The following is a 57,671-nucleotide window of genomic DNA, read 5'->3' as shown; positions in this document are numbered from 1 at the left end:
CTTCAAGAGTTTCTTGTTCGCCTGATTTTAATTGCGCTGCAACTAATTCATCTAATAAAAAAGTGTTGTATTCCTGCTCTTTTTTAGATTCACTTTGTCTTTTCAACAGAGCATTTAATTTAGATTTATCCGATTTAAAGCTTTTTAAAATCGATTGATATTCCAAAATTGTTTCTTTATTATTGGCAATTGCATCAATAATATTGAACTGCACATTTTCATCTGAAAGTTCTTGTGTTTGCTGTTGCGAATGAATATCAATCAGGAACAAGCTCAGTTCTTGTAATTCCTGAAGGTTTACGGGACTGTCATTAATAAAAGCTCTTGATTTTCCCGAAGGAAGGATTTCACGTCTGATTATGGTATCATTCTCGTAATCTAAATCATTTGCCTCAAAAAAAGGAAGTAAATTGTACTTAGAAATTTCAAAATGAGCTTCAATAATACACTTATCTTCTTTGTTTTTTAAGGAAGTCAAGTCGGCTCTTTTTCCTAAAACCAGGCCTAATGCTCCTAAAATTATTGATTTACCCGCACCGGTTTCTCCAGTAATTGTTGAAAAACCTTTTGAAAAATCGATAGTCAATTTTTCTATTAAAGCATAGTTTTTTATCGAAAGTGACGTTATCATTTAATATGTTTATTTTTTTGGAAAAGTAAAATTAAGCAAAAATTGAAAGCCAATTAATATTTAATTGCTACCCATTTGCTAGAGTTCAAGGGAGAAATTTTATTCAGATTATCAACTAAATCTGAAATTATAATACTGGGACCACCCGAAAATATAGAAACTATTTCATCCGATTTAGCATCAAAAAAAACACGTGTTAAAAATGCGTTTGGTCTAGATGCGTTTAATTTAGCCAAATCAATTAATGATTCTTTTACTTTTTCTTTAGAGCCTTTTAAATCTTTATTCATCAGATCCAAACCTATATGGTAATCAAGCATAGTTTGTCGTACTTGTTTGAAAGCTGGAGATAAAATATCGTTTATCAAAAAGTAGCGATTTTGGTTTCCATCAGCTTGACTCCATCCTTTAAAACCACCTTGTTGAGCGACATTAGAAATGTTTTGAGCTATATCAAAATAAGAATTTCCAGACTCAGCAACAAAAGTATCTGCATCCATCCCTAAAATCATATAACTGTAAAAAGCCAATACAGAAACTAAATTAGAATCGAAAGTAGTGGGACTAAAAATCAAATTTTCAAACTCTGTATATCTAAAACTAAAGTCTTTATCATTATAATTTAGTATTGGAGAAGAATAAGAAGAATTAAATATAGGCCTAGAAGATTGAACTTGAATGGTTGCTGTAAATTGATCTGAGTTGTTCGAGGAAACAGTAATATACATCGAGCAATTAATTTTCTCATTTTGTTTAAGCGTTTGTCCAGTCCAATCTGTTTTATTTACAAACTCACTAATAGAAGTTTGTAATGATTTGAAAACTTGCTGATTTGTAACACTCAATTTTTGTGAATCAACAGTAACCGTACAGTTTAATTGTTGTGCTTGCGTAAGCCCAAAAGAAAAAAGCAGAAAAAAAACAACTATTTTATTCATCTGAAGATTTTTATTATTTCTTAACGGTTAATTACAGTTCAAACACCACTATTACTGAGTATTAATCTGCAACCCTATTTCATAAAATGTACTTTTACCTTTTCTAGAATATCATCAGCAACCGCTTCCTTTGATTTTAATTCCATTGGCTCAATATTAAGGTATTTATCGATAAAAGTTACCTTATTAGTAGCTGTACCAAAACCAGCACCCGTATCTTGAAGCGAATTTAAAACAATCAAATCTAAGTTTTTTTTCTGAATTTTCAAGGTCGCATTTTCAATTTCATTTTCTGTTTCTAAAGCAAAACCTATCAAAAACTGATTATTTTTTTTATCACCCAAAGAAGCCAAAATATCCTTCGTTTTTTCGAGCTCAATTGTAAAATGATCCGCAGCTTTTTTTATTTTTTGATTTGCAAAATTTTTAGGTTTATAATCTGCAACAGCAGCTGCTGCAATAGCAACATCTACATCTGGATAAAACTGATGACAAGCCATGTACATTTCTTCTGCAGATACAACAGGAATCACTTTAATTAATGGATTAGAAACTTTACAATTTGTAGGTCCCGATACCAAAATCACCGAAGCTCCCATTTTTGCGGCACTAATCGCGATATCAAAACCCATTTTTCCCGAAGAATGATTTCCTATAAAACGCACAGGATCTATAGCTTCGTATGTAGGACCGGCAGTAATTAATATTTTTTTTCCTTTAAGCGGCAATTTACTATTTAAATCAGCTTCAATAAAAGCAATAATATTTTCAGGTTCAGCCATTCTTCCTTCACCAGATAATCCGCTTGCTAATTCACCTCTTTCCGCAGGAATTTTGACATTGCCAAATTTAGACAAAGAGGAGAAATTAGCAATAGAAGAAGAATGTTTGTACATATCTAAATCCATTGCAGGAGCAAAATACACCGGACATTTAGCTGATAAATAGGCTGCAATCAAAAGGTTATCACAAGTTCCGTTTGCCATTTTAGACAAAGTATTTGCAGTAGCTGGAGCAATAACCATCAAATCAGCCCAAAGAGCTAACTCAACGTGATTATTCCATTTTTCATTTTCATCGTCTTGATTATAAAAACTGGAATGAACAGGATTTTTAGATAAAGTAGATAACGTAAGAGGAGTTACAAAATCCTTAGAAGCAGGTGTCATTATCACTTGGACATGTGCACCTGCTTTTATGAAAAGTCGAACTAATGTTGCTGTTTTATAGGCTGCAATTCCACCAGAAACTCCAAGTAGAATTTTCTTACCGCTTAAAACTGACATAGTAAACGATTATTTATTTGAATCTCTGTGGTAAATTTTACCATCTAACCATTCTTGAACTGCTAAAGCATGTGGCTTAGGTAGTTTTTCGTAAAATTTTGAAACCTCTATTTGTTCTTTGTTTTCAAAAACTTCTTCAAGACTGTCATTATAAGTAGCAAATTCTTCCAATTTCTCTGTCAATTCTTTTTTAATTTCAGAATTGATTTGGTTTGCTCTTTTAGCCATAATGGTTATCGCTTCATACACATTACCAGTAGGTTCTTCAATAACAGTTTTGTTGTATGTTATTGTATTTACTGGAGCATTCGTCTTTTTTAAATCCATGACTTTATTTATTTAGTAAATTTTTGTAAATCTTTATCTATTCGTGCTAACATTTCGTCTGCAACTTGTTTGTATTTAGTATCTGCTTTAAACTTAATTAAATTCATTTGTGCTGCTTTAGCAACATTTAATCGTTCTTCCATTTTTGCTGGAATACTATTAATTGCTAATTGATAGGCTGAATCTAACTTGTAAAATAAAGCGTCTTCTTTCAATGGAGTTCCTGGATAATCTGCTACAAAATTATCTAATGCAACAATCGCTGATTTGAAATCAGAAATAGTATTGTATCCTTTAGCATTTTCATAAACCTTTTGTTCTATTTTCTCGCTAAGCAGTTTCACAGTAGCATTAGCCTCTGACAAAAATTCTGAATTAGGATAATTATCAATAAATGTTTGTAATTTATCTAAAGCTTTATTAGTGTCTGTTTGATCTAAACTATAAACTGGTGACAACATAGAATAGCTTTTTGCTCCTAAATATGCTGCTTCTTCTAGTTTATCACTTTTTGGATAACCAGAAACAAAACTTTCAAATTGATACCCTGCTAGGTAATATTGCTTTGTTTTATAATAGGATTGAGAAAACATATAAAATAATTTCTCTGCTTGAGGTTTCCCTCTATACGCCGGAGCAATTTGTTCAAAAATACGAATCGCTTTGGAGTATTTTCCTTCATCGTATAATTTAGTCGCCATTTCAAATTTAACAGCGACATCTTCGGTTTTTAATGCTTTTTGATATTCGCTACAAGAACTGATTAGAGCGACTAGAAGCAATAGAGATATTATTTTTTTCATTTTTTTACTTTTTTTATGATTTTTTGGCAGAAACTACCCATAAAATCATACCGAAGTTTCGGTGGCAAATTTAGTTATTAATTTAGCGACTTCAAAATATATTTTTTGATTAAAAAAAGACACTTATTTTAACCTTGTTTATTCACTTTTTTGACAAATTGATCAATTCTTTCTGCTAACGAATTATCTACATTTACTAATGGCAAACGTACGGTGTTTTCTGAAATTCCCAGTGATAGAAACACTTGTTTGATTCCTGCTGGATTTCCCTGCTCAAAAATCATGTCAATACAGTCTGCTAAAAAATAATGAGATTTAAATGCCTCATCCACTTTACGATTCAATCCTAATCGAATCATTTCTGAAAATTCTTTGGGAAAACCTTGCCCAATAACAGATATCACACCTGATCCACCTGCCAAAACCATTGGCAAAGCAATCATATCATCACCTGAAATTACCAAAAAGTCCTTCGGCTTATTTTTTAGCAATTGCATTGCTTGAACTAGATCTCCTGCAGCTTCTTTGATAGCCACTACATTTTCAAAATCATTAGCCAAACGCAAAACAGTTGAAGGCAACATATTACTTGCCGTTCTTCCGGGAACGTTGTATAAAATTACTGGAATTGGCGAAGCTTCAGCAACAGCCTTAAAGTGTTGATAAATTCCTTCCTGAGTTGGTTTGTTGTAATAAGGAGACACCGAAAGTATAGCAGCAAAAGCTGACAAATCTCTTGTTTTTAACTCATCAACAACTTTTGCGGTATTATTACCACCTACCCCTAACACTAATGGCAAAGCACCATTATTAGCTTCAATTACGGTGCGAATAACTAATTCTTTTTCTTCTGGAGACAATGTTGCATTTTCTGCAGTTGTCCCTAAAACTACAAGATATTCAATTCCTCCATCGATTGAAAAATTTACAATTCTTGTTAATGCTTCGGTGTCAATTGAAAAATCTTCTTTAAACGGGGTTACAAGAGCAACACCAGTACCTATTAATGATTGCATATTAGATTTATATTTTGTTTAATATTTTTAAATATTTAAATAACTCACTTACAAAAAGTGTATAATTATCGACATCTGTTTTAATCATAAGATGATTTAATCTTTTGTCAATTGATGAAAAACCAACTTTGAATTGCGCTTTTGAATCATAAGTGATTTTTAACAAAACTGCTTTTTCTATGTCGTAATAACTGATTAACAAATCAAATTTTTCATTGATAAAATGAATCAAATCAGGAGAAGAAACTTCACCATTCCATTTTAAAACTCCAAAATTAAATACAGAATACTCTCTCTCTAAAGTTTTCTTAAATTTATCACCATAAACAATTACCGTAATGTTTTCTGGTAAAATTCCATTTGCTTTTAACAGCTCAACCAATAATTCCGTATCGGCAAAACGACTGCTATCAACCAGTAAACCAATAGTTTTTACAACATTAACTGACTCAATGATTTTTAAATTTTGAAAGCTTTTTTTTAATGTTTTTTTTACAAAAAAATCCTTTATATGATTTAAAAACATATTACTTTTACTTGATTACAAAATTAATTAATAAAGTCGCATTTAAAATGGTAAATCTAAAAAAGTATAACGATGTTTCTAAACTTTTTGTTATATTCTTAACATTTTTTTTTATTGCATCCTGTAGCAAACAAAATTATTACATCACTAAGATAGAAGGCAAGCGAATTCCTGTTACCGAAAAGCAAATTCAAGTCCCTCAAATTGAAAATTTTATTAAACCGTACAGAGAACACATTAATAAAGATTTAGACAGTGTATTAGCTTATTGCCCGGAAACATTAGATAAAAGCTCTGGTAAATGGCAAACTACAATTGGTAATTTAATGGCAGATGTTACATTAAGTAGAGGAAACATAGTGTTTCAAGCCAGAGAAAAAAAGAATATTGATATTTGTTTGCTCAATAGCGGAGGGATTCGTTCCATACTTCCAAAAGGAAATATTACTGCCCGAACAGCTTTTGAAATTATGCCTTTTGAAAATAGTTTAGTTGTCATAGCGTTAAGAGGTGAACAAATTCTTGAAATGGTCGACTTTTTTATTGCTGAAAAAAAACCGCATCCATTAGCCGGAGTAACCTTTACAATTGATAAAAATAATGTTGCTAAAAACATATTAGTTCAAGGAAAACTTGTTCAAAAAGAGGCAATTTACTACGTAGGGACCAATGATTATTTATCAAACGGTGGAGATAATATGATTTTCTTTAAAAAAGGTGTTCAGAAATTTGATTTAGAGTATAAGTTACGAAATATTCTTATTGATTATTTTAAAGAAGTGGATACCATTCCTGTCATAAAAGACGTAAGAATTACTGTGGAATAAAAATGAGTATACAGAATTCAGTGTCAGTATTTATTTTTAAATAAACAAAAAGTAATTTTGATAATATAAAGCCCTAGCCCCAATTACTTCACCTAACTTTTATTCTCATAGGAGTTCAGTGAATTACATTTGAAGTTAAATTTCTTTTTTATCGTTTTTTAACGATTAAAAAAAATGTAGCTAAAAGCGGGAAGTAGCCCCAAAAAAATATAAAATGAAAAGAAGAGAATTTATAGAAAAAACAGCTGCTGGTTCAGCTTTATTGAGTTTAGGTGTGTCATTGAGTAGTTTTGAGACCTCTAAAACTAACCATTTAACGGTTTTACACACGAATGATGTTCACAGTTACATAGACCCTTTTCCTGCAGATCATCCAAGAAATGCAAATATGGGTGGCGTGGCACGAAGAGCAGCATTGATTGAAACAATCAGAAAGGAAAATCCAAATGTTTTGTTGCTCGATGCAGGTGATATTTTTCAAGGAACACCCTATTTTAATTATTATGGAGGCGAATTAGAGTTCAAATTGATGAGTATGATGCAATATGATGCGTCTACAATAGGAAACCATGATTTTGATAACGGTGTTGAAGGTTTACATGTTCAGATGCCACATGCAAAGTTTGAGTTCTTATCAGCCAATTATGATTTTAAAAATACTGTGATGGATGGTTTTGTGAAGCCGTATAAAATTTTCAACAAAAATGGTATTAAAGTAGGTGTATTTGGGATTGGAATAGAGCTTGCAGGTCTGGTTGATAAGGGTATGTATAAAGAAACAGTTTATAATGACCCGCTAGAAACAACTCAAGATATGGTCCGTATTTTAAAGAAAGAGAAACAATGTGATATCGTAATTTGTTTGTCGCATTTAGGATACAAATATAGAGACGAGCCTAATAAGATTTGTGATTTAAAATTAGCTGAACAGACTCAAGACATTGACTTGATCATTGGTGGTCATACCCATACTTTTCTGGACAAACCTACAATTGTGAAGAATCTTTTGGGAAAAGAAGTTTTAGTAAATCAAGTAGGTTGCTATGGGATTAACTTAGGAAGAATTGACTTTTATGTAGACAATAATAAGGCAAAAGATTATGAAGGAAAATCGATTATAGTGTAGCTATAATCGATTTTTTTTATTTAAAACATACCTCAATAATTATTTATTCTATATCTTCTTTTGTTGCAGCATTTATCCTTTCTGTGTCAATCACAAATTTAAAAAAAGCAAAATAACTCGTTACATATAAAATCATTCCCAATGGTCTAAAGAATGTTTGTGGCAAATTATTTAAAAAAAGTTTCTCGATAAAAACGGTAAAATATAATGCTACAGATAGTACTCCAAATATGGATAGCCAAGGAGTGTTAGTATCTTCATTCATAAAATAATTAGACAAAATAACTCCCCCAAGAATGGATACTAATATATTTTGGACTAACAAAGCGTAATAACTCCCTTCTGGAATCCCATCCGTAATAGACAAGAAATATGAAAATACAAACAAAAAAGGAATTATAGCTATTATTACCGGTTTAAAATCTTTAACCTTATTTAGCTTTATAATATAAACAATAAGGGATATTCTGTGTAATATAATCCCCGCCATTCCCATTATTAAAAAAAATTGAGACTCCGATATAATAAATATACTTGTTAGCAACAAAAAAAAAGTAGTTATAAAAAAAAGAATATTTCTTTCCTTAGAAGTTATCCAATAAAGACATAAAATTAAGAACGCAATCAAAGGTCGATATGCTAACAAAATTATTTTATAGGAAAATAATTCTGCCAGAACTCCAATAATTGAAATTGAAAAAATCAACCCTATGAGTGTCTTTTCAGTCAAAAAATTATATTTCTTACTCTGTAACTGCATTAGTTTTAGTAATTAAATTGATAAAATCATCTTCGGAAATTATCGAAATATTAAGCTTATTGGCTTTATCAAGTTTGGCAGGACCCATATTATCACCAGCAATGACATAATCAGTCTTTGCCGAAATAGAACTACCCACTTTTCCTCCATTATCTTCGATCGCTTTTTTCAAATCGTCTCTAGAAAATTTCTCAAACACTCCTGAAACTACAAATGTTTTGCCCAAAAGTTTATCTGTAGCATTCCAAACATATGATTTTTTTATAATCTTACTATTATCGTTTATTTGCAAATATTGTTTATAGTTACGAACTTCACTTCTTAATGATTTTATGGAGTTTAGAGGTCTACTTACTTTATTATTGAAATCATCAAACATTTCAATAAAAATTTTCCCACAAACGAAAGCATCTTCTAAAGCATTATGATAATCTTCTTGCTTGATATTAAAATATTTAGCTAATGTAGATAATTTATAATTTTCAATATCCAAAACACTTTTTGCTATATTTAAAGTGCAATAAGAATCAAAATTAGGCTTGTGAATTCTATAATGATTTAAGGTTTTTTCTAAAACTGTAATATCTGTTGAAGAATTATGTGCAATTATTACTCGATCAACAAAAAAATGTTCAATTTCGTCCCATATTTGATCAAATTCTCTTTCATTAAAAACATCTTCAAGATGAATACCATTTATTCTTGAATTAATTGGATTAAATTTTAAATCGATTGGTTTAATTAATGAGTAAAATTCATTTACTACTTTTCCATCAATAAATTCAACAATACCTATTGAACACGGAATGTGCCCATACGATGTTTCGAAATCAATTGCTACAAAATTATTTTTCATTTTATCAAATCATAAAATTCATATTCTGAAATCATCTTAACATTGTCCTTTGTAGCTTTTTCTTTCTTCGCAGGTCCCATATTTTCACCAACAATTAAATATGAAGTACTTTTTGAGAGTGAACCAACATTCTTACCGCCATTATCTTCTATAATTTTCTTAAGTTCATCTCTTTCAACATCAAAGGTTCCTGAAATAACAAATGTCAAACCTTCCAATTTATTAGATGATAATTCTTTCTCTTCAACATGAAAAGTCAATCCGCAACTTTTTAATCTATTAATTATTTCTAGATTATGATTATTTGCAAAGAAACCAATAATATTTTTTGCTGTACTAACACCCACATCTCTAATTGCGGTTAATTCTTCAAAAGAAGCTGCAATTAAATTATCAATGTTTTTAAAATGTGAAGCTAAATTTTTTGCTCCCACTTCCCCAACATCATTAATACCAATTGCAAAAAGAACTTTTTCAAAAGGTATTTTTTTAGAGTTTTCAATTGACTCAATAATAATCTTAGCCGATTGTTCTTTTATGCCAACCCTATTTCTATCAGCAATACTGGCAACAAAAGCTTCAAATTTCTTATCCTTTTTTAAGTTTTCATTACTTAACAAATTATCAATATAATTCAAATCATTTAATGATGATTGCATAAAAATATCTTTTAAGAAATAATCCTTGAATTTTAAATCCAATAAATAATTTAAGGATATGTAATGATCAAAAGAATAATAAATACTTTCATTAATGAAGATAATTGATGCTGAAAATTTTTCACAGAAAATTTTAAACTTCTTCAAATCTATTCCTAACTCCAAAACATTTAAATTAAAAACATCAGTTATTTTTATAATTTCTTTTGCAATTTTTTCACATTCAACTAAAGTTAAATTACCCCAATTTTTTGATAGTCCAAAAATTGCTTTGTCTAATTTAACTTGAAGCTGATTATGATTTTTTAATCCTGATTCATCGTTGTCCAACCATTTCTCTAAGCCAAAAATATGCTCAAATCTCAAAAAATATAAGTCCGAATAATCAATGATTTTTTTATTGAAATATAACAAATCTATTGTACCCCCGCCCAAACTATCTATGTTCATAGCTTTTTTACTGACGAAATGTTTTATCCTTCCTATTATCTGCGGCGGACAACCATAAAAATTTGGACAATAATGATTCGCTTCACCCTCAGATCTGACTAATTCTGTATTGCATTCCGGACAATGTGAAATATATTTTGTTGGTTCTGAATGTTCGGGACGCATACTGAAATCCACAGCAATAATCTTAGGAATTATCTCTCCTCCTTTTTCTACAAATACAGTATCTCCTACACGGATATCTAATTTATCTATTTGATCAGAGTTATGTAAGGAAGCCCGTTTTACAATGGTTCCTGCCAGTTGCACTGGTTCTAAATTAGCAACAGGCGTTATAGAACCTGTTCGTCCTACTTGGTATGAAATAGAATTTAATTTTGTTGAAACTTGTTCTGATTTGAATTTATATGCAATTGCCCAGCGAGGTGATTTAGCAGTAAATCCCAACTCTTCTTGTTGGTGAAATGAATTTACTTTAACCACGACACCATCCGTTTCGTAAGGAAGATCATGCCTATGAATATCCCAATAATCTATAAACTCAAAAACTTCGTTTAAACTGCTAGCTAAAGTTGTTTCTTTTGGAGCTTTAAATCCCCATTTTCTTGCAGTTTCTAAACCTTCAAATTGTGTTTTGAAAGGAAGATTATTTCCAATTAAAAAATACAACAAACAATCTAAAGGTCGTTTTGCTACTTCTGCGCTATCCTGTAGCTTTAAACTACCTGAAGCTGTATTTCTAGGATTTGAATACGGTGTTTCACCAATTTCAATTAATTCTTGGTTCATTTTTTCGAAACCAATAAAAGGTAAAATGATTTCACCACGGATATCAAATTTAGGCGGAAAATTACCTTTTAATTTTAATGGAATTGATTTTATGGTTTTAATATTATTAGTCACATCATCCCCTTGAAAACCATCACCACGAGTTACAGCACGTTTTAGAATTCCATTTTCATACGTAATGCTGATAGAAGCACCATCATATTTTAGTTCGCAAGTATACTCTAAGGGAACATTACCTAGAACTTTCTGAATGCGCTTCTCCCAATCAATTAATTCTTCCTTGGAATAGGAGTTATCTAGGGAATACATTCGGTGTTCGTGAGTAACCGTTTGAAAATTTTTGGTTATCGTTCCACCTACACGTTGGGTTGGAGAACTTTCGTCAAAGTATTCCGGATTTTGAATTTCAAGCTCTTGAAGTTGCTTTAATTTCACATCAAATTCATAATCAGAAATTATTGGTTTATCTAACACATAGTAATTATAATTGTGTTGATTTAATTCTTCCCTTAATTTTTGAATCGTATTTTGAATATCCATAGAAAATAAAAATTGGCTATTTTAGTTTTGAAAAAGTTTACTAAAATAACCAATTTAAAAGAAATAGCAATATAATTATGACGCTATAATTGTATTTATTTGCTGGTATAAAAGTCCATCACTTAAAAAAGAACCTTGTTGAATCAATTCAAAAATAGAAGTATTACGGTCTTCTGTAAACTCTTTTTTTCCAACTTTCATTTCAATGGTATCTGTAAACATATTATCGCTAAGCCATTGCAATCCATCTTTAGTCAAAAAATCAACTTCAGGAACTAAGGATTTCAAAACTATTGATTGAACATAAGTATCAAAACAATGAAAAAGGAATATATGATTTTTAGAAAAATGTTCTAAATACGTTGCTTTAGACAGAACACCTTCCCAAATTAAATCAGAAAAAACATCTAGTTCTTGTTCAGCAACCTCTGGTTTTTCAGCTTTTATTTTATCCCACTCCGCTCTATCAATTGCCTGAGTTGCTAAAAAAGTACTGAATTCCTGATTTAATTCTTCAAATTGCTCTTTTGTTAATCTTGAGTATTTCATTATTGTATTTTAATGTTTAACTATTGTTTTAACTTTCTTTTTTTAAATTTAAATGTAAAAAAATGCCCTCTCAAATGAGAGGGCAAATTTAATGTATTTTTATCTTTTTTTAGAAAATATATCTAACTCCAAACTGTGCTTGCCATCTTGACAATAAACTTGCATCATAATTGAAGGTTTTAGTTTGAGTTCCATTAAAAGTGTATGTTGGTATTTTAGTAGTTTGATTTACTGAAACCCCAATTGGCTGAACGCTTGTTGGTACTTGCACTAATCCCCAATCAGAATTAATCAAATTTCCAAAATTCAATACATCAATACTAAATTGAATTGTATTTATTTTAGTAGAAGCAGAAGAAACTTTAAAGTTATAATCTTGCATTACTTTAAGATCCCATTTTCCTCTCCATGGAGATAAAGCACCGTAACGTTCTGCATACTGACCTCTTCTTTCATTTAAATAATCATCTTGACTGATAAATGCATCAAAAGCAGCTCCTTGTCCAACTCCAGAAAAAGCCATAGAACTAATCTCTGCAGTAGTTGGGATGTAAATCAAATCATTTGCCCCAGATCCGTCATTATTGATGTCTCCACCATAAATATAGTTAAAACGTCCTCCTTGAGCATATTCAAAGAAAGTAGATATTGTAGTCGCCCATTTGTCATTACCATATTTCCATTTTTTTGAACCTACACCAATAAAACGGTGTGTATCTCCATATTTTGAATTGGATAAAACAGCATTATTTACATTTCCTAAAGCTGGATTAAATGCAAAAGCATCACCTGTAATTTCAGCTTCAATTGAATTCACATCTTGAGATTTCAAATAGTTATAGGCTACACTAGCGAACAATCCATTATCAAAAGTCTTTTGTACTTTCACAGAAGAGTTAAATGCACTTCCTTTGTCAGAATTAGTCATTACATACGCATTGTTACTTTGCTTATCTGTAGCATTCTCATAAACCAACCTGTTATCTACACCCGCAAGAGTTCCTGAAGGAGTTCTTATACCCCAGTTTTGTACATGAACGCCATTGATGTCTTTGTTGTAAGACATATCAACAGTAACAATATAGTTGTTTTCAAACTTGTGATCTAATCCTAAACTTGTTCTCCATACTTGTGGCCATTTATAATCAGGATCCATAATTTGAAAAAAGCCATCATCAGCTCCACTCACTTGATTTCCTAACCAAACAAAAGGGATTCTTCCAGTAAAAATACCAGTACCTCCGCGTAATTGCGTTGTTTTGTTTCCATTAACATCCCAGTTAAACCCAAGTCTTGGAGACCAAAGCAATTTATCACTAGGTAATTTAGTTGATATCAAAGGAACTTGGTTACCAGTTTCCGGATCAAAATACTGCGTAGCATTATTCCTAGTAGAACCATTTTCAGTATCGATATACTTCTGAATCAAATCAGCTGTATTAAAATACAAAGGTTTATCAGCTCTTAAACCAAATGAAAATTTAAAATTATCATTTACACTCCAGTCATCCTGCATGTAAAATGCAAGTTGACCTACATTAAGTTCTGATAATTTCCATCCATTATCTTCCCCTACTGTGAAAGTATTCTTAGTAGCAAATTGATTTTGAGCAAAAGCTAAATTTTGTGCAATTATACTTGTTGCAAAAGGTCTAGCAGCATCAGCCAAAAATGCCGATACATTTGAATATGGTGTATAAAAAGTTCCAGCATAACCATTAGGATTTCCAAAATTGTCATATCCAGCTAGGTTAAATGAATTTTGAAATTGAAATTTTTCAAATGAACCACCAAAAGTAAAAGAGTGATTCCCTACTGTATAATTTAAGTTATCTGTAATTTGAAAAACTTTTTGATCTAATGTATTATTAATAGAAAATGGCTCGTGACCTGCGATGATATAATTTGAACCTGCTCCGTCTTGAATGTTGATTACGGGTGCTGGTGAAGAAAAAGGATTTCTAAAATCATCAAAATGTGTATAACCAGCCTGAAGTTTATTAGATACTTTTTCATTAATCTTAGAGTTTAACTCTAATAAGAATGAACTCAATTTATTATTGATTTGATATCCAGAATTTTGAAATTGTAAAATTGAAGCATTTGGACCTCTAAATCCTAATGCTGATGGGTGAGCTGGCTTATCTTTGGAAGCATCCAAAAAGTTATAAATAACAGCTAATTTATTATTATCATCGATATTCCAATCTAATTTTACAATCCCCTTTCTTGAGTTTGAATTATGTGTAAAACCTTGATAAGCACCTGTGTTATATCCTAAAGAAGACAACGCATTTGAAACATTAATCAAATCTGTCTCTAATACTCTAGATTCATTAACACCTGTTACAGCATCTCCGTTGTTAGCAATAAAATTTGACCCTAAATCGCTTCTTTCGTCAATCTCAAAATTGGTAAAAAAGAATAATTTATTTTTAATAATTGGTCCACCTATACTAAAACCAGCTTGAGTTTGCTCTAATGAAGGAACAAAAATCTTTTCACCTTTAATTTTACTTCCGGTCATATCTTGGTTTCTAAAGAAGCCATAAGCAGTACCATGAAATTCATTTGTTCCTGACTTTGTAACTGCATTCACTGATGCTCCTGTAAAACCTGATAAAGTAACATCATAAGGAGCGGTAGCCACTTGGATTTGCTCAATCGCATCTAATGAAATTGGCTGAGCTCCAGTTTGTCCACCCGGAGTTGCAGCATCTAAACCAAAAGGATTATTAAACACAGCTCCATTCAAAGAGAAATTATTAAACTTCTCATTTCTACCACCAAAAGAACCACCACTTGCAGTAGGCTCTAGTCTGGTGAAATCTGAAGCTGATCTTGATATTGACGGTAATGAAGTCAATTCTCTACGACCAATAGTTGTTTCAGCACCAGTTCTTCCGCTAGAAAAAACTTTATTCTTTGCACCAGTAACTTTAACTTCATCTAATTTCTGGCTTTCATCTTTTAAAAGAACATCAAGACTGAAAACTTTCCCTAAATCAAGATAAACATCATTGAATTCTTCACTTTGATAACCAACGAAGGTTACCACAATTTTGTAAGGTCCACCAATTCTCATATTCAAGATATTAAATCTTCCATCTTCATTCGATAAAGATGAATACTTAGATCCTGTTGGAGTATGAATTGCTAAAACTGTAGCTCCAGGAAGTGTTTCATTGTTTGAACTTTTAACAATTCCTTTAATACTAGACGTAGTCGTTTGCCCAATGACTGAGTAAAAACTACCTAAGATTAGTAATAATGTAAAAAATTTTTTCATTTGTTTGAATATGTGTTATTTGTGGCGCGAAATTAAACAAAAAAAATCACTCCGAAGAGTGATTTTTTATATTTTATTAACAAAAAGTTAACTGAATATTATTTTTCAGCAACGATTTCGTAATCTAATTCTACGATAACATCTCTGTGTAAACGAACACTAGCAGTATACTTACCAGTACGTTTAACAATTCCGCTTGTGATGAATTTTCTTTCGATTTGTTGTCCACCTTTAGCTAAAGATTCTGCGATATCAATATTCGTGATTGAACCGAATAATTTTTCACCACCTGCTTTTGCAAAGATTTTAATTTCGATAGCTTTTAAAGCTTCTGCCAATGCTTTTGCATCTGCTACAACTTTAGCTTCTTTATGCGCTCTTTGCTTAAGGTTTTCAGCTAATACTTTCTTAGCAGAAGATGTAGCTAAATGAGCATGACCTTGTGGTATCAAAAAGTTACGACCGTAACCGTTTTTTACATTTACAATATCATCTTTAAATCCTAAGTTTTGAACGTCTTGTCTTAATATAAGTTCCATGTTGTTGTCCTTTGTTATAGAAGTTAGGTTTCATATTTCAGAAAACCAACAACTGAGTTGAATTATTATTTTAGTAAATCAGCCACATATGGCATTAAAGCTAAGTGACGAGCTCTTTTTACAGCAACTGAAACTTTTCTTTGGTATTTTAATGAAGTACCTGTTAAACGACGAGGAAGAATTTTTCCTTGCTCATTTACGAATTTCAATAAGAAATCAGCATCTTTATAATCAATATATTTGATACCTGATTTTTTGAAACGACAATACTTTTTAGTTTTGTTAGTCTCTATGTTTAAAGGAGTAAGATATCTGATATCTCCGTCTTTTTTTCCTGAAGCCGATTGTTGTAATGTTGCCATGATAATTAAGCTTTTGTAGATTTTAATTTAGTTCTTCTTCTTTCAGCCCAAGAAATAGCATGTTTGTCAAGACTTACAGTCAAGAAACGCATAACTCTTTCGTCACGTCTAAATTCAGTTTCAAAAGCAATAAGGATTTCTCCAGATACTTTAAATTCGAAAAGGTGGTAAAAACCACTTTTTTTGTTTTGAATTTCGTAAGCCATCTTTTTTAGGCCCCAGTCTTCCTTCGACACCATTTCTGCTCCTCTACTAGTAAGAAAATCTTCAAATTTGCTTACTGTTTCCTTTACCTGAACTTCAGATAAAACGGGATTTAAAATGAAAACAGTTTCATAATGATTCATAAATATATATTTATTTGTTATTTTGGGTGCAAAAGTAATCAATTAATTTGATTACACAAGTCTAATTCTGTTTTATTCGACGTACAGCAAAAAAATCCGCTCAATATGTTTTTTTTAAAAAAAAAAGTAGTATGTTTACTTTGCAAAATCTAAAACATCAAAATTATGAAACTAAACTGTGTAGTAGTCGATGATAGTTCTATTCAAAGAATGATTATCGCTAAGTTAGTTAATAATCATCAAAATTTACATTTAATCGGTGATTTTTCTAATGCAATCGAAGCTAGAAGTTGTATGTCTATACACAACGTAGACCTTATATTTTTGGATATCGAAATGCCCGTAATTAGCGGCTTTGATTTTTTGGATGGATTAAAAGTAAAACCTCAAATTATTTTCATTACCTCAAAAGCTGAGTATGCTATGAAAGCATTCGATTACGATGCTACAGACTACCTTCAAAAACCAATAGCAATTGACCGATTTAATGCATCTGTCAAAAGAGCCATTGATTTACATCTTCTTAAAAAAGAAAACAAAGAAGAAGAAGGGGAACATATTTTTATTAAAAGTAATTTGAAAAAATTAAAAATTTTCACTTCTAAAATAAAATGGATTGAAGCTTTTGGCGATTATGTAAGGGTCGTTACAGAGGAGGACAGCAACCTTGTACTTTCTACAATGAAATCTTTTGAAAATGATTTATCAAAAGAAAAATTTGTAAGAGTACACAAATCCTATATTATCAATATCGATAAGGTAGAGCGTTTCAATAGTAGATTTGCCGAAATTGGAATGACAAAAATTCCATTAAGTCGTCACAAAAAAGAAGATTTAGTAAAAGCACTTGCCTTTTCATAATCAACTGATTTTTTAATAAAAATCAACATTAGACGTAACTTTTATAGCTCTGTATTGAGCTACTGCTTCAAAACTATTCAACATTTTCTGGATAGTTTTTTTTGTGTTTACAATTGATGTATTCTGAGGGATTTTAATTATTATCGTACGAATATATTCATTCCTAATACGACTTATCGCAGGTTCTTCTGGTCCTAATACCGGCATATTCAGGTTCTGACTTATCACTTGATACAACCACATCGAACCTTCTTTTAATTTATTAAAATCACGTTGTTTCATAGTGAGTTTTATAATCCTGAAATACGGCGGGTATTTGTATATCTGACGGTCGTATAATTGTTCTTTATACATACCCAAATAATCATTATTAGTAACTTGCTGTATTGTATTATGATTAGGATTATACGTCTGGATAACTACTTTTCCTTGTTTCTCTGAACGCCCAGCCCTTCCTGAAACTTGAGTCAACATTTGAAAACTTCTTTCAAAAGCTCTAAAATCAGGGTGATACAACATGTTGTCAGCATTCATAATTCCCACCAAACTCACATTATCAAAATCTAAACCTTTGGCCAGCATTTGGGTTCCTACTAAAATATCCATTTCTCTATTCTTGAAACTATCAATAATTTTTTCGAATCCAAATTTTCCTCTTGTAGTGTCCTGATCCATTCTTCCAATTTTAGAATTTGGAAAAATGGATACTAATTCTTGTTCTATTTGCTCCGTTCCAAACCCTTTTGTAGTCAAATCAACACTCGAACAAGAATGACAATGTGAAGGTTTTGCCATTGTAAATCCACAATAATGACAACGCAACTGATTTTTATGCTTGTGATAGGTTAAGCTTACATCACACTGCTGACATTGTGGAACGTGACCACAAGTCAAACATTCTATAACTGGAGAATATCCGCGTCTGTTTTGAAATAAAATAACCTGCTCACCTAAAGACAATGCGAGATTGATTTCCTCGATCAAAACATCACTAAAATGTCCTGTCATTTTTTTACGAAAGTATTTATCTTTCAAATCCACCAATTCAATTTTTGGCATCTGAACGTTTCCATATCGTTCCGAAATCTCTACTAAACCAAATTTATCCGATTGAGCATTGAAATACGTTTCAATACTTGGCGTAGCCGAACCTAATAGAACTTTTGCTTTATGGGAATGAGCCAAAACTATAGCTGCATCACGAGCATGATATCGTGGCGCAGGATCTACTTGCTTAAAAGTTTGTTCGTGTTCTTCATCGACAATTATAAATCCCAAGTTATAGAATGGCAAAAACAAGGATGACCTCGCTCCTATCACTACTTGTGATTTATCAGAATTTATAAGTACTTGATTCCAAACCTCAATGCGTTCATTATTATTATATTTAGAATGAAAAACTGCTACTTTATTACCAAAATAAGTTCGCAATCTGCCTACTAATTGAGTTGTTAATGCGATTTCCGGTAATAAATACAGAATTTGTTTTCCAGTTTTTAAATACTCTTCGATGAGCTTGATATAGATTTCTGTTTTCCCACTCGAAGTGACACCATGCAACAAACAAACTTCTTTTTGATTGAAACTCTCTTTGATTTCATCAAAAGCTTTTTGCTGAGCTGAACTCAACTGCAATTGATCCTCGCGCATTTTCCCCGTGAAGTTTACACGGTCTTCCTGAAGCAAATAATCTTCGAATATTTCTTTTTCAATCAATGCCTTAACAATTGCCGAAGATGAATTAGCAGCTTCTACCAGTTTTTTTACGGTAATTGGCTTCTTCTCCACAGCACTCAATTGAAAATAATTTAATACAATTTCTTTCTGTTTATTGGCACTTTTGAGTGTTTCTAATAATTCGCTTAACCCTTCGTTTGATTCATATTTAGGATGCAAACGAACATAACGTACTAACTTTGGCTTGTATGTTTCTTGTATTTCTTCCTGAAGTACTAATATGTTTTTATCTATCAATTTTTGAATAACAGGAAAAATATTTTTCTTATTTAAAATTGACATTATATCCTGAACTTTCAAGGAACTTTGTTGTTGCAAAGCTTCATAAACCAAGAATTCATCATCCGAGAGCTGGCTTGTATCAACAATCAAATCTGTTTTTTGAGAAATTACGGTTTCGCTCTCCAGCAAAAGTGCACTTGGTATGGCACAACGATACACATCTCCAATGGCACACATATAATAGGAAGCAATCCATTGCCAGTGTGCGATTTGGATTTCAGTAACTATTGGTCTTTCATCTAGAATTTGTTCAATTTCTTTGGCTTCGTATAAAGCAGGTTTGTTTTGATGAATTTCTATAACTAATGCCGTATAAATTTTACTTTTACCAAAAGGAACTGCCAATCGCATCCCGATTTTTATATAATGGTACTCCGCTTCAGAGATTCTATAGGTAAATGTTTTGGCTAGAGAAAGTGGTAAAATTACTTCGACGAAATGCATTTCTATTTTATTATGAGTTTTGAGTTATGCTAATTCTTTTTTGAACTCATAACTCACAATTTAAATTATTTTACTCTATTCCAGGTCTGTGTTCTCCCAAATAATGCTACGCCAATGTATCCACGCACTTTTAATTTGTCATTTCCTTCAAGAGCCAAAAAGCATTTGTATAATTTTCCAGATGTTGGATCAAGAATTTTTCCTGAGTTATATTCCTTGCCATCTTTTGTTAGTCCTTTAATTATAACAAGTCCTAAAACTGGTTTGTTTTTTTCCTCGCCGGTACATGCTGTACACAAGCTTTTTTTCTTTTCAGCGTCTAATATGTCAATAATTTTTCCATACACTTTTCCCGAACGCTCATAGATTTCTACGATTGATTTAGCTTTTCCAGTTTCGTCGTCGATAGTTTTCCATTTCCCAATAACGCTATTGGATTGTGCATAAAAAGTCATTGAAACTAATAATGCCAAACTTGTAATTGTATTTCTCATTTTTTTATTTTTTAGCCCTGATAGAAGTGAAAATCCTTTTCTTTTTTTCTTTAAAAAAGAAAAGATTGTAACGAATAGCAGGAAATAGCTCCTAATTTTGAAACTATTTAGATTTAATAATTTACTCTTTTTTAGCTTTTAATTTATTTACTGTTGCATTTAATTCGAATCCTAAAAGCAAAATCATACAGTTAATCCAAATGTAAAACATCAAAATTAATAATGTACCTATAGAACCATATAATTCATTGTATTGTGAAAATTTTGTGACCCAGATTCCAAAAAAATATGAATCTAAAATGATTAAAACAGTAGTAAACACTGATCCTATCGAAATAAATGCGCGGTTTTTGTCGTGTTTTGTACCAAATTTAAAAAGTATCGAAGTGGTCATCAAAATCATCAAAATTACAAAAGCATAACGGCCAATTACGATTAATTGAATTTGATCACTAAAAACTGTTTTCTGAATCAAAACTTCAAAAACTACAATTATTGCAACTGTCACTAATAACAACAACGACAATAATAATGACATGCCCAATGCGACTACATATTGACGGATAAATCCTCTTTTAATAAGTACGTGACGCGAGGTTTCAAAGCCTCCCAAAATACCATTTAATCCATTTGCCATAAGAAAAATAGACAATATAAAACCAGAGGACAACAGTCCCGAATCACTGTTATTTAAAATATCACTGATGATTTTGTAAATTGCATCATACGTATTAGGCGGCACTCCGTCCTTGACAAACATCAAAAAATCTTCTTGAAAGCCTTCAATAGGAATGAATGGAATTAGATTTAAAATAAATAGGGCAAAAGGAAACAATGCCATAAAAAAACTGAAAGCAATAGCACTGGCGTGATATGTCAAAGCACTTTCGACAATTCCAAGTCCATATATTTCCATTAAATCATATAAGGATAAACCCTCCAACCAAGGGAGTTTTATCTTTTTTAGCAGATTGACCAAATTCCGCACTATTGGAATTCTCTGTAACTTAACTTCTATTTCTTTACTCATATAGCTTTTAAGCTCAAATCCATGTTATAAACAGAATGTGTCAATGCTCCAGATGAAATATAATCTACGCCACATTCTGCATAATTGCGGATAGTGTTTTCATTAATATTTCCTGATGATTCTGTTTGGCATTTATTACCAATCAAAGCTACTGCTTTTTTAGTATCGTCATAATTAAAATTGTCTATTAAAATTCTAAAAACTCCTTCACTTTTAAGTATTTCTTTAATTTCATCTAAATTTCTAGCCTCAACAATAATTTTTAAATCTAGATTATTTTCTTTTAAATATGTCTTTGTTTTAGCTATTGCCAAAGTGATTCCACCTGCAAAATCATTGTGGTTATCCTTGAGCATAATCATATCATACAAAGCAAAACGATGGTTTTCTCCTCCACCAATTTTTACTGCCCATTTCTCACAAGCCCTGAATCCCGGCGTAGTTTTACGTGTATCAAGAATTTTAGTATTAGTTCCCTGTAACAAGCGAACATATTCTTTGGTTTTAGTAGCGATGGCTGACATTCTTTGCATTGAATTCAAAACTACACGTTCTGATTTTAAAATGGATTGTGAACTTCCCGAAACATGAAAAACAACATCCCCTTTTTTAACTAGAGCTCCATCCTCGATAAAAGTTTCTATTTGTAAATTGGGGTCTACATATTCAAAAATCATTTTAGCTAAAGCGACTCCTGCAATAATTCCGTCTTCTTTTACAAGCAATTTAGCTTTTCCAGTAGCAGTAGCCGGAATACATGCCAAAGAGCTAAAGTCTCCAGGACCTACATCTTCCCGAATGGCATTTTCTATCAGTATATTTAACTCGTTTTTAAACTGTATATCGCTAATCATTTTATAATAAATTTATGGAATGCTAAAGTAAGATTTATTTTGTGGATTTGAAAATATGTACACTCCGTTCTTTCAAAAAAAGAGATAAATCAATGAGCTTAAACAAAGTATTAAATTTTGATTAAGATCAAAATATTAGAATTGATAATTTATCGCTTAATCAGATATTTTTATCTAACAAAATCAATTCTTTTATACTGTGATGTATAATTTAAAATCTTATATTTGAAGTAGTAACTAATAAACTGAATATGAAATCTTTTTTAAGCCTTCTATTTGTATCATCGATACTATTGACTTCTTGTAAAAAAGAAGCTGAAACACAAGACAATACAACTCCAACAAATTTAGTACCATTTACTGAAGTTGGTAAACAAATGAATGCTGAAGGCGCTTCAGCAACTCAGGTTCAACAAACTCCCAGCACGGTAAATACAAATAATGCTGCAGCAACTTCTGGTCCAATAGCTGCTGGAATGAATCCTGCCCACGGTCAGCCAAATCATCGTTGTGATATTCCAGTTGGAGCTCCTTTAAATTCTCCCGCAACTACAGCTGCAAGCAAACCTGTAGTTCAGCAACAAAGTCAAACAGTTCCTACTCCTGCTGTTACTACAACGCCAACACCAGCTCCTACAACACCAACTCCTGAAGGAATGAACCCACCTCATGGTCAAACTAACCATCGTTGCGATATTGCTGTAGGTGCAGCATTGCCTAAATCATAATTAATGTAAATATGAAAAATAAAACTGGCGTAAACTCTCTAGAATTTACGCCAGTTTTATTTTGATAATAACACCCATTGAAAAATAAGATTAAAAAAATTACAAACCCAACATCAATGAATGCTATAAAAATTTTTGATTTTAATTTAAAAAGTGACTTCAGTAATTGGAAAATTGTAAATGACGTAGTAATGGGTGGAAAATCCGAAAGCAAATTCTATCAAAATATAAATGGAGAGGGAACTTTTGAAGGCACAGTATCTTTAGAAAATAATGGCGGATTTTGTGCTGTAAAATATACTTTTGAGCCATTAATTTTAAAAAACGCTACACATTTTTGCATTCGGATTAAAGGGGACGGTATACAATACCAATTTAGGGTCAAGACTCATCAAACTGATTCCCATTCGTATGTATTTCCTTTTCAAACTAATACAGATTGGCAAACGATTGAAATTCCAATCTCGGAATTGTATCCCGCTTTTCGCGGACAAAAATTAAACCTACCTAATTATGATGGTTCTAATTTAGAAGAAATTACATTTTTGATAGGCAATAAAAAAAAGGAAACATTTCAATTGCTAATTGATAGAATTGAGGCAAAATAAATATTATTCAAACTTTTTTTTGTACAAACTTAAAGTCAGATTATTAATTTCTACCAAAGAAAAAGACAAATTGAAACTGTTAATTTCTCTATCTTTGCGCCTCTGAAATCCATCAAAAATGAACATCAAATTGATTGCTATCGGCAAAACTGATAACAAAGCCTTACAATCTTTAATAGACGATTATACCAAACGTTTGTCTTTTTATATCAAGTTTGATTTAGATATCATCCCTGATATTAAAAACGTAAAAAACTTGTCTGAAAGCCAACAGAAAGAAAAAGAAGGCGAATTGATTTTGGCAAAAATTACACCTACGGACCAACTTATATTATTGGACGAAAACGGAAAAAACTTTTCCAGTGTTGGATTTTCAGAAGAATTACAAAAGAAAATGAACTCTGGAGTAAAGACTTTAGTTTTTGTAATTGGCGGTCCTTATGGTTTTTCGGATACCGTTTATGCTAAAGCACAAGGGAAAATATCGCTTTCTTTAATGACTTTTTCGCATCAAATGGTGCGGTTATTCTTTATCGAACAATTATATCGTGGCTTCACAATTTTACGAAACGAACCCTATCATCATCAGTAATAAATTTGTTTAAAGTTTTCTTTGTTTGAAGTTTAGTAAATAAATTCCTGATTACTTTTCATTTCGACTTTTAAACTTTCAATAAAAATTTTATTTTGTATATAACTTTCAAAGCTTAAATCTTTATCAAACCTAAATAAAAAAGTAGTTGCAACATCTTTGGGTAAAACATTATTAATTAAGTCTTTAAGCTTTTCTTTTTTAAAAACTTGGTTCTCAATTAAAATCTCATTATTCTTATTGAAAAATATGATGGTTCCAATTGGTTTTTCCAGTTTGTAATACACATTTGTAAAAGGAATAAAAGCTAGATTTTTTCCAATTGTATCTGCGTACGAATAATAATTTTCGGCCTTTTCATTCTTGTGAGCTTTATCTTCGCGCTTTTTTTGCTGTAATTTCATGATTTCCGGAATAGCAAGTCGTAATGGCAAACGTTTGTCTACATTTAGAATCCAATTGGTCGAAATAATACTGTTCTTCCGGTTTACTTCTGCCAACGTATCTTTGCCTTTTGTTCTAAAAAAAATATAGATTGGCGAAAGATCAGCAACATTTTTGACAATTGTTGTACTTGCTTTTGGCAACAAAATATCTTCTTTGTTTCCACAAGAAAAAAGAGATAAAAGAACAATCAGCGTAAAATATTTCATGTTTATAAATTGATTTTATTGAATAAGTTAACGCATTCCATGGCTTCTTTCACATCATGAACACGAAGAATTTTAGCTCCTTTGGTCAATGCCAAAGTATTCAAAACCGTAGTTCCGTTTAATGCATTATCGATTGTAGTTTCGAGCGTTTTGTAAATCATGGATTTTCTGGAAACCCCAACAAGAAGTGGCAGCTCCAGCATGTTAAACAATTCCATTTTTTGAAAAACTTCGTAATTTTGAGCTATTGTTTTGGCAAAGCCAAAGCCCGGATCGATAATCAAATCATTGATTCCAAAACTTCTGGCAACAGCTACTTTCTCCGAAAAATAGAATAACATTTCTTTTACAATGTCATCATACTCCGTAAGCGTTTGCATCGTTTGCGGATTGCCACGCATGTGCATCATAATATAAGGAACATTGTATTTTGCAATTATCTCAAACATTTTCTCATCCAGATTTCCAGCAGCAATATCATTAATAATGGCCGCACCGCTTTCAATTGAAGCTTTGGCTACCTCACTTCTAAAAGTATCAATCGAAATTATTGTCTCTGGAAAATGTTTTAAAACCAAATCTACAACAGGAACAATTCTCGAAATTTCTTCTTGTTCCGAGACAAATTCTGCATTTGGCTTACTGGAATAAGCGCCAATATCTATACAAATTGCGCCATCAAGGAGCATTTTTTCAACTTGAGAAAGTATTTCTATTTCATTTTTATACTTTCCACCATCAAAAAAAGAGTTGGGTGTCACATTCAAAATCCCCATAACTTTGGGAGTTGATAAGTCAACAAGTAATCCTTTGCAGTTAATAGTCATTTTTTTCAGTATTCAGTGTTTAGTCGCAGCCAACAGTTATCAAAACTACTGCATTAACATTAAAGCATTATGTTACGTTCGTGGTTAAGAATCTTTGTACTTTGTACTTCAATCTTAATTCTTTACTTTTGAAAAAATTTCAAGACAAATATACACCAATAATGAAGAATACTTCAAAGGAATATGATACTGTGATTGCGACTTGTCGTGCGCTGTATATCAACAAAATGAAAGATTACGGATGTGCTTGGCGCATATTAAGATTGCCTTCATTGACGGATCAAATCTACATTAAGGCCCAAAGAATAAGAAGTTTACAAGAAAACGAAGTTCGCAAAATTGATGAAGATGAAACTGGCGAATTCATCGGGATTATCAATTATTCGATTATGGCTTTGATTCAATTGGAATTAGGCGTAGTAGACCAACCCGATTTAGACGTTGCAAAAGCCACTGAATTATATGATGCTAAAATTAAATTGACCAAAGATTTAATGGAAGACAAAAATCATGATTATGGCGAAGCTTGGCGCGAAATGCGTGTAAGTTCACTGACTGATTTAATTTTACAAAAATTACTTCGTGTCAAACAAATTGAAGACAATAAAGGAAAAACATTAGTTTCTGAAGGGATTGATGCTAACTATCAGGATATGATAAATTATTCAGTTTTTGCATTAATTTTGATGGGTTTTGGAAATAAATAAGAACTACTAAGTACTCAATATGAAAAATATAATAACTCAATTTTCTAGAATTTTCGTTGGAATCCTGTTCATTATTTCTGGTTTGATAAAACTCAACGATCCGATAGGGTTCTCCTATAAATTAGCGGAATATTTTAGTGAACCCGTTTTTAACATGCCTATTTTTATACCGCTTTCATTATCACTTGCTTTATTTCTTGTGATTCTAGAGGTTGTTTTAGGAATTATGTTGCTTATTGGTTACAAAACCAAATTCACTGTTTGGAGTTTACTAATTCTGATTGTATTATTTACTTTCCTCACTTTTTATTCGGCTTACTATAATGTAGTAAAAGATTGTGGTTGTTTTGGAGACGCTTTAAAACTAACTCCTTGGCAATCATTTACTAAGGATATTGTTTTACTTTTCTTAATTTTGATATTATTTTTCAATCAAAAATTAGTGAAACCGTTGTTCAGAAATAATATACAAAACATAGTTATTTTTGCCAGTATCTTTTTATCATCACTTATGGGATATTGGGTTTTAAACCATTTGCCTATAATCGATTTCAGACCTTATAAAGTAGGTAACAATATTCAAAAAGGAATGCGAATTCCTGACGGAGCTGAAAAATCAGTGGTAGAAATGGTTTTCATTTACAAAGTAGGTGGCGTCGATAAAGAATTTACTGAAAAAGACTTGATGGCAATCCCGGAAGGTGCTGTATTTGTAGACCGAAAAGACAAAGTTATTTCAGAAGGTTACGTTCCTCCTATTCATGATTTTACAATGGAAAAAGACGGTTCTGATTACAAAGATGAATTTTTAGAATCACCAAAATTGATGTTGATTACCGCTTATGATTTAGTCAATGCAGATCACAGTGGAATGGAAAAAATGGAAAAACTGAATCAAGAAGCTAAAGCAAAAGGATATCAGGTAATCGCAATGACAGCCTCTTCACCAGAAGAAATAGCAGCTTCAAAAAAACAATTCGGATTGACATTTGACTTTTATTTTTGTGATGCCATCACGGTAAAAACGATTGAAAGAGCCAATCCAAGTATCGTTCTCATTGAAAAAGGAACAATAAAACAAAAAGTTCATCACAATGATATTGCAGATTTAAAATTCTAAATTATCCATAAATACTATAAAGTCGTAAAGTCCAAAACAGGAAACTTTACGACTTTTTTGTATAAAAAATAATGGCAATTGCTATTCTGAGAAATCATGACGTTAATATCATTCAATTATTTTTAAACTATAACGTTATTGTTTTATCAATTTCGGATAATGTTTTCAAAATTTCTTATTCTTTATACCGCATTCAAATTGTTTGTTTAACTTTGTTAAAAACAATACTAAAATGATAAAATTAATAGCATTATTAATTGCATTTGCCACATTTTCTTGCACATCAAATGCACAAAAAACTGATTTCTCCGCTACAGCATTATCAGAAACACTTTTAGCCACGGATGGAAGTCAAGTTGCTTTTAAGGATATTTTAAAAAAATATAAAGGAAAGACATTAGTAATAGAAGTTTGGGCTTCATGGTGCGGCGATTGTGTAAAAGCAATGCCTAAACTAAAAGAATTACAAGCTAACAATCCTGATGTTGCTTACTTGTTTATTTCAATGGATAAAACTGCTGATAAATGGAAAGCTGGAATTGAAAAACATGAGTTAAAAGGTGGACATTTCATGGCAAATGACCAAATGAAAGGTGTATTTGCAAAAGCAGTTGACGTAGATTGGATTCCAAGATACATCATTGTAGACAAAAAAGGAAAAATTGTTTTATACCGTGCCATAGAAACAGATTTTGAAAAAATCAATGAAACCTTAAAAAGTTTGAAATAATCATTCGCAATATTATTTGCAAATGTTTCAGAAAAAATTAAAACCAAAAACTAAATATAATACGACTAAAATGAGAAAGAAAATTGTTGCCGGTAACTGGAAAATGCATAAAAATGCAGAACAAACTGAAGATTTATTGAATGAATTAATAGCTAAAATACCAACTGACACAACAGCACAAGTTATTGTAGCTCCAACATTTGTTAACTTAGCTTCCGCTGTAGATCATTTAGAGTTTACTAATATTGATGTTGCTGCACAAAACGTACATCAAGCTGAAGGTGGTGCTTTTACAGGCGAAATTTCAGCAGATATGTTAAAAAGTGTTGGTGTTGATATCGTAATTTTAGGACACTCAGAGCGTAGAGCGATATTTAATGAAACAGATGCTTTGATTGCAAGCAAGGTAAATACTGCATTAGAGCATGATATGAAAGTAATCTTTTGTTTTGGAGAAGAATTAAAAGACCGTCAATCAAAAAATCATTTTAATATTGTAGAAAACCAATTACGTGATGGATTATTTCATATTGAATCAAAAGATTGGGAAAGTATAATCTTAGCTTATGAGCCAGTTTGGGCTATAGGAACTGGAGAAACAGCTTCTCCTGAACAAGCACAAGAAATGCATGAGTTTATCCGTGAAACAGTTCGTAAAGCTTTTGGAAGTGATATTGCTGAAAACGTATCTATCCTTTATGGCGGAAGTGTAAAACCTGAAAATGCAAAAGAAATATTCTCAAAACCTGATGTAGACGGAGGTCTTATTGGTGGAGCTGCGCTAAAAGCAGATGATTTTGTTGCAATTGTAAATGCAATTTAAGTTTCCTAATAAAAAGTCATAAAAGAAAGCGGTGATTCATGTCACCGCTTTTTTTAAATTCCTATTTCTACCTGAAAACGCAAATACCAATTATTGTTAATTCTTCCGTCAAAATAATTTAAAGTATCAAAAGTTAATTCAGTTTGTAACTTAAAAGTGTGCTCCCAAACATATTTAGTCAAACCGATAGTGTATTGTTTAGAATTTGGAGCCAAAGACCTAATGTCATCTCCTACTTTTTGAGTGGAATACCGACCAATAATTTCGTAATTGGAAGGGAAATTATAACTCAAATGATGATCAAATCCATTACCCACATATACATAATTAGATTGCGTAGTGTCATCCGGGTTAAAAGTAACAGCATTATCGGAAGTAGTTCTAGACATATAACTAGACATGGCAGACCAACCGTTGTATTTCAGCATAGCATCTAACATAATTGATTTCATGGTGCGAGATTCAAACAAATCATTCCCTAATTGTCCTTGTGTTCTTTTAGCATGATTATTTTGCTGAAAAGCTCCTGAAAGCATCAGTTTTGGCTTTTTTTCTCGTACAATATCCCCTTCAAAATAGGTTCCATCCCTAGAAAAAGCTCCAAAAGGCAACAACTCTACTTTTCCGGTTACAGCAACTCCTGCATCTGCATTTCCTGTTATATTACGTCCTTCACCTGTTGAAACAGCAGTCTTGAAATTATAGGAAAATTTATCTTGAAATTCATTCATATTATGAACTTGAAAGCCAAAATCCCTATCAATTGTAAATCTGGCGTTATTAATGGAACGATCCGTTAATTGAAGACCTCCCGAAGAATTTACACGCTGACGATTACCAGGTAATTTTGTTTGCCCAAAACTGATATTCCAGTGATTATTAGGTCTGTAAAAAACAACAGCATCTCGAATAATATTAATATTCTCTCCTTCTTGAATTTCACCTACATCGCCAGGAGCAAACGATAATTGTACTGCATATAAAAATTTTGGTGAACCTACATATCCGTCTAATCGCAAACGCAAACGTCTAATTTGCCCATCATAAACGCCATCTTCACCTTCATTTTCAGTATATGTAACTCTGTTTTGCATTCGAAAACGAATATTCAATTGGTATAAACTGTCTGGAGAAGTCATTCCTATTCCTTTACCAAAACTATAATATGGAAGGGCCGATAATTTTAGATCATTATCCTGTTTATTTTGTTTTATGGTAACTTGAGCATTGCAAACAATGCTAAAAATAAAAACAAAAAATAAGAAAATCTCTTTCATTGTGTAGTTGTAACTTAAGATAACAAATGTAAAATAAAATTTGATTTACAAATGTGGTTTAAATAGCGATTGCTACCTTTGCAAAAAAAATAAACATGTCAAACATATATATTGGATACCATTTTACTATTGAGCCTAAAGAACTAGGTTCTGAAATATTAATCGCAGAACTGGGAGAAAAAGCATTTGAGAGTTTTACAGAAACTGAAACTGGAATTTCAGCTTTTGTACAAAAAGATTTATGGGATGAAATGATTCTGGATGACATTCATATTTTACAATCTGAAGAATTTACGATTGATTATACATTCGAAGAAATCGAACAAGTCAACTGGAATGAAGAATGGGAAAAGAATTTTGAAGCGATAGATGTTGATGGGAATTGTCATGTACGAGCTCCTTTTCACCCAAAAACAGATGCCGAATTCGATATTGTTATTGAACCAAAAATGAGTTTTGGTACAGGTCATCATGAAACCACTCACATGATGATTCAGCATTTATTAGAAATAGATGTTAAGGGTATGAAAACACTGGACATGGGATGTGGAACTGCCATTTTAGCAATACTTGCCGAGATGAAAGGAGCTCAACCTATTGACGCCATTGATATTGATAATTGGTGTTATTTGAATTCAATTGAAAATGCACAACGCAATAATTGTAAACACATCACAGTTTATGAAGGTGAAGCAGCATTGTTAGAAGGCAAAAAATACGATTTAATTATTGCTAATATCAACAGAAACATCTTGTTGAACGATATGCAAAGTTATGTTGACAGTTTAAATCCTAATGGAACATTACTTTTAAGTGGTTTCTATCAAGAGGACATTCCCTTTATAGATGCTTCTTGTACTGAAAAAGGATTAACTTATGTTAAAAAATTTGAAAGAAACAATTGGGTGTCTTTAAAATATGTAAATTAGTGCTACTAATTTTTTATTAATTACGAAAGTACAAAAACCTACAAAATGAGTACTAAAGAAAAAGTAAGAGAAAGTGTAAGTGTAAAAGAAACAGTTAGTTTAGATAATGAAATCGTAGTTTACAATGATGATGTAAATACGTTTGACCATGTTATTGAAACTTTGATTCGCGTTTGTAATCACACTCCAGAACAAGCAGAGCAATGTTCATTAATTGTGCATTACAACGGAAAGTGTACCGTAAAAACGGGTCCTTACGATAAATTAAAACCACAATGCACTCAATTATTAGAAGCAGGAATAAATGCAGAGATAATTTAAAAACAATAAGTGCTTCCCTTTAAAAAATAAATTACTGTGAATAATTCAAAAAACATTCGCTTTTATTCTATATTTGAATAAAAAAAAGTGTTTTTATGGAAGAATACGGTAAAATTTTAGTGTTTGTAATGCCCATTTTTTTGATATTAATTATTTTCGAAAAAATATACGGGCATTACAAAGGCGAAGATACTGCTCCTAACATGGATTCTGTTTCTAGCGTAAGCTCTGGAATGATTAACTCCTTAAAAGATGTTTTAGGACTTAGTATAACGCTAGTTTCTTATGATTGGATAGTCTCTAAAATAGCTATTATTGATCTACAAGCAACCTTTTTAACCTATTTTATTGGATTTATTGCAATCGACTTTTATGGATATTGGAGTCATCGTTTGTCGCATCAAATTAATTTTTTATGGAACAAACATGCCATTCATCACAGTAGTGAGGAATTCAATTTAGCCTGTGCCCTACGCCAACCTGTTTCCAGTTTTGTAAATCTATTTACATTTTTATTAATTCCGGCTGCTCTTTTAGGAGTTCCCTCTAAAGTGATTGCTATAACACTTCCTATTCATTTATTTCTTCAATTCTGGTATCATACCAAGCACATAAAAAAAATTGGTTTTCTGGAAAACATACTTGTTTCTCCATCGCATCACAGGGTTCATCATGCTATAAATCCTGAATACATGGATAAGAATCATTCACAAATATTCATTATTTGGGATAAATTATTTGGTACTTTTCAAGCAGAATTAGAAACTGTTCCACCTGTTTTTGGAATTACAAGACCAGCTAGAACTTGGAATCCAATTCGGATTAATTTTCAGCATTTATCATTACTGATTACAGATGCTTGGCGTGCCGAAAACTGGAAAGACAAGTTTACTATTTGGTTTAAACCAACAGGCTGGCGTCCCGAAAACTTTGAAGAAAAATATCCCGTAACTAAAATCACTAATGTCTATGATTTTGAAAAATACGGTGTACAACATTCTAAAAAACTGATGTACTGGTCCTTATTTCAAGCTATTATTACTTTATTACTAATTAGTTATCTTTACAATTCGATTGCCATAATAGGATTACCAAATGTTTTTATTTACGGAGCATTCATTTTCCTTACCGTCTACAGTTACACAGAACTTATGGACACTCGAAAAATATCTTTATTTTGGGAAAGTATCCGGTTTGTATTTGGAATTGGAGTGATTTTCTATTTTGGAGATTGGTTTGGCATGGACCAACTCTTTCCTTTTGCTAGCTATAGTATTGGCGGTTACCTACTTTTATCCTTGGCAGTAACAATATATTTTGTCAATAGTAATTTTGAAAAAGAAACAATGATTGTAGCTCAATCTTAAAAATAAAAAATGAAAAGCAACCATATATTAAACAGTTTTCTGGGATTTAGTATTATTTATCTTTTAATCATTTTTATTGGTCGTGAAGATGCAGCTTGGTATTTGAAACCATTTTTATTACCGTTTCTAATTCTGGCTGTTTATGTACACGAAAAATTCAACACGCAAAGAATTCTTTTAACAGCTTTGATTTTGTCGTGGATTGGTGACATTATTTTGATGTTTGCTGACAATGAAGAATTATATTTTATAGCTGGATTGATTGCTTTTTTACTTTCACACATTTCTTATATTATACTGTTCAGCAAACAATTAAAGATTTATTTAAAGAAAAGTAAAATCATTTTCTGGATAGGAGTTACAGCAATTGCCTTCTATTTAATTGTAATGATGCTGATTTTATTACCAAGTTTGGGAGACTTGAAAATTCCTGTGTTCCTATATGCACTCACAATTTCAATTATGTTATTATTTGCACTCAAAGGCTTTTTAAACTGGCAAAAACCTGCCAGTATATATATTTTAATTGGTGCTATCGTTTTTGTAGCTTCAGATAGTCTTTTAGCTTTTGATAAATTTTATGCACCATTACAATACAGTTCCATACTTATTATGGCAACTTACTTAATTGCACAATATTTGATTGTTGATGGCATTTTGAAACTAAACACAAAAAAATAGCATTTTCATAAGAGAATGCTACTTTGACATCAATATTTTTTTTTTAATGAGGTAATTTATTTTTCAATAATCCGTATAAATAAGTTCCCAAAAGCGCACCGAAAAGCACTATCAGAACAGTCCAAAAACCTGCACCAAGCAAGATAAATATTGGACCGGGGCAAGAACCTACTAAAGCCCAACCCAAACCAAAAAACAATCCGCCAATCCAGTATCGAGCAGATCCTTTTTCTTTATCTGGAATTTCTATAGATTCTCCTTTTATATCTTTGATATTATTTCGTTTAATAATTTGAATCCCAATAATTCCTGTCAAGATAGCAACAGAAATAATTCCGAACATGTGGAACGACTGAAATTGAAACATCTCGTAAATGCGATACCAAGAAACAGCTTCAGATTTAGTCAGGACAATTCCGAAAACAAATCCAACTAATAAATATTTTAGTATATTTTTCATGCTTTTAATTTTAAATTTTAAATGATGATTGCTTGCCTAATTTACAATTAATGGCAATAAAAAATGCGCCATTATCAATCCACCGATGAAGAAACCAATTACCGCTTTCAAAGAGGGAATTTGCAAATTACTCAAGCCTGAAATTGCATGTCCTGATGTACAACCACCAGCATAGCGAGAGCCAAAACCAATCAAAACCCCACCAATAAGCAGTATAAAAATACTTTTTGGAGATTCTAAAATGGCTATTCCAAAAAGTGCATCTGGCATTAATTTTCCGTTTGGCGCATCAATACCTAATATTGCTAACTGTTCAATAGTTTTAGGGTTAATGTCTACATTTGAAGCATCACTCATAAAATTAACGGCAACAAAACCGCCTAACATAGCGCCAAGAACGACTACTAAATTCCAGCGTTGTTCTCTCCAGTCAAAATCAAAAAAAGCTACTCGTTTGCCCAAGCCCGCCATAGAACAAAGCGAACGTAAATTAGAAGACATTCCAAAAGATTTTCCGAAATAAATAAGCGCTAACATAATCAAGCCTATCAAAAAACCGGAAACGTACCAGGACCATGTTTGAAAAATAATATCCATATTGTTTTTTTGTGCAAAGATAAGAAGCATTTTATGAGATAGTAAGAGAATTTATAAAATCAATTAAAAACGGCTCCAAATTACTGCTGAAACTCGCATTAGGTCTAAACTTCTGTATATATTTGTAGTGTTTAATTACTTGGTATTTTAATTGCAATATTAATTTTATCACTATATTCTAAAATAAAAAGTATTTAATTTTAAACACATAAGTCATTTAAGCTATAAAGTTTGTTATTGAAATTAGACTTAAAAGTAAATATAAGTTAAAAATATTCTTTTTCAGGTAAAGAGACTTTGCTAAAATGAACCACTAACTTGACTCAATTTTATGCAAATTAAAAAACTTATTTATCTTAAATGTTTAAAAATATGTACTAAACACAATGCTATTATTTCAAGACTTAAGCGAATTTACACCATAAATTTATTTTAAACATGAACAAATCAATCCTTCTTATTGCGTTACTTATGAGTATCGCTTCTTGCTCTACTACACAATCTACTTTGAAAAACACCGATGACAATGCGCCAAGCCTTACACTTTCTAAAAACAATACTTTTATAATTACGGAATTCAGTAAAGACAAAAAATATGGTTATGATAAAGATTATCCTATCAATATTTTCTATAATAACACCAAAAACGAAACTATAAATCAAGATCGGTTTTTAAATGCTTTGGCTGGACCAAAAGGTGAAAAAATAACGTTTACTAAACTAGAAAGCTGCTGTCCTTTTCCAACAAAAAGAAGTGAAATGGGTGCCGGATTTCTAGATGTTTATGAATTAAAATGGGAAGGTCAGAAAAAGCCAATTCTTCTTTATTTAAACATCTATGAAAAAGGAATCTTAATGGTACCAACGGGGCTTTCTTTGAGAAAATAATAGACTTAAAAATCTCTAAATATTCTTGTAAATCATATCTATAGTACTGATGTTCCAGATGCCTATGGAGAAATCCCCCCGTTTTCAGGCAGATTGCAATCTTATCCTAATGACGAGACAGAAAAAAGCTCCTAAAAAAAGTTAATCCAAGAAATTATTTGCAAATCATAAATCGTAAATCGTAAATCATAACTACCTTTGCATCTTTAAAATAATTCATATTATGAACCTACAACATATTCCACAAATTAAATATACTGACAGTGGTAATTTCTTTTTGCTTGCTGGTCCTTGCGCCATTGAAGGGGAAGAAATGGCTATGAGAATTGCCGAAAAACTAGTTGGTATTACTCATAATTTACAAATTCCTTTCGTTTTTAAGGGGTCTTTTAAGAAAGCAAACCGTTCTAGAATTGATAGTTTTTCAGGAATTGGTGATGAAAAAGCATTGAAAATCCTTAGAAAAGTTTCGGAAACATTCAATGTACCTACGGTGACAGATATTCATACGAATGAAGATGCTAATATGGCTGCACAATATGTTGATGTGTTGCAAATTCCCGCTTTTTTAGTTCGCCAAACTGATTTAGTCGTGGCTGCTGCCAATACTGGAAAAGTGGTCAACTTGAAAAAAGGACAATTTATGAGTCCGGAAAGCATGAAACATGCTGTTCAAAAAGTATTGGATTGTCACAATGAAAACGTGATGGTTACGGATAGAGGAACCATGTTTGGCTACCAAGACATGATTGTTGATTTCAGAGGAATTCCTACTATGCAACAATACGCAACAACTGTTCTTGATGTTACGCACTCACTGCAACAACCTAACCAAACAGCTGGAGTAACTGGAGGAAGACCAGACATGATTGAAACCATTGCCAAAGCTGGTATTGCTGTAGGCGTGGATGGAATTTTTATTGAAACTCATTTTGATCCTGCTAATGCAAAAAGCGATGGTGCAAATATGTTGCATTTAGATTATTTCGAATCTTTAATGACTAAGTTAGTCGCTATCAGAAAAACAATTAATACATTTTAAATTTTAGCCCAAAAATCATTGAAATATTTTTTATTATACACAACATTACTTGTCATTTTATTTTCGAATAGTACAATTGCACAGGAAACTACAGAAATTCAAAGTAAATATACAGCTCAAAATAAAGGAAAATTTTTTATTTCATGGGGAGGAAACAGAGACAGTTACTCCAAATCAGACATCACTTTTCAAGGTAAAGATTACGATTTTACCTTAGAGAATGTTCAAGCTCACGACAAACCAAAGGGCTGGCATATTGATTATATCAATCCAGTACGAATGACAATACCACAGACTAACTTAAGAATGGGGTATTTTATAAGCAACCATTATAGTGTAGCGATTGGCGTAGACCATATGAAATATGTGATGGCGCAAAATAAAACTGTCGACATCAATGGATATTATCCTAACCCAGGATCATATAATGAGTTACTAGCGAATAATCAAGTACTACTGACAGAAGAATTTCTGCAATATGAGCATACCGATGGATTGAATTATGTAAACACGGAGTTTTCAAGACATGATGATATTTCATCAATTTTCAATATCAGAAATACCGATAAAATTCAAGTTAACTTAACCGAAGGAGTTGGTTTTGGATTATTGTATCCAAAAACAAACACAACATTATTAGGAAAAGAACGTCACGACGATTTTCATGTTTCAGGTTATGGAACTTCATTGAAAGCAGGTTTGAATGTTACTTTTTTCAAACACTTTTATATTCAAGGAGAATTAAAAGGAGGTTACATCAATATGCAGGATATTAGAACAACGCAAAGTTCTGAGGATAGTGCTTCACAAGATTTTTTCTTTTTTCAGAAAATCATTGCTTTGGGAGGAATTTTTAGAATTTAATTCATTCTCTATCAAAAATTAAATAAGCTATCATTAATGATGGCTTTTTTTATGATTTTGATTTAAAAAAAACTAAAATATATAAAATTAACAACGGTTTGATTATTTGATTTTTTTTCTTTTTTTAAATTTTAATTAGTTAAATTTATCCAACAGATTTACTTGTTTCAAGTCGGGTAATTTTAATACAATATAAATCTTTAAAATTATAAATGACCAAAAATAACACCACCATATCTTCTTTAAAAACAGACTATCACTTTGATAATTTTTTTAATATCTCAGCTGATTTTATATGTATTGCAGGATTTGATGGCTTTTTCAAGAGAATAAATCCAGCTGTTTCACAATTATTAGGCTTTACCGAAGAGGAATTATACGCGAGGCCCATTAGCAGTTTTGTATACGCAGCCGACCTCCAAATTACATTAGAAACCAGAGAACAAGTATATAAAAACAAACCTCTTTTGAATTTTGAAAACCGCTATTTAACTAAAAGTGGCGAAATTGTATGGTTATCATGGACATCAATGCCTGTTCCGTCCGAGAAGTTAGTATATGCAATAGCGAAAAATATTACCCATAAAAAAAGAATTGAAGAAGAGCGCAATTTGCTCATTGCAAATTTGACACAAATTAATAAAGAACTTACCGTTTTGTCACACAAAACATCCCACGATTTAAAGTCACCTATTAATAACATGCTTTCGGTTTTTAGTCTTATCGATGTATCTAAAATCAATGATCCAGAAACGTTGGAATTAGTAGAAATTCTTAAATTAACTAGTGAAAATTTAAAACAAACTTTAAATGATTCTATCGATCAATTATTAGAAAACGAGAGTATCAACATTCAAATTGAAGAAATAAATTTAAATGAATCCCTTCATGAAGTACTTACTTCCATAAATTCTTTGGTACGTGATTCAAAAGCAGTTATTAACACTGACTTTTCAGCTTTTGAAAATGTTACTTTTAACAAAGCATATATCAAAAGTATATTTTTGAATTTACTCACTAATTCAATCAAATATACTAAACCTAATCAAGCACCTGTTATTACCATTTATTCCAGAAAAACAAACGCGTAAATCAATTAATTTTCTCTGATAATGGACTTGGTTTTGATATGGAAAAAGTGCGTGACAAAATTTTTGGATTATATGAAAAATTTCACAGTAATATTGATAGCAACGGGATAGGATTGTATTTGGTCTACAATCACATCACTAGTTTAGGCGGACGAATTGCCGTGGAGAGTAAAATAAATGAAGGTGCTACATTCACTATTTCTTTCAAATATTGAGTGTAACACCTTCAAAATTATTATTTTTTTATTTAGCTATACCATTTTGATCCATCAGATAAAGCAAAGAAGCCATTGCCGCTGCTCCTAGTTCCAACTCTCTTTTATTGACAGCATCAAAAGTATCATTGGCAGCGTGATGGTAATCAAAGTAACGCTGTGAATCTGGTTGCAAACCTACCTTTACGATATGATTCGATTTCAATGGACCAATATCAACACCTGAATGTCCTTTTACAAATTTGTGGATTAAATAGGGTTCAAACAACGTGGCCCAACTTTTGATTTTATTGAAATTAGCTTCATCAGCCTCAATTGAAAAACCTCTTGGTGAGAAACCCCCTGAATCACTTTCTAAAGCAAAAATATGGTTCTCATTCTTTTTATTGGATTGTGTTTCATATTCTTTTCCTCCTCGAACTCCGTTTTCTTCATTCATAAACAAAACCACACGTAAGGTATTTTTTGGTTTGTAACCAATATTTTTGAAGATATTCAACACTTCCATACTTTGTACACATCCTGCACCATCGTCATGAGATCCGTCTCCAAGGTCCCAGGAATCTAGGTGTCCGCCAACAACCATTATTCTTTCAGGATGCTCAGAACCTGTAATTTCGCCAACAACATTATAGGATAAAACATCATCAAAAGTCTGACACGACTGTTTTAAATAGAATAGTGCATTTGGATTTTGTTTTAAACTTTTACTCAAAAGTTCAGCTCCATTTGTACTTATGGCAGCAGCAGGAATACGTTGCTCCTTAGCAATATCTCCATAATTAGTTGCACCAGTGTGCGGTAAATCATCCAATCTTAAGTTCATGGATCTAACAACTACAGCTAATGCTCCAAGTTTTCCTGCTTCTCTTGCTCCTGATGATCTCTGGTCTACGCAACCACTATAGGCTTTAAATGTTTCAACATATTCTGGATTCATAGGTCTATTGAAGAAAATGATTTTGCCTTTAACTTTTGCTTCTCCTAATGCTGTTAATTCCTCTAGACTGTTTACTTCCAATATTGGCGCTTGTAATCCCTTCTTTGGAGTAGCTACTGAACCTCCAAGGGCACAAATAGGAAAAGAAATTTTTTGTTTCCCTAATTGTAAATACCCGATTTCTTTTTCGCCTCTTACCCATTTTGGCACCATTACTTCCTGAAGGTACACTTTATCTAAACCCAGCGTTTCTAATTGTGCTTTGGTATACAAAACCGCTTTTTCTGCTCCTGTAGATCCTGATAATCGAGAACCAATGGTATTCGATAAATGGTCCAACCAAGGATAACATTTAGCATTGGTGAGAGATGATTTGTAAATATCTTTTAACGCTTGTTCGTCTTTAGTTTGCGCAAATACGGTGATTCCACCAAATAAAAGTGCGGCTAAAACAATTGATTTTTTCATAATAAACTTAGTCTTTTTGGGTATTTATATTAATAATTTTGATTTTGGTAGCTTTCGCAATTTCGTAATTCCAAACGAATATCTATGGTTCGATTCAAAAAAAAATCCTACAAGTTTTAAAGCTCTTGCAGGATATCCTTATTATTTTATCGGTTCGAAACTGATTGCTGTTCCTCCTCCTGGAGCCAAATTTAATTTGACTTTTGATTTGCTGGTCACTGTCATCGTTCTTATTTTATAAGCAATTGGATTGTTCTTCCAATCAGCATCTTTAGCATCTTCATAAATAATGGCTTTGTATTTTTTCCCTTTGGTTAAAAAGTCTACCTTTATTTCTGATGTTCTGGCATTCTCATCGGTGATTGCACCCAAAAACCACGTTTCCTTTCCTTTTGTTTTTCGGGCAACTGTAACGTAGTCGCCAGGTTCTGCCTCTAAATATTTACTTTCATCCCAATCCATTTCAACATCTTTGATAAATTGAAATGCATCTGGATATTTCTCGTAGTTTTCCAATAAATCGGCAGCCATTTGCAACGGAGAATACATCGTTACATACAAAGCGAGTTGTTTGGCTAAAGTGGTATGAACCTGCTCCGTTTTATTTTTATCATAATAACTCATTTTGATTTCGAAAATTCCCGGCGTGTAATCCATCGGACCACCCAATTGTCTTGTAAAAGGCAAAATGGTCTCGTGCGCAGGCGGATTTCCAACGCTCCAAGCATTGAATTCATTTCCACGAGCCGCTTCAGCAGCGATATAATTAGGATATGTTCTTCCAAAACCTGTTGGTCTTGACGATTCGTGGGAGTTAATCATAATCTTGTAATCTGCAGCACGTTTAACCACAAAATTGAAATGATTCACCATAGATTGTCCGTCGTGAAACTCTCCACGTGGAATGATTTTGCCCACATAACCTGATTTTACTGCTGGATATTCGTATTTTTTCATCAAATCAAAAGCACGATCCAAGTGTCTTTCATAATTACTGACAGATCCCGATGTTTCATGATGCATGATCATTTTAACGTTTTTTTCTTTGGCGTAAGCCGAAAGAACGGCAATATCAAAATCCGGATACGGCGTTGTAAAATCAAAAACTTCCTCTTTCCAATTGCCGTTCCAATCCTCCCAACCTACATTCCAACCCTCAACAAGAACACCATCAAAACCGTTTTTTGCAGCAAAATCAATGTATCGTTTGGTATTTTCGGTAGTAGCACCGTGTTTTCCAGACGCTTTTGGAGCATCTGCAAAATTAGTGGCATTTTGAGAACCGGCATAATCCCAAGTAGATTTCCCAACGTGCATTTCCCACCAAATCCCCACGTATTTCATAGGTTTTATCCAAGAAGTATCTTCTAATTTTGACGGTTCGTTTAGGTTCAAAATCATTTTAGAAGCCACAATATCTCGCGCATCATCGCTAATCATGACAGTTCTCCAAGGCGATACACTAGGCGTTTGCAAATAGGCTTTGTCACCAATAGCATTCGGAACTAATTCGGCTTTTAATTTATAATTTGTCACATCAGCATTCAAATGCATGACTGGATAATTGACAACTGCCGCCTCAAAAATATTGAGATACAAACCTGATGGTGCTTTCATCATCAACGGTGTTTGAACCATGAATTTCCCTGGAATCGATTTTACTCCAATTCCGTTGTTCATATTGATTTTAGTATTATCAATTTCAGAAAAATTCGTTTCGTTGTATTCGTATTCATTGCTGTCGAAATCTCCTGGAAGCCAAAATACTTTGTTGTTTTCGGTTAAATTGAATTGGGTAACCTCATCAGAAATGATAAAATAATTCAATTCCGCTTGTTTTGGAAAATCATACCTGAAAGCTACTCCTTCATCAAAAACTCTAAAAATGATATTCATTTTTACCTTAGTTTCCTTGTTGTTGAGCGAAACAGTAAGTTCATTATAATGATTTTTAATACTAGCTTGTTCCCCTAAAACCGGTTTCCAAGATTCGTTGAAGCTTGAAGTTTTTGAAGTCAGTATTTCAAAATTTGCATCTAAAGCTGGTTTATCTTTTAATTTTATACCTAAAGCGCTTTCTAAAACGACCGCTTTGTTTTTGTAATTTACGGAATAAAAAGGCTGACCATTTGCTGCTAATTTAAAATTTAAGTCTATTTTACCTGATGGCGATTGAACGCTTTGGGCATTGCCTAAATTGAAAAGAAAGAGTAAAATAAGTGAAAATAAATATTTCATTTAATATGTTTTTTATATGAATTTACGAATATAGCCAAAATCTATATTTATGAATGAAAATGGTTTAACAATTAGATTTTTTTGTTAAAAAAGCCTCTGTTTATAGAAGCTCTTTTAGTTAGTTATTTTCTTACTTCGTCAGTAATTCGAATACCTGATTGGCAATTTCGATTTCCTCATTAGTAGGTATAACCAATATTTTAGTCTTGGAATCAGCTGTATTAATTTCTCTAATTTCTTTCGAACGGATTTCATTTTTAGATGCATCCAATGCAATTCCGAAATAATTCATATCCGTACAAACTAATTTCCGGATGTAGGAAGAATTTTCTCCAATCCCAGCCGTGAAAATAATGGCATCTAATCCGTTTAAAACGGCAGAGTAAGACCCAATATATTTCTTAATTCTATACGCATTCATAGCTAATGCCAGTTGACAATCTTCATTTCCGTTTTCGGCATTTGCTTCAATATCCCTTAAATCACTGTAACCGGTAAGTCCTAACATTCCGCTTTGTTTTTGCAACATTGTATTCACGGCTTCCAATGAATATCCTAAAGAATTAACCAAGTAAAAAATTACGGATTGATCCACATCTCCGCTTCGAGTTCCCATAATTAAACCATTCATGGGGCCAAAACCAAGCGTATGATCAATACTTTTTCCATCTTTTATTGCGGTCATACTACAACCATTTCCTAAATGTATCGTGATGATTTTAGAACCATTACTATTCGAATTTTGTTCTAAATATTGAATCGCTTTTTCAGAAACGTATTTGTGACTTGTTCCATGAAAACCATACACACGAATTTTATTTTCTGTTAAAAGGTAATTAGGAACTGCATATTTATGAGCTACTACAGGAATCGTTTGATGAAAAGCCGTATCAAAAACAGCCACTTGTTGTGCCGAACTAAAAATTTCTTCCGCGACATTTATTCCTTCTAAATTAGCGGGATTGTGCAATGGAGCTAAATCAAAAAGCTGTCTGATTTTGTCTTTTACCTCAGTGGTAATAATAACCGTATTCGAAAAAGCGCTTCCGCCATGCACCACTCTATGTCCTACTGCTTCTATCTCTTCTGTACTTTTAATCACTCCCACTTCGTCATCCATTAGCAATTTAGCAATTTTTTCTAAACCTACTTTATGGTTTGCAATAGGCAAAGTCTCTTCTAATTTAGTTGTATTTGTTGCGTACGAAAGGTTTGAAGTTTCGAGTCCTATTCTATCTATCATCCCTGAACAAATGACCTCATTTGCAGGCATATTGATTAACTGGTATTTTATGGAAGAACTTCCAGAGTTTATAATTACTATTTTCATTTGAAATTCATTAAAAGATTAAAAGTTACAATCCTTGTGCTTGAATCGCCGTAATCACGACTGTGTTTATAATATCATCAACAGTACAACCACGGCTTAAATCATTTACAGGTTTATTCAAACCTTGTAACATAGGCCCAATGGCTAACGCTCCAGTTTCTCTTTGAACCGCTTTATAGGTATTATTTCCTGTATTTAAATCCGGAAAAATTAAAACGCTCGCTTGTCCTGCCACTTCTGAATTTGGCATTTTACTTTTACCCACAGCCATATCAACCGCTGCATCATACTGAATTGGGCCTTCGATTTTTAAATCTGGACGTTTTATTCTTACTATTTCAGTCGCTGCTCGCACTTTATCCACTTCATCCCCTTTCCCTGAAGAACCTGATGAGTATGAAAGCATGGCGATTTTTGGTTCGATTCCAAAAGCTAAACTAGAATCCGCAGATGAAATAGCAATTTCAGCTAATTGCTCCGCAGTAGGGTTTGGATTAATCGCACAATCTCCAAAAACAGAAACTCTGTCCTCTAAACACATGAAAAATATCGAGGAAACTACAGAGGAGTTTGGTTTGGTTTTGATAAACTGTAACGCTGGCAAAATTGTATGTTGGGTAGTATGAGCAGCTCCAGAAACCATTCCGTCAGCATGTCCTTTGTACACCATCATCGTTCCAAAATACGAAACATCTTCCATCAAATCTTTCGCCATTCCTAACGTAACATTTTTCGCTTTTCGCAACTCATAATACGTGTTTACATAGTCGTCATAATGTTCCGATTCTATCGGATTAATTATTTTAATTTTAGAAAAATCAAAAGAAAGTCCCAGCTCTGCTATCTTGTTTTCAATTTGTTTTTTGTTCCCAATAATAGATATATCAACCACATCCATAGTCAACAATTGTGAAGCTGCAATAATGATTCTCTCATCATTCCCTTCCGGTAAAACGATGTGTTTCCTATGTTGTCTGGCTCTTTTTACTAAATTGTATTGGAACATTTTTGGTGTCATTCCTTCCGCTTCAAAGGTGATTAGCTTTTCAGCTAAGTTGTCTAAGTCGACATACTTTTCGAAAGTTGTAATCGAAATTTCAATCTTTTGCTTGTTGTTTGCATAAATTTTAGATTTAATAGAACCTATTTTATTAGTAATATAGTACGTCCCTTCTTCAACGGCAATAATTGGAACAATGGGCGAAAGTCCTTCTATCAGTTTCAAAATACTTATCTCTGGTAAAATATTTCCTGTCAAAACAATTCCGGAGATAGTAGGATAATTAAGGGATTCATTGGCTTGCAAAGCTCCTAAAATAATATCGGCACGATCTCCGGGAGTAATCACCAGACTATTCTCTTTCAAATGCAACAAATAATTGCACAATTGCATTGCGCCTACGCTAAAATTACCGGTTTGATTGTTTAAGTGAGCAGAGCCAAATAAAACTTTAGCGTCTAACTCCTTTACAATTTCCTGAACGGTTGGATTATTTAAATTATAAATCAACGGAATTGAATTCACTAATATGCTTTTGGGCAAACTTTTCTTTAAACCGTTAGTTACTAATTCTATATTCTCTGGTTGCACTTTATTAGCAATTACAGCCAAAACTTCAACATCCTTCACTTTGAATGAATCGTATGCTAAATAAAGACTATCTATTAATTCTTCTAATGTTTTGCCTACACCTGAGCCAACAATTATTGTAGGAATACCAAGATTTTTAGCTATAAGGACATTCATATCTAATTCGATGACAGTTCCTTCACCCGTAAAACTGGTTCCTTCGACTAGGACAAAATCAAAACGTTCTTCTAATTTTTTATATTTTTCAATAATTAAATCTAGAACCTCCCCTAATTTTCCTTTATTTTTTTTCTTGATTAATTTACTTTTTGTAATAACATATGCATCTTCAAATTGAATATCCAATCCAAAGTGACCAATCACTGTTTCAATATGATTATCAAATCCGCCTTCTTCAAAATCTTCAACTATGGGCCTAAAATAACCTACCTTGGCCATTTTGCCTATAAGCATACTCATCAATCCCAAAGTAATAATCGACTTTCCGCTATTTTGTTCGCTTGTTGCAATATATATGGCCTTGTTCATTTTTATATTTTTAAATTTAATTCTAAACTAACTTCATGAAATCCTTTTTTATCTCTAAAACCAACGGCGTTTTTTAAAATAAATAATCATCCCTACAACTATTAACGACATGACACCCATAACGGAATGATAGCCATACTGACGCTTAAGTTCCGGCATGTTTTCAAAATTCATGCCGTAAACCCCTACTATAAAAGTAAGCGGAATAAATATCGCAGATACGATGGTCAGGGTTTTCATTATCTCATTCATCTTGTGCGTTTGTGCCGAAAAAAAGAAATTCGAGGCACTTTCTAAAGAACTCATATCGGATTCAATTTGTTCTAAAAGTTCTAAACTCTTTTGATACAATCGGGTAAAAAAACTGAAACTATCTGCTTCCATAGCATTAAATACGGTATCGTCTTTTATGCTTTTTATATCATACAACGAATCCCGAAGCGGAATGATGGAACGTTTAAGAAAGTTTAAATTATCCCTGTGTTTCTCAATTTTTTCTAAAATTATAGGTTCAACACTTTCCTTGGTACGATTAATCAATTCCTCTATTTTGTCCTCTTCATTTTCTAAAGTGATATAAAAATTCCCCATAATGGCATCCAGAAGAATATACAACAAATAATCAGCTTTCTTAGTTCTTACTATTCCAGAATGCGTACGAATGCGCTCCCGAATATGAGTAAAAAAATCACTTCGTTTTTCCTGAAATGAAATTAGAATCCCGTCTTTTAACAAAAAGCTAATTTGTTCTACACTTATATTATCGGATTGTTCTGAAGGTAATAGTGATTTTATGTTGAAAAATAGAAAATCATGAGATTCTTCCAGTTTAGTTCTTCGGGAGGTATTCAAAATATCGGCTAACATAAAGTTATCTATTTCAAAATAATCACCAATCGATTTTAACCACTCTAAATTATTTAAACCGTGTATATTAAACCAATTAATTTTTTGTTTATCAATATATTTGTCTAAATCTGAAACCTTAAAATCATCATACTCAGTAAGATTCAAATCATCATAAACAAAGAGTTGTAGTTCTGATTCCTTATTTTTATGAATACCCGTATACTCTAAATTATAGGGTTGCAATTTCTTTCCTTTCTTATACTTAATTTTTCTCATGCCAGCTTAATTATGTAGTAATATTACAAAAAACTTTTACAAAAAATTCGTTTTTAGATACTTTTGACATTCCTAAAAATGAAAAAAACGGGTTTTAAATAGTCAATAAAAAACCAAAGATAAGCTGAAATAATTATTCCTTTTATGAGAAAAATCATATTCAGTTGAATAAAAAGCTATAAATCAACATTTGTTAAATATTGTTAATTATTTAAAATAGCACCTTGAAATAGACTTTATATAGAAAATATATCAATAAATTTGAGCTTACGTCGTAACAAAATTCAATAAAATGCGACTTGTAAGTTATATCCAATTATAAACTTTATTAATAAATTAACTAAATGGTAAAAAAAAAACTAACCCTAATTATTACCTGTCTGTTATTTTGTTTTGCGCAAGGCACATTTGCCCAAAGCAAAAAAAAGAAGAGATCAGACAAAAATGCCCCTGCTAAAGTAGAAACTAAAGCACCGGAATCTAAAGACGGTAAGAAAGAACCAAAACCGTACAAAAAAGTTATTGACTCAACCGCAGTAACACAAAAAGGATTAATTGACATTCATAAAATTAATGACAAATACCTTTTTGAAATTCCAAACTCCCTTTTAGGAAGTGAAATAATGACAATTACCCGATATTCTAAAACTCCAGCCGGAGGAGGAATTTTTGGTGGAGAAGAAATCAACAGACAAGTTGTACGTTGGGAAAAAGGACTGAACAATAACATTCTTCTTAGATCAGTTACCTACGTTATTATGTCTCCAGACGAAGACAAACCAATGGCTCAAGCTGTTAAGAATTCAACATCAGATCCAATTATTGGAAACTATGATATCTTAGCATTTAAAAAAGATTCAACCGGAAAAAATAATGCTGGATATGTAATCGATTTAACGAGTACTTTCGATGGTGACATTCAGACTTTTTCATTAGATCCAATTAAAAAACAGTTGTTAAACATTGTAGCTTTTCAAAAGGATAAATCATTCATCTCAAAAATAAGCAGTTATCCTATAAATACAGAGATTAGAACTGTAAAAACTTTTACAACTACTCCGCCTCGTATTTCAATTACACCAACACCACAAATTGGAGTTAATATCCCTTCTGCATTAGATGCAGGTGTAATAACGGTAGAGATGAATACTTCCATGATTTTGTTACCAAAAACACCGATGCGCAAAAGAGAATTTGACGCACGTGTAGGATATTTTGCAAACGAATACGGAGTTTTTGAAGAAGAATCTCAAAAATCAGACACTAAAACATTTGCTGTAAGATGGCGTTTAGAGCCAAAATCTCCAGAAGATGCTCAAAAACAAAAAAAGGGTGAATTGATTGAGCCTTTGAAACCAATTGTATATTACATTGATCCTGCTACTCCTGAAAAATGGAAGAAATTCATTAAACAAGGAATTGATGATTGGCAAATTGCCTTTGAAGCAGCTGGTTGGAAAAATGCTATTCGTGGCGAATATTGGCCAGAAAATGATCCAACAATGAGTTTAGAAGATGCTCGTTTTTCTGTTTTAAGATATTTCGCAGCTGAAATCCAAAATGCTTACGGTCCTAACGTTCATGACCCTAGAAGTGGTGAAATTTTAGAAAGCCACATCGGTTGGTACCATAATATCATGAGCCTTTTGAGAAACTGGTACTTAATTCAAACTGCAGCAGTAGATCCTGCGGCAAGAACAAAAAAGTTTGATGATAAGTTAATGGGAGAATTAATTCGCTTTGTTTCTTCTCATGAAGTAGGACACACTCTAGGATTGCGTCATAACATGGGAGCAAGTTCTGCTACTCCTGTAGAAAAACTAAGAGATAAAGCATACCAAGATAAAAACGGTCATACCTCTTCTATTATGGATTATGCACGTTTTAATTATGTGGCTCAACCAGAAGATGGCGTTACAGCTTTATTCCCTAGAATTGGAGATTATGACAAGTGGGCAATAAAATGGGGGTATTCTTATTTTGACGACGCTAAAACTGAAACTGAAGAAAAAGTGAAGTTGAATGAAATGACTAAGGAAGCCTACAAAAATAACCGTTTATGGTTTGGTACAGAAAGTAGTCCTTATGACCCACGATACCAAACAGAGGATATAGGTGATAATGCAATGAGAGCTTCTGAATATGGAATAAAAAACTTAAAAAGAATACTTCCTAATTTATTAGAATGGACTAAAGAAAATGGAGAAAGTTATGCAGAGTTAGATGAACTTTACGGAGCACTTACAGGACAATTCAGAAGATATATGGGACATGTTACTAAAAACGTTGGTGGGATCTATGATTCTCCAAAAACATATGACATGACAGGAAATCAATTTGAAGTAGTTCCAAGAGCTATCCAAAAAGATGCAGTTCTATTCTTAAACACTCAATTATTCAATACACCTAAATGGTTATTGGATCAAAATGTACTTTCAAAAATTAACCCAGAAAGTGGTGTTGAAGCAATCAAAGGAATGCAAGATGCAACCTTATCAAGTTTATTAGCAGGAGATAGAATTGTACGACTTATAGAAACCTCTTCTATGAGTAAAAACAACTATACTGCTGATGAATTAGTAAGTGACTTAAAAAATGGAATCTTTTCAGAATTGAAAGGAAGCGGTTCTATAGATGTATTTCGCAGAAACATTCAAAAATTGTATGTTGATAAAATGATTGAATTACTTAAACCAGGTACTACAATGGTGAGATCGGTACCAGTAGGCGTAACTTACGGTTTCACAACAAGAAGAGTAAATCTTGCTCAAACTGATTTACCTTCTATTGCAAGAGGTCAATTAAATAGTTTGAAAAATGAGATGAAATCAGCCTCATCAAGAATGACTGATCGAATGAGTAAATATCACTTACAAGATTTAATTTCTAGAATAGGACAAGCTTTAGATCCTAAATAATAATTAAAAAGGGAAAATGTTAATTAAACATTTCCCCTTTTTTTTTGCAGTACACAGAATATTATTTTATAGTCGAATGTATATCTGTAGCATGTGTTTCTGGGTTATTATGATCTTTTTTAAACGTACATTGTAGAGACACACATTAAAGAGACAAAAATTAAAGAGACAAACGTTATAGAAACGCACTGCAGTGCATCCCTACGTGATAAATAATATCAAAATTAAATACCCGATTTGTTTCAAAAACAGATCGGGTATTTTTGTTTCCTATAATTTCATAAAAAAACCGAGCTATTTCTAGCTCGGTTTACTACAATTAAATAAAAAAAAAATGGAATTAATCTTTTGAAGATTTTACAGCTAAACTGTAAATAACTAATCCAAAACCAATTTTGTTTATTGCATCTGCAATGTTGTATGCTACATCAATGTTACCAGCTGGAATAAATCCGTTATACCATCCTGATGTTCCCATCATGTATCCTAATGGATAAATTGACCATCCAACTAATACAAACCAACATAAGATTTTGTGTGCTTTTTGTACTTCTCCTCCAGCTGATGCAGCCAATTTAGCAGCTTCACCTAACCAAATTTCATACACTATTAAGAAGTAAGCTACTCCGGAAATGAATCCCCATAATGCTGCATTATCTGGTGCGATAACTTCACCAATGTAACCTGTTACTAACATGATTACTGAATAAATAATCATTTTCCATAGCAATGATTGTTTTGCTCCTGCTACTTTTAGTATCAGATAAAATTCTAAACACATCAATGGCACTGTTAGTACCCAGTCAACATAACGGAAGAATGTTGGTGATTCTCCAAATGAAGCCCAATAATCTCTCATGTAGAAATAATGCACCGCAGCAATAAAAGTGATTAATCCCGACACTAATACTGATGTACGCCACTTTTTATCAAACTGGCTTAAAGACAAAAAGAAAAATGCTGAAGCAGCCATCATTGCCATACAGCCTACAAAAAAAGTAAATCCTACATAATCAGTTGGTAACATTTTTCCAACTAATCCTGAAATAAACATAAAATTTGTCATAATTAATAATTTAAATGGTTTTTGTTTAGCCAAAGTTACAAAAAGTTAAACAAACAAAAGTGTTTTTTGTTTAATTTTTTTTAACTATTTTTAAACAATAATTAAAAAACATGAAAAATTATTCAAATATTGCAATTGTAGCGAGCTTTTTCGGGTTGTGGCTGGACTCTTTTCTTTCAAATGAGCTTCAGATACTATCAGGATTCTTCTTGATTTTTACCTTTGGGATTTTACATGGCGCAAATGACCTGCTTTTAATAAAAAATATCAATACTAAAAAACAATCTAATTCAGGAATTAAAATTTTAGGGTATTATGTAATGGTAGTATTAATAGGTATATTATTTTTTTATACAATTCCTCAAATTGCCTTATTACTTTTCATTATTGTAAGTGCATATCATTTTGGAGAACAGCAATGGCAAAATTTACCAAATGACTTCCCGAAATGGCTCGTAATAATATTCCAATTTTTTTATGGTTTTGGTATTCTTCTTTTACTGTTTAATTATCACTTAATTGAAGTGCAAAATGTCATTTTAAATATTGCAAAAATCAGTATTCCTGACCGTTACTTCATTGTTTTACTGCAGGTTTCAGGAATTATTTTTATTGGCTTAAGCGCATATTTATTTTGGAAATCAGAAGAAATCAGAAAAAAATTGCTTTTAGAATTCTTTTATTTATTTCTTTTTGCAATCCTTTTTAATTCTTCCAGTCTGATATGGGGATTTGCCATATATTTTATTTTATGGCATAGTATCCCATCTATAATTGACCAAATTAAATTTTTGAATGGTTCTTTTTCAATGAAATATTTTATTGACTATTGCAAAGCAGCAGGAATTTATTGGTTCATTTCAATTCTAGGAATCACTGTAATCTATTACTTCTGCAAGGGGGAACAGTTATTTAACGCTTTGTTTTTCTCTTTTTTAGCTGCTATTACATTTCCGCATGCAGCAGTCATAACTGAAATGTTCCGTGGTAATGAAAAGCAAATCAAAAACAAAGAAGCATAAAAAAACCGTTCACCAATGGTGAACGGTTTTCTAAATCAACAATAAAGACGGACAACAGTCCGTCTCTATAGGGAATTATTATTTTACTTCTTCAAATTCAACGTCTTCAACATTGTCTCCTTGAGTAGCTTCTCCTTGCGGTTGAGCTTCACCTTGACCTTGTTCTCCTTGAGCGTACATTGCTTCAGTAGCTGTTTTCCAAGCTGCGTTGATGTTGTCAAGAGCCGTTTGAATTGCAGGAACATCTTGAGATTGGTGAGCCATTCTCAATTCAGTTAATGCATATTCTACAGCAACTTTATGATCATCAGCTAATTTAGCTCCAAGTTCTTTCAATTGAGTCTCAGTTTGGAAAATCATTGAGTCAGCCTCATTAATTTTCTCCGCTTTAGCTCTTAAAATTTTGTCAGACTCTGCGTTAGCTTCAGCATCTTGTTTCATTCTTTCGATTTCTTCAGAAGTTAATCCAGAAGAAGCTTCGATACGGATATCGTGAGATTTTCCAGTTCCTTTGTCAGTTGCAGAAACTTTGATGATACCATTAGCATCAATATCAAAAGTTACTTCAATTTGAGGAACTCCTCTTGGTGCTGGTGGAATACCATCTAAGTTAAAACGACCAATAGTTTTGTTATCAGCAGCCATTGCTCTAGCTCCTTGAAGAACGTGTAGTTCAACAGTTGGTTGAGAATCAGCAGCAGTTGAGAAAACTTGAGATTTTTTAGTTGGAATAGTTGTGTTAGACTCAATTAATGTAGTCATAACTCCACCCATAGTTTCGATACCTAAAGATAAAGGTGTAACGTCAAGTAACAATACATCTTTTACATCTCCAGAAAGAACTCCACCTTGAATAGCTGCTCCAATAGCAACAACCTCATCAGGGTTTACTCCTTTAGACGCTTTTTTACCAAAGAATTTTTCTACTTCGTCAGCAATTCTTGGCATACGAGTTGAACCTCCTACAAGGATAACTTCGTCAATATCAGCAACAGTTAAACCTGCGTCTTTCAAAGCTCTAGCAACTGGTGCCATAGAACGTTTTACTAAATCGTCAGTTAATTTTTCAAACTGAGAACGAGATAATTTTTTAACTAAGTGTTTCGGTCCTGAAGCAGTAGCCGTAACGTATGGCAAGTTGATTTCTGTTTCTGCAGAAGAAGACAATTCAATTTTTGCTTTCTCAGCTGCTTCTTTCAAACGTTGCAATGACATTGGATCTAAACGTAAATCAATACCTTCTTCAGCTAAAAATGCATCTGCTAACCAGTCAATAATTTGGTGGTCAAAATCATCTCCACCTAAGTGAGTATCTCCATTAGTTGATAATACTTCGAAAACTCCGTCTCCTAATTCAAGAACAGAAATATCAAATGTACCTCCACCTAAATCGTAAACAGCAATTTTTTGATCAGTTCCTTTTTTATCCAATCCGTAAGCTAGTGCAGCAGCAGTAGGCTCATTGATGATACGCATAACTTTAAGACCTGCAATTTCACCAGCTTCTTTAGTCGCTTGACGTTGTGCATCATTAAAGTAAGCAGGAACGGTAATAACTGCTTCAGTAACTGTTTGACCTAAATAGTCTTCAGCAGTTTTTTTCATTTTTTGAAGTGTCATAGCTGACAATTCTTGAGCAGAGTATAAACGGCCATCAATATCCACACGTGGTGTATTGTTGTCCCCTTTTACAATTTTGTATGAAACTCTTTTCGCTTCAGCCGAAACTTCACCAAAACCTTGTCCCATAAAACGTTTGATAGAAGCAATAGTCTTAGTTGGATTAGTTACCGCTTGTCTTTTAGCTGGATCTCCTACTTTGATCTCTCCACCTTCAACAAAAGCGATGATAGATGGCGTTGTTCTTTTTCCTTCTGCATTAGGAATAACAACTGCTTCATTACCTTCCATTACAGAAACACAAGAGTTGGTCGTACCTAAATCAATTCCGATTATTTTACCCATTTTTAATATATTTAATTTTATTGTATACTTGTTTTAATGACTCGGAGTCGTTAAGTCAATCTTTATGCCAATACAAAACGGCCTATTAAATTGTCAGTTTATGTTAAAATTGGCGGAAATAAATCTGACAAGATGACATTTCAGAGGGTTTGTCATTCTGTCGGAAGTCGGAATTTAGGAGCTACTTCCCGCTCTCCGCTGTATCTTTATGTTCTTAAAAAAAGAACATAAAGGATGCCGCTGCTATCAGGGCTAGGAAATCTGATTCCTAAGTTTATTTATTTCTATTCGATTACTTTAAAATTTCTATGCCAATGATTCGTAATAAATTGATTACATTAGCAAAATTATAAAATGCTATTTGTAGCGTAAAGCATTCTGATTTTGGGTAAATATGCACTAGTTTGTAGCGAGGTTATATGGGTTGGGCGATATATTAGAAAACCACGTAGAAAAAGAACAAATCGAAAAATGAAGAAAAATTTATTGCTATCTATTGGAATGTTATTTATGAATTTTGTCTTCGGACAAAATGCAGATGAATTAAACACACAATCCAAAGAATTATTAAATAATAGAGACTACGAAAAAGCTCTTCCAATTTTGAGAAAATCTGCTGAATTAGGAAATGCAGAAGCTCAATATAATTTAGGTTATTTTCTTCAAAATGGAGTTGGAATAACTAAAAACGAAAAAGAAGCTTTTGAATGGTATAAAAAATCTTCCGAAAATGGATTCAACGATGGTCATTATGCAATGATGATGGCTTATGGAAATGGAATTGGAGTAGAATTTGACGGTGAAAAAGCATTTGAATACGCATTAAAGTGTGCAAATAATAATGACGCAACTTGTATGTGGAATATTGTAAATTGCTACAAACAAGGTTTAGGAGTGCCAAAAAACACGAATAAAATGCTTGAATGGGCAACAAAATTATCACTACTAGAAAATCCAGATAATTTAAACTTAAGCGGAAATATAACTTCGACAAGATTAAGTTTAGCTTATATGTATAGAGATGGTTATAATTTAGAAAAAGATTATTACAAAAGTTATATCTGGTTTTTAATCTATAATGAATTTAAAAAAGACTTTTCTATTATTCAACAAAATCAAATAATTGAAGAAGTTAAAGTGGCAGAATCTAAAATAAACAAAAAGCAATTGAATACAGTTAAAGAAGATGCCGAAAAAATATTTGGAAGAAAATTAATGAATTTTGATAATCTACACAAAGCAGATTTTTAATAAATACATCGCCCAACCGCCATTTTGAACTAGCTGAAGTTTAGTGGAATTATCGTTCCACATCAGGTTTTCGTTAAGCCGAAAATTGAAAGGTTACGAATTCCCACAACAGACCACAGGCAGCAAACCGTTGAGGGAAACATTATGAGAACCGATTAAATGAGTCTAATTGATAAAATATATTTTAATAATAACCTTATTTAGTATTAGCCAAATTTAGTCACAAGAATGGAAAACTCCAAGATATCAATTATTACAAACCGGAAAAATAAAAGAAGCAATAGAAGTTTTTAAATTAAATGTAGAAGCGTTTCCAAAATCAGGAAATGCCTATGATAGTTTGGGTGAAGCCTACTTAAAAAACGGAGATACAAAACTTGCTATTATCAACTATAAAAAATCAGTAGAACTAGACCCTAATAATGAAAATGGAAAAAAAATATTGAATGAAATTTCAAAATCCTAATTCATTAAATCTGTTTAAAAAAAACCGCACGAATCATGTTTGATTTCAAAAACATGATTCGTGCGGATAATATTAAAATCACACCCTTTCATTCACTTACTAATTCACCGCCTTAGTAGATTTGCCTACCGTCAAATAAACATGCGTGTTGGGATACAAGAATTCAATTTTAGTATTTTGCTTGTTTATCCGCATTTCTACCTGACCTTTCTCGTTTTCTAAAGTGTAAAAAGCATAATTTTTATCTGGAGCAAAAACACCAGAGTCTACAATTTTATACTTCATCTTTGTCGCAGTGAGAAAGAAAACCACAGAACGCTTTTGAGTATCAAGAAACACAAAAGAGTATTCATTTCCTGTTACATTGCATTCGCCTTTTTTGAAAGGTTGTTCATCAATGCAATACCGTTGCACGTTAAACACCTGTTCTTGAGCATACATCCCTCCTGATAGTAAGAACAACAGCATTATTTTTTTCATACTCTTTGGTTATTTTTTAGAATCCAAAATTGGATACTCTATTGCCAATGCAAAATACAAGCCACATTTTTTTTTGAAGAAAAAGTAACCACAAAATATGCCATAGCTTTTGATAACATATCCTTAAAAAAGGATTAAAAGGTTCGTGAGTTCCTTTAGATTCCACATATTATTCGTAGTTTTGAGCAAATCAATGCTTTTTAATTTTGTTTTATCATAATCCAAATTAACAGCACAAACAATTTTAAAAAACTATTACAATGACTTCATTTAGCAAAGAATTATCTTTTCGTTGGTCTGACCTTGACCCTAATTTTCATGTTCGACACAGTGCTTATTATGATTTTGGAGCACAACATCGTATCGAAATTCTGGAAAATCTTGGTTTAACCATGAAGGTTTTACGCTCACAAAATTTTGGTCCCATATTATTTAGAGAGGAATGTGTTTTCAGAAAAGAAATACTGCTTTCGGATAAAATAGTTATGCAAACTAAAATTTCTAAAATGAGACCCGATGCTTCGCGCTGGTCAATAGTCCACGAATTCATCAATGACGATGATAAACTTTGTGCCGTCATAACCGTAGATGGTGCCTGGATGGACACAAAACTGCGCAAAATAGCCGACCCAACACCCGAAATAGCGATAGACGCTATTCGTAATTTTCCAAAAACTAATGATTTTCTAGAAATTTAAATTTATGAAACAATTTTTAAAAATTGCCAGCTGCTTATTAATTACATTGGCACTGGCTGTAAGTTGCAGTCCGTTATTAAACGCAAACACCACTGAATTCACAACCGGAAAAGTACAAGAAATCGTTGTGGGCAAAGATGGCTATACCGCAAAATTAGCAACAACCGAAAATTCAATATATCTGGTGACGATTAATCGCACTAATTTATTGGAACCTACACAATATAGACAGGTTTCAACTGGGGAAACTATACAAGTAAAAGGAGATATTTTTAAAATTTCAGGCGTCAACCACATGACCGTGCGTGTACTGAAATAGAACAGAAAGAAACTTTTGTAGCACAGTAAGCCTTCCGTATTTTTTTAAATCGCGAAGGCTTTTAGACAACATGAAAAACTCGAATTATGAGAATCAATTTCCTATTTCAAGTCAAATAATAATAAAAGCGTAATCTAATTAACATTCAAAAATGATAAAAAACAGAGAATACTCCGCTATTTATAGAGTAATGCATTGGTCAATAGCTATTTGTATGACTCTCTTGCTGATCACGATTTTTCTACGTCTGACGTGGATGAATAAAAATAATGTTGCGCTAATTATTCAAGACTATTTAGCAACTACAGACCAAAAATTGACGCAAGACCAACTCATTACACTTGCCAAAAAAATAAGAAAACCCATGTGGGATTGGCATATTTATATTGGTTATGCTTTAGTTGGTTTGTATAGTATTCGAATT

The 57,671-nt window shown here is 32.2% G+C and carries 57 protein-coding genes and 2 pseudogenes (2 of these 59 cut by a window edge); 26 read left to right on the top strand and 33 right to left on the bottom strand.

What is annotated here, in order from left to right; all coding sequences use genetic code 11:
• The 7 genes from recN to DFR66_RS06305 all read right to left on the bottom strand — a co-directional run.
• On the bottom strand, positions 1-631 hold the start of the coding sequence (gene recN, locus DFR66_RS06335; protein ID WP_114753998.1) for a DNA repair protein RecN. It extends 1,022 nt beyond the left edge of the window; the window shows 631 of its 1,653 coding nt (coding positions 1-631); the start codon lies at positions 629-631; its stop codon lies beyond the left edge, outside the window.
• 53 nt (positions 632-684) lie between these two features.
• Positions 685-1,569, bottom strand: coding sequence for a type IX secretion system protein PorD (porD, locus tag DFR66_RS06330; protein WP_114753997.1), 885 nt, complete (start codon positions 1,567-1,569; stop codon positions 685-687).
• Between the two features lie 74 nt (positions 1,570-1,643).
• The gene (gene coaBC, locus DFR66_RS06325; protein ID WP_114753996.1) at positions 1,644-2,855 is read right to left on the bottom strand and encodes a bifunctional phosphopantothenoylcysteine decarboxylase/phosphopantothenate--cysteine ligase CoaBC; all 1,212 of its coding nucleotides are present in this window, start codon (positions 2,853-2,855) and stop codon (positions 1,644-1,646) included.
• 9 nt (positions 2,856-2,864) lie between these two features.
• Complete coding sequence (locus DFR66_RS06320) at positions 2,865-3,182, bottom strand: DNA-directed RNA polymerase subunit omega (protein WP_026709525.1); 318 nt, start codon at positions 3,180-3,182, stop codon at positions 2,865-2,867.
• Positions 3,183-3,190: 8 nt separating this feature from the next.
• Positions 3,191-3,985: an outer membrane protein assembly factor BamD gene (locus DFR66_RS06315; RefSeq protein ID WP_114753995.1), complete on the bottom strand. Its 795-nt coding sequence runs from the start codon at positions 3,983-3,985 to the stop codon at positions 3,191-3,193.
• Positions 3,986-4,113: 128 nt separating this feature from the next.
• Positions 4,114-5,001, bottom strand: a complete 888-nt coding sequence (gene dapA, locus DFR66_RS06310; protein ID WP_114753994.1) for a 4-hydroxy-tetrahydrodipicolinate synthase — start codon at positions 4,999-5,001, stop codon at positions 4,114-4,116.
• A 7-nt stretch (positions 5,002-5,008) separates the two neighbouring features.
• The gene (locus DFR66_RS06305) at positions 5,009-5,527 is read right to left on the bottom strand and encodes a DUF6913 domain-containing protein (RefSeq protein WP_114753993.1); all 519 of its coding nucleotides are present in this window, start codon (positions 5,525-5,527) and stop codon (positions 5,009-5,011) included.
• A gap of 47 nt (positions 5,528-5,574) precedes the next feature.
• Between DFR66_RS06305 and DFR66_RS06300 the strand changes: the two genes are divergently transcribed.
• A complete protein-coding gene (locus DFR66_RS06300; protein ID WP_114754078.1) occupies positions 5,575-6,354 on the top strand; it encodes a 5'-nucleotidase C-terminal domain-containing protein in 780 nt (259 codons plus the stop codon).
• A gap of 214 nt (positions 6,355-6,568) precedes the next feature.
• Complete coding sequence (locus tag DFR66_RS06295) at positions 6,569-7,480, top strand: bifunctional metallophosphatase/5'-nucleotidase (protein WP_114753992.1); 912 nt, start codon at positions 6,569-6,571, stop codon at positions 7,478-7,480.
• A 43-nt stretch (positions 7,481-7,523) separates the two neighbouring features.
• Here the strand turns inward: DFR66_RS06295 and DFR66_RS06290 are convergent, their stop codons facing one another.
• The 9 genes and pseudogenes from DFR66_RS06290 to rpsF form a co-directional block, all read right to left on the bottom strand.
• Positions 7,524-8,210: a hypothetical protein gene (locus tag DFR66_RS06290; protein WP_146841119.1), complete on the bottom strand. Its 687-nt coding sequence runs from the start codon at positions 8,208-8,210 to the stop codon at positions 7,524-7,526.
• Between the two features lie 13 nt (positions 8,211-8,223).
• A pseudogene (locus DFR66_RS14010) lies at positions 8,224-8,481 on the bottom strand (BRCT domain-containing protein); the annotation flags it as partial.
• Positions 8,482-8,637: 156 nt separating this feature from the next.
• A pseudogene (locus tag DFR66_RS14005) lies at positions 8,638-9,096 on the bottom strand (exonuclease domain-containing protein); the annotation flags it as partial.
• Complete coding sequence (gene ligA / locus DFR66_RS06280; protein ID WP_114753989.1) at positions 9,093-11,534, bottom strand: NAD-dependent DNA ligase LigA; 2,442 nt, start codon at positions 11,532-11,534, stop codon at positions 9,093-9,095. The gene ligA and the pseudogene DFR66_RS14005, both read right to left, overlap by 4 nt.
• 75 nt (positions 11,535-11,609) lie before the next feature.
• Positions 11,610-12,083, bottom strand: a complete 474-nt coding sequence (locus DFR66_RS06275; protein ID WP_114753988.1) for a DUF6495 family protein — start codon at positions 12,081-12,083, stop codon at positions 11,610-11,612.
• 109 nt (positions 12,084-12,192) lie between these two features.
• Complete coding sequence (locus DFR66_RS06270) at positions 12,193-15,372, bottom strand: TonB-dependent receptor (protein WP_114753987.1); 3,180 nt, start codon at positions 15,370-15,372, stop codon at positions 12,193-12,195.
• Between the two features lie 98 nt (positions 15,373-15,470).
• Positions 15,471-15,911: a 50S ribosomal protein L9 gene (rplI, locus tag DFR66_RS06265; RefSeq protein ID WP_114753986.1), complete on the bottom strand. Its 441-nt coding sequence runs from the start codon at positions 15,909-15,911 to the stop codon at positions 15,471-15,473.
• A 65-nt stretch (positions 15,912-15,976) separates the two neighbouring features.
• Complete coding sequence (rpsR, locus tag DFR66_RS06260) at positions 15,977-16,273, bottom strand: 30S ribosomal protein S18 (protein ID WP_007138295.1); 297 nt, start codon at positions 16,271-16,273, stop codon at positions 15,977-15,979.
• A gap of 5 nt (positions 16,274-16,278) precedes the next feature.
• Positions 16,279-16,620: a 30S ribosomal protein S6 gene (rpsF, locus tag DFR66_RS06255; RefSeq protein WP_113666020.1), complete on the bottom strand. Its 342-nt coding sequence runs from the start codon at positions 16,618-16,620 to the stop codon at positions 16,279-16,281.
• Between the two features lie 165 nt (positions 16,621-16,785).
• Between rpsF and DFR66_RS06250 the strand changes: the two genes are divergently transcribed.
• Entirely contained in the window at positions 16,786-17,481 is a 696-nt protein-coding gene (locus DFR66_RS06250) for a LytR/AlgR family response regulator transcription factor (RefSeq protein WP_114753985.1), read from the top strand.
• Between the two features lie 12 nt (positions 17,482-17,493).
• Here DFR66_RS06250 and priA read toward each other — a convergent pair whose 3' ends face one another.
• From priA to nadC, 4 genes are all read right to left on the bottom strand, one after another.
• Positions 17,494-19,944, bottom strand: coding sequence for a replication restart helicase PriA (gene priA, locus DFR66_RS06245; RefSeq protein ID WP_114753984.1), 2,451 nt, complete (start codon positions 19,942-19,944; stop codon positions 17,494-17,496).
• Positions 19,945-20,009: 65 nt separating this feature from the next.
• Positions 20,010-20,438 (bottom strand): DUF2147 domain-containing protein, encoded by a 429-nt coding sequence (locus DFR66_RS06240; RefSeq protein ID WP_114753983.1) that lies wholly within the window; start codon positions 20,436-20,438, stop codon positions 20,010-20,012.
• A gap of 121 nt (positions 20,439-20,559) precedes the next feature.
• Positions 20,560-21,468, bottom strand: a complete 909-nt coding sequence (locus tag DFR66_RS06235) for a YihY/virulence factor BrkB family protein (RefSeq protein WP_114753982.1) — start codon at positions 21,466-21,468, stop codon at positions 20,560-20,562.
• Positions 21,465-22,322 carry a carboxylating nicotinate-nucleotide diphosphorylase gene (gene nadC / locus DFR66_RS06230; RefSeq protein ID WP_114753981.1) on the bottom strand — a complete coding sequence of 286 codons (858 nt, stop codon included), beginning with the start codon at positions 22,320-22,322 and terminating at the stop codon, positions 21,465-21,467. Before nadC ends, DFR66_RS06235 begins: the two co-directional genes overlap by 4 nt.
• A gap of 251 nt (positions 22,323-22,573) precedes the next feature.
• On the opposite strand from nadC, the gene DFR66_RS06225 reads away from it, so the two are divergent.
• The 3 genes from DFR66_RS06225 (at position 22,574) to rlmH (ending at position 24,250) form a co-directional block, all read left to right on the top strand.
• The gene (locus DFR66_RS06225; protein ID WP_242008639.1) at positions 22,574-23,050 is read left to right on the top strand and encodes a hypothetical protein; all 477 of its coding nucleotides are present in this window, start codon (positions 22,574-22,576) and stop codon (positions 23,048-23,050) included.
• A gap of 116 nt (positions 23,051-23,166) precedes the next feature.
• Positions 23,167-23,658 (top strand): CIA30 family protein, encoded by a 492-nt coding sequence (locus DFR66_RS06220; protein ID WP_114754077.1) that lies wholly within the window; start codon positions 23,167-23,169, stop codon positions 23,656-23,658.
• 118 nt (positions 23,659-23,776) lie between these two features.
• Positions 23,777-24,250 carry a 23S rRNA (pseudouridine(1915)-N(3))-methyltransferase RlmH gene (gene rlmH / locus DFR66_RS06215; RefSeq protein ID WP_114753979.1) on the top strand — a complete coding sequence of 158 codons (474 nt, stop codon included), beginning with the start codon at positions 23,777-23,779 and terminating at the stop codon, positions 24,248-24,250.
• A gap of 32 nt (positions 24,251-24,282) precedes the next feature.
• On the opposite strand, the gene DFR66_RS06210 is transcribed toward rlmH, so the two are convergent.
• Together DFR66_RS06210 and folP are read right to left on the bottom strand one after the other, a co-directional pair.
• A complete protein-coding gene (locus DFR66_RS06210; RefSeq protein ID WP_114753978.1) occupies positions 24,283-24,903 on the bottom strand; it encodes a hypothetical protein in 621 nt (206 codons plus the stop codon).
• Positions 24,904-24,905: 2 nt separating this feature from the next.
• Positions 24,906-25,730, bottom strand: a complete 825-nt coding sequence (gene folP / locus DFR66_RS06205) for a dihydropteroate synthase (RefSeq protein WP_114753977.1) — start codon at positions 25,728-25,730, stop codon at positions 24,906-24,908.
• 161 nt (positions 25,731-25,891) lie between these two features.
• Here folP and DFR66_RS06200 point away from each other — a divergent pair, with 161 nt between their 5' ends.
• From DFR66_RS06200 to tpiA, 4 genes are all read left to right on the top strand, one after another.
• Positions 25,892-26,437, top strand: a complete 546-nt coding sequence (locus DFR66_RS06200; protein ID WP_114754076.1) for a DUF1599 domain-containing protein — start codon at positions 25,892-25,894, stop codon at positions 26,435-26,437.
• A 19-nt stretch (positions 26,438-26,456) separates the two neighbouring features.
• A complete protein-coding gene (locus tag DFR66_RS06195) occupies positions 26,457-27,557 on the top strand; it encodes a BT_3928 family protein (RefSeq protein ID WP_114753976.1) in 1,101 nt (366 codons plus the stop codon).
• 232 nt (positions 27,558-27,789) lie between these two features.
• Entirely contained in the window at positions 27,790-28,287 is a 498-nt protein-coding gene (locus DFR66_RS06190) for a TlpA family protein disulfide reductase (protein ID WP_114753975.1), read from the top strand.
• Between the two features lie 70 nt (positions 28,288-28,357).
• A complete protein-coding gene (gene tpiA / locus DFR66_RS06185) occupies positions 28,358-29,110 on the top strand; it encodes a triose-phosphate isomerase (RefSeq protein WP_114754075.1) in 753 nt (250 codons plus the stop codon).
• A 53-nt stretch (positions 29,111-29,163) separates the two neighbouring features.
• On the opposite strand, the gene DFR66_RS06180 is transcribed toward tpiA, so the two are convergent.
• Positions 29,164-30,387, bottom strand: a complete 1,224-nt coding sequence (locus DFR66_RS06180; protein ID WP_114753974.1) for a porin — start codon at positions 30,385-30,387, stop codon at positions 29,164-29,166.
• A gap of 95 nt (positions 30,388-30,482) precedes the next feature.
• Between DFR66_RS06180 and prmA the strand changes: the two genes are divergently transcribed.
• From prmA to DFR66_RS06160, 4 genes are all read left to right on the top strand, one after another.
• Positions 30,483-31,316 carry a 50S ribosomal protein L11 methyltransferase gene (gene prmA / locus DFR66_RS06175; protein WP_114753973.1) on the top strand — a complete coding sequence of 278 codons (834 nt, stop codon included), beginning with the start codon at positions 30,483-30,485 and terminating at the stop codon, positions 31,314-31,316.
• A 45-nt stretch (positions 31,317-31,361) separates the two neighbouring features.
• Positions 31,362-31,637: an ATP-dependent Clp protease adaptor ClpS gene (locus DFR66_RS06170; RefSeq protein ID WP_114753972.1), complete on the top strand. Its 276-nt coding sequence runs from the start codon at positions 31,362-31,364 to the stop codon at positions 31,635-31,637.
• 95 nt (positions 31,638-31,732) lie between these two features.
• Positions 31,733-33,004, top strand: a complete 1,272-nt coding sequence (locus DFR66_RS06165) for a sterol desaturase family protein (RefSeq protein ID WP_114753971.1) — start codon at positions 31,733-31,735, stop codon at positions 33,002-33,004.
• Positions 33,005-33,013: 9 nt separating this feature from the next.
• The gene (locus tag DFR66_RS06160; protein ID WP_114753970.1) at positions 33,014-33,685 is read left to right on the top strand and encodes a lysoplasmalogenase; all 672 of its coding nucleotides are present in this window, start codon (positions 33,014-33,016) and stop codon (positions 33,683-33,685) included.
• Between the two features lie 43 nt (positions 33,686-33,728).
• Here DFR66_RS06160 and DFR66_RS06155 read toward each other — a convergent pair whose 3' ends face one another.
• Both DFR66_RS06155 and DFR66_RS06150 read right to left on the bottom strand, forming a co-directional pair.
• Positions 33,729-34,145: a DUF6691 family protein gene (locus DFR66_RS06155; protein WP_114753969.1), complete on the bottom strand. Its 417-nt coding sequence runs from the start codon at positions 34,143-34,145 to the stop codon at positions 33,729-33,731.
• A 36-nt stretch (positions 34,146-34,181) separates the two neighbouring features.
• Positions 34,182-34,742, bottom strand: coding sequence for a YeeE/YedE family protein (locus tag DFR66_RS06150; protein WP_114753968.1), 561 nt, complete (start codon positions 34,740-34,742; stop codon positions 34,182-34,184).
• 438 nt (positions 34,743-35,180) lie between these two features.
• Here DFR66_RS06150 and DFR66_RS06145 point away from each other — a divergent pair, with 438 nt between their 5' ends.
• From DFR66_RS06145 to DFR66_RS14000, 5 genes are all read left to right on the top strand, one after another.
• Positions 35,181-35,630, top strand: coding sequence for a 2-dehydro-3-deoxyphosphooctonate aldolase (locus tag DFR66_RS06145; protein ID WP_114753967.1), 450 nt, complete (start codon positions 35,181-35,183; stop codon positions 35,628-35,630).
• Positions 35,631-35,853: 223 nt separating this feature from the next.
• Positions 35,854-36,672 carry a 3-deoxy-8-phosphooctulonate synthase gene (kdsA, locus tag DFR66_RS06140; protein WP_114753966.1) on the top strand — a complete coding sequence of 273 codons (819 nt, stop codon included), beginning with the start codon at positions 35,854-35,856 and terminating at the stop codon, positions 36,670-36,672.
• A gap of 18 nt (positions 36,673-36,690) precedes the next feature.
• Complete coding sequence (locus DFR66_RS06135; protein ID WP_114753965.1) at positions 36,691-37,536, top strand: hypothetical protein; 846 nt, start codon at positions 36,691-36,693, stop codon at positions 37,534-37,536.
• Between the two features lie 212 nt (positions 37,537-37,748).
• Positions 37,749-38,627: a PAS domain S-box protein gene (locus tag DFR66_RS06130; RefSeq protein WP_242008638.1), complete on the top strand. Its 879-nt coding sequence runs from the start codon at positions 37,749-37,751 to the stop codon at positions 38,625-38,627.
• Between the two features lie 38 nt (positions 38,628-38,665).
• Positions 38,666-38,842, top strand: a complete 177-nt coding sequence (locus DFR66_RS14000; RefSeq protein WP_242008637.1) for an ATP-binding protein — start codon at positions 38,666-38,668, stop codon at positions 38,840-38,842.
• A gap of 28 nt (positions 38,843-38,870) precedes the next feature.
• On the opposite strand, the gene DFR66_RS06125 is transcribed toward DFR66_RS14000, so the two are convergent.
• The 5 genes from DFR66_RS06125 to corA all read right to left on the bottom strand — a co-directional run bounded on the left by DFR66_RS06125 (position 38,871) and on the right by corA (position 47,062).
• A complete protein-coding gene (locus DFR66_RS06125) occupies positions 38,871-40,250 on the bottom strand; it encodes a M28 family peptidase (RefSeq protein ID WP_114753964.1) in 1,380 nt (459 codons plus the stop codon).
• Positions 40,251-40,391: 141 nt separating this feature from the next.
• Positions 40,392-42,488, bottom strand: coding sequence for a glycoside hydrolase family 97 protein (locus tag DFR66_RS06120; protein WP_114753963.1), 2,097 nt, complete (start codon positions 42,486-42,488; stop codon positions 40,392-40,394).
• A 130-nt stretch (positions 42,489-42,618) separates the two neighbouring features.
• Positions 42,619-43,818, bottom strand: a complete 1,200-nt coding sequence (locus tag DFR66_RS06115) for an acetate/propionate family kinase (protein WP_114753962.1) — start codon at positions 43,816-43,818, stop codon at positions 42,619-42,621.
• Between the two features lie 25 nt (positions 43,819-43,843).
• Positions 43,844-45,937, bottom strand: coding sequence for a phosphate acetyltransferase (pta, locus tag DFR66_RS06110; RefSeq protein WP_114753961.1), 2,094 nt, complete (start codon positions 45,935-45,937; stop codon positions 43,844-43,846).
• 54 nt (positions 45,938-45,991) lie between these two features.
• Positions 45,992-47,062: a magnesium/cobalt transporter CorA gene (gene corA / locus DFR66_RS06105; RefSeq protein WP_114753960.1), complete on the bottom strand. Its 1,071-nt coding sequence runs from the start codon at positions 47,060-47,062 to the stop codon at positions 45,992-45,994.
• 344 nt (positions 47,063-47,406) lie between these two features.
• Here corA and DFR66_RS06100 point away from each other — a divergent pair, with 344 nt between their 5' ends.
• Positions 47,407-49,980 (top strand): zinc-dependent metalloprotease, encoded by a 2,574-nt coding sequence (locus DFR66_RS06100; RefSeq protein ID WP_114753959.1) that lies wholly within the window; start codon positions 47,407-47,409, stop codon positions 49,978-49,980.
• 340 nt (positions 49,981-50,320) lie between these two features.
• Here the strand turns inward: DFR66_RS06100 and DFR66_RS06095 are convergent, their stop codons facing one another.
• A complete protein-coding gene (locus DFR66_RS06095; RefSeq protein WP_114754074.1) occupies positions 50,321-51,046 on the bottom strand; it encodes a bacteriorhodopsin-like in 726 nt (241 codons plus the stop codon).
• Positions 51,047-51,156: 110 nt separating this feature from the next.
• On the opposite strand from DFR66_RS06095, the gene DFR66_RS06090 reads away from it, so the two are divergent.
• Positions 51,157-52,068 (top strand): Brp/Blh family beta-carotene 15,15'-dioxygenase, encoded by a 912-nt coding sequence (locus DFR66_RS06090; protein WP_114753958.1) that lies wholly within the window; start codon positions 51,157-51,159, stop codon positions 52,066-52,068.
• A gap of 78 nt (positions 52,069-52,146) precedes the next feature.
• Here the strand turns inward: DFR66_RS06090 and dnaK are convergent, their stop codons facing one another.
• Entirely contained in the window at positions 52,147-54,033 is a 1,887-nt protein-coding gene (gene dnaK / locus DFR66_RS06085; protein WP_114753957.1) for a molecular chaperone DnaK, read from the bottom strand.
• 471 nt (positions 54,034-54,504) lie between these two features.
• Between dnaK and DFR66_RS06080 the strand changes: the two genes are divergently transcribed.
• Together DFR66_RS06080 and DFR66_RS14125 are read left to right on the top strand one after the other, a co-directional pair.
• Positions 54,505-55,284, top strand: a complete 780-nt coding sequence (locus DFR66_RS06080; protein ID WP_146841117.1) for a tetratricopeptide repeat protein — start codon at positions 54,505-54,507, stop codon at positions 55,282-55,284.
• Between the two features lie 340 nt (positions 55,285-55,624).
• On the top strand, positions 55,625-55,750 hold the full coding sequence (locus tag DFR66_RS14125) for a tetratricopeptide repeat protein (RefSeq protein WP_317048671.1): 126 nt from the start codon (positions 55,625-55,627) through the stop codon (positions 55,748-55,750).
• A 99-nt stretch (positions 55,751-55,849) separates the two neighbouring features.
• Here the strand turns inward: DFR66_RS14125 and DFR66_RS06070 are convergent, their stop codons facing one another.
• The gene (locus DFR66_RS06070) at positions 55,850-56,230 is read right to left on the bottom strand and encodes a hypothetical protein (RefSeq protein ID WP_114753955.1); all 381 of its coding nucleotides are present in this window, start codon (positions 56,228-56,230) and stop codon (positions 55,850-55,852) included.
• Between the two features lie 260 nt (positions 56,231-56,490).
• On the opposite strand from DFR66_RS06070, the gene DFR66_RS06065 reads away from it, so the two are divergent.
• From DFR66_RS06065 to DFR66_RS06055, 3 genes are all read left to right on the top strand, one after another.
• On the top strand, positions 56,491-56,928 hold the full coding sequence (locus DFR66_RS06065; protein ID WP_114753954.1) for an acyl-CoA thioesterase: 438 nt from the start codon (positions 56,491-56,493) through the stop codon (positions 56,926-56,928).
• Between the two features lie 4 nt (positions 56,929-56,932).
• Entirely contained in the window at positions 56,933-57,247 is a 315-nt protein-coding gene (locus tag DFR66_RS06060) for a hypothetical protein (protein WP_114753953.1), read from the top strand.
• Positions 57,248-57,398: 151 nt separating this feature from the next.
• A protein-coding gene (locus DFR66_RS06055) for a cytochrome b/b6 domain-containing protein (protein WP_242008636.1) crosses the window boundary here: on the top strand, positions 57,399-57,671 show its 5' portion. The gene runs 315 nt beyond the window's last position; the window shows 273 of its 588 coding nt (coding positions 1-273); the start codon lies at positions 57,399-57,401; its stop codon lies off the right edge, out of view.

It is taken from the genome of Flavobacterium glaciei (genome assembly GCF_003350545.1).
Lineage (GTDB): Bacteria > Bacteroidota > Bacteroidia > Flavobacteriales > Flavobacteriaceae > Flavobacterium > Flavobacterium glaciei.
Note: the sequence above shows the minus strand (reverse complement) of the source record. Positions and strands in the feature narration are given on the sequence as shown.

Excerpts from the sequence above, each read along its gene's own strand:
- porD (WP_114753997.1), bottom strand. The coding sequence starts at position 1,569 with ATGAATAAAATAGTTGTTTTTTTTCTGCTTTTTTCTTTTGGGCTTACG.
- coaBC (WP_114753996.1), bottom strand. The coding sequence starts at position 2,855 with ATGTCAGTTTTAAGCGGTAAGAAAATTCTACTTGGAGTTTCTGGTGGA.
- DFR66_RS06320 (WP_026709525.1), bottom strand. The coding sequence starts at position 3,182 with ATGGATTTAAAAAAGACGAATGCTCCAGTAAATACAATAACATACAAC.
- DFR66_RS06315 (WP_114753995.1), bottom strand. The coding sequence starts at position 3,985 with ATGAAAAAAATAATATCTCTATTGCTTCTAGTCGCTCTAATCAGTTCT.
- dapA (WP_114753994.1), bottom strand. The coding sequence starts at position 5,001 with ATGCAATCATTAATAGGTACTGGTGTTGCTCTTGTAACCCCGTTTAAA.
- DFR66_RS06305 (WP_114753993.1), bottom strand. The coding sequence starts at position 5,527 with ATGTTTTTAAATCATATAAAGGATTTTTTTGTAAAAAAAACATTAAAA.
- DFR66_RS06300 (WP_114754078.1), top strand. The coding sequence starts at position 5,575 with ATGGTAAATCTAAAAAAGTATAACGATGTTTCTAAACTTTTTGTTATA.
- DFR66_RS06295 (WP_114753992.1), top strand. The coding sequence starts at position 6,569 with ATGAAAAGAAGAGAATTTATAGAAAAAACAGCTGCTGGTTCAGCTTTA.
- ligA (WP_114753989.1), bottom strand. The coding sequence starts at position 11,534 with ATGGATATTCAAAATACGATTCAAAAATTAAGGGAAGAATTAAATCAA.
- DFR66_RS06275 (WP_114753988.1), bottom strand. The coding sequence starts at position 12,083 with ATGAAATACTCAAGATTAACAAAAGAGCAATTTGAAGAATTAAATCAG.
- DFR66_RS06270 (WP_114753987.1), bottom strand. The coding sequence starts at position 15,372 with ATGAAAAAATTTTTTACATTATTACTAATCTTAGGTAGTTTTTACTCA.
- rplI (WP_114753986.1), bottom strand. The coding sequence starts at position 15,911 with ATGGAACTTATATTAAGACAAGACGTTCAAAACTTAGGATTTAAAGAT.
- rpsR (WP_007138295.1), bottom strand. The coding sequence starts at position 16,273 with ATGGCAACATTACAACAATCGGCTTCAGGAAAAAAAGACGGAGATATC.
- rpsF (WP_113666020.1), bottom strand. The coding sequence starts at position 16,620 with ATGAATCATTATGAAACTGTTTTCATTTTAAATCCCGTTTTATCTGAA.
- DFR66_RS06250 (WP_114753985.1), top strand. The coding sequence starts at position 16,786 with ATGAAACTAAACTGTGTAGTAGTCGATGATAGTTCTATTCAAAGAATG.
- priA (WP_114753984.1), bottom strand. The coding sequence starts at position 19,944 with ATGCATTTCGTCGAAGTAATTTTACCACTTTCTCTAGCCAAAACATTT.
- DFR66_RS06240 (WP_114753983.1), bottom strand. The coding sequence starts at position 20,438 with ATGAGAAATACAATTACAAGTTTGGCATTATTAGTTTCAATGACTTTT.
- DFR66_RS06235 (WP_114753982.1), bottom strand. The coding sequence starts at position 21,468 with ATGAGTAAAGAAATAGAAGTTAAGTTACAGAGAATTCCAATAGTGCGG.
- nadC (WP_114753981.1), bottom strand. The coding sequence starts at position 22,322 with ATGATTAGCGATATACAGTTTAAAAACGAGTTAAATATACTGATAGAA.
- DFR66_RS06225 (WP_242008639.1), top strand. The coding sequence starts at position 22,574 with ATGAAATCTTTTTTAAGCCTTCTATTTGTATCATCGATACTATTGACT.
- DFR66_RS06220 (WP_114754077.1), top strand. The coding sequence starts at position 23,167 with ATGAATGCTATAAAAATTTTTGATTTTAATTTAAAAAGTGACTTCAGT.
- rlmH (WP_114753979.1), top strand. The coding sequence starts at position 23,777 with ATGAACATCAAATTGATTGCTATCGGCAAAACTGATAACAAAGCCTTA.
- DFR66_RS06210 (WP_114753978.1), bottom strand. The coding sequence starts at position 24,903 with ATGAAATATTTTACGCTGATTGTTCTTTTATCTCTTTTTTCTTGTGGA.
- folP (WP_114753977.1), bottom strand. The coding sequence starts at position 25,730 with ATGACTATTAACTGCAAAGGATTACTTGTTGACTTATCAACTCCCAAA.
- DFR66_RS06200 (WP_114754076.1), top strand. The coding sequence starts at position 25,892 with ATGAAGAATACTTCAAAGGAATATGATACTGTGATTGCGACTTGTCGT.
- DFR66_RS06195 (WP_114753976.1), top strand. The coding sequence starts at position 26,457 with ATGAAAAATATAATAACTCAATTTTCTAGAATTTTCGTTGGAATCCTG.
- DFR66_RS06190 (WP_114753975.1), top strand. The coding sequence starts at position 27,790 with ATGATAAAATTAATAGCATTATTAATTGCATTTGCCACATTTTCTTGC.
- tpiA (WP_114754075.1), top strand. The coding sequence starts at position 28,358 with ATGAGAAAGAAAATTGTTGCCGGTAACTGGAAAATGCATAAAAATGCA.
- DFR66_RS06180 (WP_114753974.1), bottom strand. The coding sequence starts at position 30,387 with ATGAAAGAGATTTTCTTATTTTTTGTTTTTATTTTTAGCATTGTTTGC.
- prmA (WP_114753973.1), top strand. The coding sequence starts at position 30,483 with ATGTCAAACATATATATTGGATACCATTTTACTATTGAGCCTAAAGAA.
- DFR66_RS06170 (WP_114753972.1), top strand. The coding sequence starts at position 31,362 with ATGAGTACTAAAGAAAAAGTAAGAGAAAGTGTAAGTGTAAAAGAAACA.
- DFR66_RS06165 (WP_114753971.1), top strand. The coding sequence starts at position 31,733 with ATGGAAGAATACGGTAAAATTTTAGTGTTTGTAATGCCCATTTTTTTG.
- DFR66_RS06160 (WP_114753970.1), top strand. The coding sequence starts at position 33,014 with ATGAAAAGCAACCATATATTAAACAGTTTTCTGGGATTTAGTATTATT.
- DFR66_RS06155 (WP_114753969.1), bottom strand. The coding sequence starts at position 34,145 with ATGAAAAATATACTAAAATATTTATTAGTTGGATTTGTTTTCGGAATT.
- DFR66_RS06150 (WP_114753968.1), bottom strand. The coding sequence starts at position 34,742 with ATGGATATTATTTTTCAAACATGGTCCTGGTACGTTTCCGGTTTTTTG.
- DFR66_RS06145 (WP_114753967.1), top strand. The coding sequence starts at position 35,181 with ATGAACAAATCAATCCTTCTTATTGCGTTACTTATGAGTATCGCTTCT.
- kdsA (WP_114753966.1), top strand. The coding sequence starts at position 35,854 with ATGAACCTACAACATATTCCACAAATTAAATATACTGACAGTGGTAAT.
- DFR66_RS06130 (WP_242008638.1), top strand. The coding sequence starts at position 37,749 with ATGACCAAAAATAACACCACCATATCTTCTTTAAAAACAGACTATCAC.
- DFR66_RS14000 (WP_242008637.1), top strand. The coding sequence starts at position 38,666 with ATGGAAAAAGTGCGTGACAAAATTTTTGGATTATATGAAAAATTTCAC.
- DFR66_RS06125 (WP_114753964.1), bottom strand. The coding sequence starts at position 40,250 with ATGAAAAAATCAATTGTTTTAGCCGCACTTTTATTTGGTGGAATCACC.
- DFR66_RS06120 (WP_114753963.1), bottom strand. The coding sequence starts at position 42,488 with ATGAAATATTTATTTTCACTTATTTTACTCTTTCTTTTCAATTTAGGC.
- DFR66_RS06115 (WP_114753962.1), bottom strand. The coding sequence starts at position 43,818 with ATGAAAATAGTAATTATAAACTCTGGAAGTTCTTCCATAAAATACCAG.
- pta (WP_114753961.1), bottom strand. The coding sequence starts at position 45,937 with ATGAACAAGGCCATATATATTGCAACAAGCGAACAAAATAGCGGAAAG.
- corA (WP_114753960.1), bottom strand. The coding sequence starts at position 47,062 with ATGAGAAAAATTAAGTATAAGAAAGGAAAGAAATTGCAACCCTATAAT.
- DFR66_RS06100 (WP_114753959.1), top strand. The coding sequence starts at position 47,407 with ATGGTAAAAAAAAAACTAACCCTAATTATTACCTGTCTGTTATTTTGT.
- DFR66_RS06095 (WP_114754074.1), bottom strand. The coding sequence starts at position 51,046 with ATGACAAATTTTATGTTTATTTCAGGATTAGTTGGAAAAATGTTACCA.
- DFR66_RS06090 (WP_114753958.1), top strand. The coding sequence starts at position 51,157 with ATGAAAAATTATTCAAATATTGCAATTGTAGCGAGCTTTTTCGGGTTG.
- dnaK (WP_114753957.1), bottom strand. The coding sequence starts at position 54,033 with ATGGGTAAAATAATCGGAATTGATTTAGGTACGACCAACTCTTGTGTT.
- DFR66_RS06080 (WP_146841117.1), top strand. The coding sequence starts at position 54,505 with ATGAAGAAAAATTTATTGCTATCTATTGGAATGTTATTTATGAATTTT.
- DFR66_RS06070 (WP_114753955.1), bottom strand. The coding sequence starts at position 56,230 with ATGAAAAAAATAATGCTGTTGTTCTTACTATCAGGAGGGATGTATGCT.
- DFR66_RS06065 (WP_114753954.1), top strand. The coding sequence starts at position 56,491 with ATGACTTCATTTAGCAAAGAATTATCTTTTCGTTGGTCTGACCTTGAC.
- DFR66_RS06060 (WP_114753953.1), top strand. The coding sequence starts at position 56,933 with ATGAAACAATTTTTAAAAATTGCCAGCTGCTTATTAATTACATTGGCA.